Here is a 57,671-nt window from a genome sequence, read left to right on the forward strand (position 1 = left end):
CAAACGGTAGCACATGGCGAAAAGGCGATAGTGCCACCAGCCCCAACAAAAGCAGGCTACACATTTGAAGGCTGGTATACAGATGATGAGGGTACAAATCAATATGATTTTACCAACAATGTCATTACAGCAAATACGGCAATTTACGCGAAGTGGAAACCACTGAAGTATACAGTTAGTTTTGAAGTGAGTGGTGGAAGTGCAGTCCAAAGTCAAACCGTAGCACATGGTGAAAAAGCAACAGTGCCACCAGTACCAACAAAAGCAGGCTACACATTCGAAGGCTGGTATACAGATGATGAGGGTACGAATCAATATGATTTTACCATCAATGTCGTTACAGCGAATACGACACTTTATGCGAAGTGGAAACCAGTTACTTACACAGTGAATTTTGATGTAAATGGCGGAAGTCTAGTCCCAAATCAAACGGTAGCACATGGTGAAAAAGCAACAGTGCCACCAGTACCAGCAAAAGCAGGCTACACATTTGAAGGCTGGTATACAGATGATGAGGGTACAAATCAATATGATTTTACCAACAATGTCATTACAGCAAATACGGCAATTTACGCGAAGTGGGAACCAGTTGGTTACACAGTGAATTTTGAAGTAAATGGTGGAAGTGCAGTACCAAGTCAATCCGTAGCACATGGCAAAAAGGCAACTGTGCCAACAACACCAACAAAAGCAGGCTACACATTTGAAGGCTGGTATACAGATGATGAGGGTACAAATCAATATGATTTTACCGACAATGTCATTACAGCGAATACGACACTTTATGCGAAGTGGAAATCATCGAAGTATACAGTTAATTTTGAAGTGAATGGCGGAAGTCTCGTACCAAGTCAAACGGTAGCACATGGTGAAAAAGTAAGTAAACCAACGTCAGCTCCAACGAAAGCAGGCTACACATTTGAAGGTTGGTACACAAGCAGTACATTAGATAAACTATTTGACTTTAATAGTAGTTCTATAACTCGAAATGTTACTATTTATGCAAAGTGGGTTAGCATTGTATCACCACCTACTAGTAATGGTGGTAACGAAAGCTCTACTCCATCAACAAACACTGAACACATTGTTGTTGATGTCGACGGAGAAAATGGTGTGAATTTAACGAAAACCCCAATTATTCGTACGACGATGCCAGATGGAGTAATTAAAGATCATGTTTCGATGTCGGAGGATATCGCTAAGGAAACAATTGAAAAAGCAAAACAACTAGGTAATGATACTGCTCGTATTATTATTCCTGATGCAAACGATAAAGTTAGTGAAGTTGTCGTTGATATTCCTAAATCTTCATTAGCTCAAATTCATGCAGGAAAAATACAGTTAGAAATTGCTACTATGAATGCTATAATTTCTATTCCCAATGTATCTATGTGGAATTTTAGTAATGATTTATACTTCCGATTGGTTCCTATCAAGTCATTAGAACAGCAACATCAAGTGGAGGAAAGAATACTAAAAGAAGAATTAATTAAAGAAACATTACAAGGCGAAAAAGTAAATTTAATTGGTCGTCCAATGACTATTGAAACGAATATGCAGCATCGCCCAGTAACTTTAACATTGCCATTACCGAAAAATATAACGCAAGAACAACTCGATAATTTGGCTATTTTTATTGAGCATAGCGATGGTACAAAAGAGTTATTACGTGGGAAAGTTGTAGATTATCAAAAAGATATGCTAGGTTTGCAATTTGAGGTTACAAAATTCTCTACCTTCAGCATTCTCTATTTACCAGAGGATGAAAATGTAGAGGAACCAACAACTGACTATGTTACACATACACCTTATATCCAAGGCTATTCAGATGGTACATTCCGACCGAATGCATTTGTAACACGCGCACAGATGGCAAGTATGTTTGCACGCCAACAAACTGGTAATGCGATTCCAAAGTCTAATGCGACATTTACAGATACGGCTCAGCATGATGCAAAAGATGCAATCGAATTTGTGAAGGATGCTGGTTTATTTAACGGTGTTACTAAGACAAGCTTTAATCCGAACGGCTTCATTACACGTGCACAAATGGCAGCAGTTGCAGCTCGTTGGATAGAAAAGCATTGCGTTGACAATCCGAATGCAGATTTTTGTAAAACAACATCAGAAGGTAATACTTTCAAAGATGTTAGTAATAATCATTGGGCTGTTCAGGCGATTGCTACTGTCAATGCATTGGGCATTATGACAGGAACAACAGTAGACACATTTAATCCAGATGGTAATTTAACACGTGCGCAAGCAGTGAAGGTACTAAATCGCTTGTTTGAACGACAAGCGCCAACAGAGCATCAAAACCCAATATTTAAAGACGTCCTAAGTAACCATTGGGCATTTTATGAGATTCAAGAAGCTGCAGTAAAACATACGCATAATAAATAAAGAATTAGAATTAGAAGGCTAGATGAAAGAATTTTAGCCAATGAACATCCCGAATTATATTAAAACACTCTAATTTAGTGTTTTAATAAAGTTCGGGTTTTGTGTTTTATTGTTTAGTAAATTTCAACTATATAACAGAAAAAATAATTTATGTAATAGCCTATATTTTATCAAATAAAGGTTAAGAAAAATTAACTTTTGATATTGTGATATGTCGTAGTTAGGATTTTAGTACTGATATATAATGAGGGATGAGTTATAAGTCATTACATAATTTTTAAAAAGGAGGGGTCACTTTGTATCGAAAAAGAGAATGTCTTATGATAGCCATTTTACTAACTTTAATTTGTAGTTTTTGTGTTCAAGAAAAATCTGCCCATGCAGCTTCTGGTAATCATCCACCTGTTGTTGTAGCTTCTGAAATAATTCCAAAGCAATCAATGACACTTGGACAAGGAAAAATTGTTATTGATTTAAGTAAGTTATTTTATGATGCCGATAACGATCCGTTAATACTTAAAGCTGTTACTGAAACTGTAGGTATTGTAACAGCAAATTTAAATTCAAATTTATTAACGATTGAGGTACTTTCACCTGGGAAGACACGAATAAAGATTAGTGCTGATGATCGAAAGTTAGGGAGAGCGAGCAGTAGTTTTGAAGTAGAAGTCTTACCTAAGTTGAATAACATACCAATAGTTACTCAATTAATAAATAATCAAACTGGGCATGTTGGAGATGCGCCAATACTAGTTGATGCAAGTAATGTTTTTGCTGATGTAGATAATGATATTTTAACGTTGGAAGTTAGTTCTAGCGATGAATCTGTTGCCACAGCTCAATTAAATTCTGAAATGATCACTATCGTACCTGTAGGCATAGGTCAAAGTATCATTTCAGTAAATGCGGATGATGGTAATGGGGGTAGTGAAACTACAACATTTGCTGTTACCGTAACTAGTCTACCGAACCAACCTCCCGTGGTTGCGCAATCAATTAGTAATAAATCAGGAATAGTGAATGATGTCATTACTATAGACGGTAGTGGTATTTTTTCAGACGCAGACAATGACATTCTTACGATAAATGTTAATTCTAGTGATGAATCTATTGCTACAGCTCAAATTAATGGACAAACAATTACTGTTCTGCCGATAGCAGCAGGCGTAAGTACTATTACAGTCCATGCGGATGATGGAAAAGGTGGGCAAGTATCTACAAGTTTTATAGTTACTGTATCTAACCCAACGTTTAATCATGCCCCCATGGTTGCTAAAACAATTAGTAATCAAAGAGCAACAATAGGTGGGAAGCCTTGGGACATTATAGTAAGTGATGTGTTTACAGACGAAGATAACGATAGTTTAACGTTATCTGTAAGTTCTAGTAATAGCGGAGTAGCAACTGCTAGTCTGAATGGTTCCTCTCTTAAAATTACACAAAATGCATTGGGTACAAGCGTAATTACTATTTCAGCAGATGATGGAAAAGGTGGACTAGTATCAACAAGCTTTCTTTTCAGTGTAGAAGCCCCAGGACTTTTTATATCGGATTTTGTGCAAAATGGAGAATATAATGATGTGCTAGAAATATATAATGCAACAATGGTGCCTCTATCAAATTATAAAATAGAAATTCAGCAATATAATCTAATTTTAAAGCAACATAGTATCAAAACAATAAATATACCTTTAGTATATCCAAACACAAACTTTGTATTAATCCATACTTATTTTTATGATTTTTTTGATATTACTACTTCTCAATACTTCAATGATGATTTTATTTTTAGAGATGCCTCTAAAATAACAGTGTCAATGACATTAAAAGACAGTAATGGCATTGTAGTAGATACGGTTGGGGTTAGGGATTCAATTAACCAGATAGTAGAAAGTAGCGGTGGTTATATAAGAGATAAAAGGCTCCAATCTGGATCATCCAATTTTAACAAATCAGAATGGATAGTATTACCTAAAGACGATTATTCTACAATTGGTCACTATTAGAAAGAGAGGGCGATTTTTATTCAATATTCTAAAAGAAAAGTAATAAATTTATGTATGCTAACTATCTTAATAATGATTATGATGCCTGTGACTTTTGTATCTGCAAAAAGTGATTTTGATTCATTTAATACCGCAACTAATAAAGAAGAAATGAAATTAGCAATGACTACAGATTGGAGTGTAGTACATTACTCAGCTCAAGGAAATGAATTATTTCAAAATTTTAAAATAGTAGATCAAAATTATTTGGCAAATAAATTACTAATCGAGCGGCCACAGACAGGGTATACATCTACAAGTGCATTACGACAAGTATATTTAAATGCAGTCGAAAATCGATCCTATCTTATAAATGTTAACGATGCGACAGATGCACTTACGCTATGGACAATTTTTATTGATGATTATCATTTAAATTATAGTAACTTTAATCGCCTAACGATAGAAGAGCAGGATAAAGTCTGTCAGCAAGTGATTATGGCACGTCCTAGTCAAGGTTTTAATTCTATAGAAACTTTACAATCTGTGTTTGACAGTGAAGTTAATGGTATTTTTATTAACAAAGTACAACTTGATAAAGATGCTCTTACTATTCAATATGCTCAAGATGATACTTCAGAAAATGTAACGAAAAATCTTGTTCTACCTATTATTGGAGATAATGGTGCGTCAATCACTTGGTCATCTGACAAGCCAGAGGTTGTCAAAGGGAATGGCGAAGTTATACGCCCTTCGGCAGGCAAAGGAAATGAAAAGGTTACATTGACTGCTAAAATTTTCATCGGTGAATATGTGGAAACTAAAGTCTTCACTATTAATGTAAAAGCATTTTCACTGAGTCATAATGCTTTTTTAAAGGAGTTAACGATTTCATCGGGCAACTTCAATACAGCATTTGATAAGAACACATTGTCTTATACAGCCAAAGTTCCACATATAGTTGATAGTATAAATATTAAAGCTATTGCGGAAGACGATAAAGCAATTGTAACAATAAATAGTAAGGTAAGTACTGAAGCAATAAAGCTAGTAACAGGTATGAATACAATAAAGATTTTAGTGACTGCTGAAGATGGTAGCCCTAGGGAATATACAATTTTGGTTACTAGGGAAAATGCCCCTATTGATAGCGGGGATACAACTGTCTCTGAATCTACAGAAAGTTTTACTGTAAATATAGAGTCAAGTAGTGGAGAAGCTGTCTCTAAAACGACAATTAAACGTATAATTAGTAAAGATGGATCGATGAGAGATGAAGTGATTTTAACAGAAAAAAGTGCATTGGAAACTATTTCTAAGTTAAAAGAAGCAGGATCAGATCAAGCACGTATTGTTATTCCAGATTCACAGGATAAAGTAAAACAGGTCGATATCTCAATACCTAATAATATTGTTAGCCTGTTGAAAAACAATCAATTAAATCTAACTATCCAGGCTTATAATGTAAACATCGATGTGTCAAAAGATTCATTGGCAACATTTAATGATAATTTATATTTCCGCCTAATACCTTTAAATGAACAAAACGAGCAAATAAAAATCGAAGAGCGTGCAAAAAATGAATTGATTGATCAAGATATAACTGGTGGTTCAATTAGTAAGTTAATAGGGCGTCCAATGAAAATTGAGACCAATATGCAAAATCGCCCAGTAACATTAACCTTACCTTTGCCTAATGATTTATCCCAAGAACAGCTTCATAATCTAGCTATTTATATCGAGCATAGCGATGGTACAAAAGAGTTATTACGTGGGACAATTGTAGATTATCAAAAAGATAAGCTAGGCTTGCAATTTGAAGTGCAGAAATTCTCTACATTCTCCATGCTCTATTTGCCAAAGCAGGCTGACGATGTTAAACATACACCATATATTCAAGGCTATGCAGATGGGACATTCCGACCGAATGCATTTGTCACTCGCGCACAAATGGCAAGTATGTTTGCACGACAACTAACAGGCAATACGATTCCAAAGTCTACTGCGACATTTACAGATACGGCTCAGCATGATGCAAAAGATGCGATTGAATTTGTGAAGGAAACAGGTTTATTTAGAGGTGTTACGGAGATAAGCTTTAATCCGAACGGCTTCATTACACGTGCACAAATGGCAGTAGTAGCAGCTCGTTGGATAGAAAAGCAGTGTGCGGCCAATCCAAATGCAGCCAATTGTAAACCACTAACAGAGGACATCATTTTCAAAGATGTGCGTGATAGTCATTGGGCTAGAGAAGCGATTAATACCGTCAATGCATTAGACATTATGACTGGTGTAACAGCAGACACATTTAACCCTGAAGGCTATTTAACACGTGCGCAAGCAGTGAAGGTACTAAATCGCTTATTTGAGCGTCAAGTATCGACAGAAACGGATAGCCCCATATTTAATGATGTGCCAAGTAATCATTGGGCATTTTATGAAATTCAAGAAGCGGCGAAAAAATAAAACGTACTAGAACTAAAGAGAAAACGTGTTAGATTGATGGCCATCAATCTAACACGTTTTTATTGTGCGGTAGTTGTTCGCTACTGCGGATACTTTCCATAAGTTTAGTTGCAAATACATTGACTTATATTAGCAATTCTATAAGAGTCACTGCCTCTGCTACTCAAAGAGAAACAAATAGCCGGAACCTCTTACAGTTACGATTTTAGCTCGATGTCCAGAGATGGACTCCAGTTTTTTTCGCAAATTACTAATATGTACTTTTAAAGCCTGTGTTTGTCCAATACTATCTTCCGCCCAAATGAGCTTATACAGGTCAGAAGGATGGAAAATTTCGCCTGGACGCTGTGCTAAAAAGTACAGTATATGAAATTCCTTAGTGGATAAAATTAAAGCTACCCCATCGATGTAAACTTTTCCTGAGTGAACATGGAAGTGAATATTATCAATGATCTGAACATCCTCATTGCGTATATTTCCGTCTGTTAATTGAATATTTCCCTTCCGTTGTGAAATTCTTTCAATTGTTTTCATTAAGCGAGCTTTGTCGATAGGCTTTAAAATATAATCAATTGCTTGAACGGAAAAGGCATCAATTGCATAGTGCTCATAGGCAGTTACAAAAATAATATCCATTACATGTGTTAAATCTCCTAATTTACTAGCAACATCAATTCCATTCATCTCTGCCATCTCAATATCTAAAAAAAGAATGTCTGGCTTAAGTGTAGGGATGTTTGCTATAGCGTCTAGTGGATTTAGATATGTCCCGATAACATCAATTGCCCCATTATCCTTTAACATAGTCTCTAGTAAATTAATGGCTAAAATCTCATCGTCAACAATGATTGCTTTTAACATTTTTCCACCTCATTTTCATCCGAAAAAAGCGGGAATTTTAGTATGACAGTCGTTCCTTCACCAACAACACTCTCTATATGGAAAGTGGCTTTCTCGTATTTTTTTAAACGTTTAGTAATATTGCGAATTCCGACGCTTTGATGATCGGTTGGTTCTTCCGATAAAACCTTTTCTATTATTTCTTGTGACATTCCTATACCGTTGTCCTTAATTTTAATATCAATCATTTGTTGAACCTTTTTAATAGTCATGGTTACTTTGCCATTTACTCGCTTATTTTTTAAGCCATGAAACAGAGCATTTTCTACTAAAGGCTGAAGGAGCAGAGGGGGAATTAGTATAGTTAAAGGTTCCTCCATCTGAATTTCCCATTCAAGCTGATCTGGATATCTTGTTTGGTGAATATTGACATACGCTTGAATTAACATGAGCTCTTGTTCTAGAGGGATAAGGCTATTTGTATTCTCGAACGAGAAGCTGCTTCTTAAAAATGTAGCAAAATCTGTTATCATAATACGGGCTTTATCCAAGTCTATATAACTTAGCGATAAAATCGAGTTTAAAACATTGTATATAAAATGTGGTTTAATTTGTGCTTGTAAAAACGCAGTTTCCATTTTAATTGCAGTTTCAGCCGATTCCTTTAGTAAAATAAGATTTCGTACTCTTGTCTTCAATTCAGCAGTATCTAATGGTTTATGTAGAAAATCATTCGCCCCAGATTGGAATGCTGCTAGCATATCCTCAGGTCGCAACGCTGCTGTAAGCATTAAAATCGGTAACTCTGCAGAAGAATAGTTTTTCCTAATTTGTTGGCAAACCTCATATCCAGAAAGGTTAGGCATCATAATATCTAATATTAATAAGTCTATATCTGGATGCGCTTGTAATTGTTCAAATACTTGCCGACTATCATCAACAGCGATAATAGAGTAGTTCTCTTTTGCAAGAATATCAATTAGTACTTTAAGGTTAATATGATCATCATCAGCAATCAGTATTTTTTTACCCATTTTTCTTTCAGCAACGTATGGAAATGCTATAGGTAAATAATCTTTTGTTAATGTAATTTTATTTTGTTGCGTATCTTGTTGAACTTTTTTTATTGTTTGCACAGGCAGTTTGACTGAGAAAGTTGTGCCTTGATTGACAACGGAATGGACCGTAATTTCTCCACCGTGCAACTTCACAAGTTCCTTCGTCACATTTAGACCTAAGCCCGTACCTTTACTAGCGTCTTCTAATTGTCTGAATGGTTCAAATATCGACTCTATATGTTCAGGAGCAATGCCTCGACCAGTATCACTTACTTCAATAGTAAGGAATCCTTGCTCTTCGTAGCAGGAAATCTCCACTTTTCCGTGTCTAGTAAATTTAACAGCATTTTCTATTATGTTATAAAGAATTTGACGCAGTCGGTCCTCGTCGGCTACTATAATTTTCCCTCGTTCGATGTAATTGTAAATTTTTACATCCTTATTTTCGATGTACGACAATATTTCGACGATTACATGGGTCACAGAATAAAGATCAACATTTGTAAGACGAAGCTTTAGTTCGCCTTCTTTTAACTTTGAAAAATCCAATATGTCATTAACAAGATGTGATAACTTTTTTGTAATATTAAATATGAGTGATATTTTTTCTTTTTGTTCCATCGTTAATGTGGAACTTTCATTAGACTCTAACATGGAATGAGATATGGCAATCACACCGTGTAACGGAGTACGAAATTCATGAGAAGTTTTTGCGAGAAATTCATCTTTTAATTTATCTACTCGGATTAAAGCATTTGTTAACCTTCCTTTTTCCAAATAAGAATCTGTAAAACGATGTGAAATATAAAGAGAAAGCATCGTTAAACATATAAAAGGGAGCAGGGGAGGTAAAGAGTAAATTTCTAGATTAATATTAAGATTTAACGTTGCTACAACCATATAGATAAGAATAGCCATGGAACTAAGCCATAAATAAATAGCTCCTACTAATCGTTTAAAGATTGCAATCGTTTGAATATAAAGCAAATAAAAGATAATTATTAAAATATAAATAGAATGTGCAGTTTGTAAGTATGAGCTAATGGATATTGGGAGCATTACCGTAGCTAATAATAAAATACCAATGATACAAAGTGCTTTCACAAACTTTTTATGTGAAAATTGCTGTAGGGCATGGTTAAAATACAGCAGCATAAAGATACCTGAGCCGATACTTGAAATGATTTGGACTCTTATTAGGAATTCATAGCTGATAGGTAATAACAACATTAATATTTTTTCCCCATGAGATAAACTGTATAAACCAACCATGAAGCAAAACAATGAAAAATAGAGCTGCTCAATTTCGAGCTTGGCATATAGGTAAGAACCAGCAAAATAAATAAACATTGTAAAAAAAGCAGCAATGGTTATTAAATCGTAGAAAAGTGAACCTTCTCTTAATTTACCAATGCTCTCTTGATCCCCAATAAAAATGGACCCAATAATTCCCCCACCTGATGCATAATCAAAATTAGCTACATGTATGATGAGCTCAAGCTCATTTTTTTTAGGTGAGAAATAAGCAACATACGGCACATTTTGTTGAATATATGCCGAATCTTCAGCAGGTTCTCCACTTTGTCCGATTCGTTTTTCATTTATGTAAATGGCATTCGACATTCGGATATTACCTGTTTTGATGCCCAAAATAGTATCTGTATCATCAATTAATATTTTTAACCGATAGGTACCGCTACCAAGTGTAGAGAAATTTTGGTCGTTAAGCTTGTACTTAGACCATAGAGACGGGACATTTACTGAATAAGAATGATGCGCATTGAATTCAGAATAATTCAATAATTCGTTAGGTATAAAATCCCATTCGCCATCTAAGCTTACAGTATTTTTGTGCAAATCATATTGTCTAAGATCTATAACGCCTGCAACAGCTTTAGGAGCATTTTGGTTTTCATTATTGTGTAAACGGGATGTCAACCCAATTAACACGATACTAATAATGACCATAAAAATAAGTAATAGCTTTTTCATTCCCATTTTGATCTCTCATTCCTAAAATTTAAGGTATTAATATTAACATTTCTTGTTTGTACATAAGTGTGAAATTATACCTATATTATATCATGTGAAAGTTAACTAAGAATAGATGGAATATACATGATTTCCTATAAAAGATAGGTAGGGATTGTTGGATTTTGTGCATTTTATGTAATTAAAGCGCATCTACTTACAATCGCTCTGTTTTTTGCTTATAATAGAAGGGTAAGAAATTTTTCTGAAAAAGTAGCCACAAAGTGAGCGATTGCGATTGAAAAAATTATTATACGTAGTATTTTTTCTTGTTTTTATAGTCATTTTTTTGTACGTAAACAATCACTGGCTGGTTGTAAGTAAGCATGTATATGAATCTGAAAAAGTACCCGTCAGCTTTGATGGACTACGCATAGTACAAATTTCAGATTTACATGATGCACTCTTTGGTAATAACCAACAAAAACTCATTGCAAAGGTTAAGGCAACAAACCCAGATTATATATTTATTACAGGCGATGTTATTGATAGCAATCGTTTTAATTTGGAGCAGAGCTTACAGGCAGTGAGAGGTTTAGTCGAATTAGCGGATGTATATTATGTACTTGGGAACCATGAAGTTGCAACGAATAAGGTTAGTGAAATTTATGAGGCGCTGTCATCGTTAGGTGTACATGTGATGGCCAATGAATCGACCGTATTAGAGCGCAACGGGGAGCGCTTGGCGATTGTTGGTATTGAAGATCCGTTAATGGGTAGATCAACTGAAGAAATGCTGGACATAGCGACAGCTTATATTCCAGAAGACATGCTAAAGCTGTTGCTGGCACATCGACCAGAGGTGTTTAGTACGTATGTAAATCAAGAAATAGATTTAGTATTCTCGGGTCATGCACATGGTGGACAGGTTCGGATTCCTGGTATAGGAGGACTTGTTGCACCAGGACAGGGAATGTTTCCTAAATTCACGGCTGGTGTTTATGAGGAAGGCAAGACCAAAATGATAGTTAGTCGGGGGTTAGGAAATAGTAGCGTACCTTTCCGAATTTTTAACCGACCAGAAATTATTATTATGGATTTAAAGAGAATAAACACTGGGTCTTAGTTGCCCAGTGCTTAGAGACGTTGACAAAAGGCAACAAGAAGTTCACTCTTGATGCCTTTTGTCATTTTTTTATGCTTTGGTGGATGGTCATTATGTGGAATTTTTCTGTAAGCATGTCCAGTTGAATTGGAGCGGAGTGCCGTTGCCCGAAGGCAGGTGTCCGAAGGCAGGTGCCAGGCACGCAAACAATTTACCCTGCATCTCATGAATTTTAAGACTATCCTAGGAAAAAAACCACAAAGATTCCTGCGTCTTACGCCGTGCCCACGGCAAGCATAGTGCCAGGCACGCAAACAATTTACTTTAGTTGATTGAAGCTGGAAACATTCGCCTGCAGCGGAAATCAACTAAAGTTGTTTAGGCAGTGCTTTCTATTTGTTTCCGTTCCATACGCTTTACAAGATGAATACTGATTTCGTATAAAATAATCATCGGTACTAATACGAGTAGCTGACTAATAAAATCAGGTGGGGTAATGACCGCTGAGCCAACCCCCATTGCGATATAGGACCAGCCGCGTATTTTTTTCATGGATTCCGCAGTTAGCACACCAATTGACGATAAAAAGAGTGCAACGATGGGCAACTCAAATAATAATCCAAGTGGCACTGTTGTCATAATTAGAAAATGCATATATTCACTGGCAGATACCATGACATCGAAATTTGCCGCGCCTAAACTTACTAAAAATGAATAGCTAAGTGGATTCACAACAAAATAACCGAATGCTACACCTAATAAAAAGAGTAAAAACATAACTGGTGCGTAGAGCCCGAGAAAGCGGCTTTCCTCTTCCTTTAGGCCAGGTTTTACAAAGCTCCAAAGAAAGTGGACGAGAAAAGGCATAGATAGACCAAATGCCAAAGTAGTGGAAATGGTCATATAAAATTTCACAACCTCTAATGGTCCTAAAATAATGAGTGAATGCCCACGGGTTACATATGGAAACCAAATATTAATGGTAGAAAAGGCGACGATAAAAAATAAAATAAAGACGGCAAGCCCTTTAATAATTTGTTTTCGCAGTTCTGCAATATGCTCGAATATGGAATCTAAAGGGAGAATCGGTTTATCCTCGACAATTGCCTGTTCAATGTTGTTATGAGTAATTTCAACAGGAGCCTCCTGCAACGACGGAGGCTCCTCTAGTTTTTTATCAAGTGGACTTAAATAATTTTTTTCTTCATAAGGATCCATAGGAAACCTCCTACGAAACATCAGATTTTTTTTCTATTTTTTTCGCAGGCTCTTCGTCATCATCCATTAGACCTTTTGTTGACTTTTTGAACTCTGCGAACGTTTTACCAACGGCACCACCGATTTCTGGTAATTTTTTTGGGCCAAAAACGATTAGTACAATAACCAAAATAATAATTAACCCAGGAACGCCAATTGCTCCAAGTCCGCCCATCGCAACTTCCTCCTATAAATATAAATTTTTTGGTGTATTAATAATGACAAAACTTACACTAATGAACCACCAGATTTGCTATATTTCACAATACCTTCTGCACAGCGATATGCTAATGCACCAAGTGTACCTGTTGGATTATAGCCACTATTGTGAGCAAAGCTACCAGAACTTAAAGCGAATAGATTTTCTACATCCCAATGTTGTAGATAATTGTTTACAACGCCCTTGTCAGGTGTTGTGCTCATCACTGTTCCGCCAGTATTATGTGTCGTTTGATAAGGTACAATGTTGTAATCTGTAATTTCCGCATTTGGTACAATAGTTTTTGCGCCCATTTCTTTCATAATGTCAGCAGCACGAGCAGAAATGTATTTATGAAGTGCTCGATCCTGATCAGTGAAGTTGTAGGTTAATTGTAAAAGCGGTAAACCGTACGCATCTTTGTAATTCGAATCAAGTGACAGGAAATTTTCTTTATGTGGCATTGAGGCACCTTGAGCACCAATACCGAACGAACGAGTATAGTAATGAATAGACTGTTTTTTAAATTCCGGTCCCCATGTAGGCGTATCCGGAGGTGTTGGATTCGATCCAATAGGGCGTGCACCTGTTTGAGTAAGTGCGATATTACCACCATGGATAAAATCTAACTCACTATGGTCAAAGTTATCCCCGTTGAAATCATCAATACTCATACCGAGAGAACCTGCACCCATAAATGTGTTGTATTGCTCATCAAAGAAACCAGTTGCTCCAGGTAAAATTTGATAGCAATAATTTCGACCTAACGTTCCCTTGCCTGTTGTTGGATCATACAGTTGACCTATGTTAGAAACCATTAGTAGTTTGGCATTGTTAAAGACATAGCTTGTTAATACGACAATATTCGCAGGTTGGATATATTCCTCTCCAGATATCGTGTCGATATATCTTACGCCAGTTGCTTTGTTGCCTTGTTTTAAAATTTCCACAACGTTTGAGTTGTAACGTAAATCAAAATTCCCAGTTTTTAAAGCAGTAGGCACTACAGTAACTTCCGCTGAAGATTTTGCCCCATATTCACAACCGAAACGCTCACAGAAGCCACAATATTGACAAGCATTAATTGTTTCACCGTCAGGATTTTTATAGACTTCTGATAAGTTAGCAGAAGGGACCATATAAGGTGATAATTTTAGATTTTTGGTTGCTTTCTCAAATTGTTGTAGCATAGGTGTCATTTTCATTGGAGGTGTCGGATAAGCACTAGATCGTTTCCCTGCAAATGGATTTTTATCATCGCCTGAAATACCAGTGGTTTTTTCAAATTTATCAAAGTAAGGCTCTAATTGATCGTAATTTAATGCCCAATCCTGTATTAAATAATCTGGACCTAATTTGTTAGCACCATAACGTTCGTCTGTCATCGTTTTAATTTGAAAATCATACGGTAAAAATCGGAAAGTCATACCGTTCCAGTGCGTACCAGATCCACCAAGCCCCTCACCTAATAAAAAGGACCCAAGTTGACGCATAGGTAAAGCCTGCATCTTACGATTATTACGGAAAGAAACTGTTTCCTTTGACAGATTTTGCATTAAATCATAGCGAATTGCATAGCGATATTCGTCATGAATATTTAAAAAATCCTCAGTGCCTCGTTTTTGTCCGCGTTCTAAACCAACTACTTTTAATCCAGCTTTTGAGCATTCAGCAGCGACAATGCCACCTGTCCACCCAACGCCTACTGTTACAACGTCTACACTTGGTAATGTAGTTACCATTTATAAAACCCCCCTCAAATTAGTGATTGCCCAATTGATTTGGTTCAATTTTTTGGAACTTAGCATCTTCAATCATTGTGATATACGCCATCTGATGGCCAGGGAAGCCTTTCATACGCCAGCCTTCCATATTGCGGTTTCCGCCATATAAAGGATCTGAATATGCCCCCTCTAACGTAGCTGCACGTAAAAGAGTGAAGAAAAATGCGGACGTTACACCATTCATTTGGATTTCACCCTTTTGAAAGGCTGTTAATATTTCATCCATTTGCTTGCCCTCTATTTCGTTAAAGCTTTTTTTGAAGCGACTTTGAGCTTCTGTCTCCATTTTTTCAACGCCTTGTTTGAAAATTTCTGCACGAGTTAGGCGACTTTGATAACCTTGTGTTGGGGCACCTTCCCCAAAAGGACCATGCATATATTCCTTAGAGTTACTACCATATTGTCCAGCTAACTGATGATCAATAAAATAAGGAACATCTAAATCAATCGCACCTGGGCCTAAATCATCTTTAGGAAAAATACGCTCAGTGGCATTTGATAAAATTTTAAAATCTCGGTCGTTCATGAAGAACATTTTAGCTTTAGGTGCGGCAGCTTCATTTGTAGTTCCATTACCATGCTCTAATGTAGAAGTACCTTTACCGTTCATGTTATAGCCAACAAGACCACCTATTAATCCACCACCGACTAATGTACCAGCTGCAATACCTGTTGTTTTTAAAAAATCACGACGTGAGACATTATTATCTGTACTCATAAAAATCCTCCCCTCCAAGAAGTAAATAGATTGTGTTCTATCTTTTATAATCAGCAAAAAAACCAGATTATAATCAATTTGCCATGGAAAAAGTTTTAATTTCATCCACTTAAATAAACTAGTTAATAACAATTTAGAGAGGGAGTGGATAAAATGTATTAGACTATAAGCACTATGCTTATAATGAAAAATACAATTTTAAACAATTTTTATTGTTAATGGAAAAGTTTTGTTGACTTCTAGTTTTCGTGACCTTACTCTGAAGGAGAAGGGCAAAAAATTACAAAATTTTAAACAAAAATTTGGAGAAATGAGCAAAGCAAATATGTGGATTAAAGGTATTGGTGGTAAATTAGTTGTAGCTATTATCGCTTTAGTATTTGTGACATGTGGTACGCTCGGGTTTTCTACGTGGTGGAATAGTACAAAAGCAGTTGAGGAACAGGTCCAAGAGAATTTAATATCGAGGGCAGAAGATGTATCGAAATACATAGAAGAACACTTCCAACTTGCACTAGTAGAGGTGGAGGCTATTGCGGAGCAAGCAGCTATCCGTAATATGAACTTTGAGGAGCAAAAGACATATTTAACGAAACGTATTGATGATAGTAAAAATTATTTAGGCTTTGGTATTATTACGTCGGATGGAATAGCTCATTATTTAGATAATACGACAGCTGATTTAGGTGACCGTGCATACGTAAAAGAAGGCTTTACAGGCAAGACAGTCATGTCGGAAATCACGATTAGTCGTGTAACGAATGAGCCAGTTATTTTAATCGTTGCACCTATTGATACAATGACAGGTGAAAAAGCATTGCTATTAGCACGAATAGACGGTTATTACTTATCTAACATTGTTGAGGACATTAAAGTTGGAAAAAATGGTTATGCCTTAATGTTAGATGCGACAGGAACTATTATCGGGCATAAAAATCACGCCCTTGTAAAAGAGCAGGTCAATGAAATTTCCGCTGCTGAAAAATCTGGTGAAATATCAGGTGAATCATTAGCAGCACAAGAAATGATTAGTAATTCAAATGGATATTTTGCCTTTGATACAAAGGATCATGGCATGAATTTAATGGGGTATCATACGTTGGATAATGGTTGGAAGATGGGGGTAGTCGCATTAGAAGATGAAATGCTGTCAGGGCTTTCACAATTAAAGACAAACTTCATTATTATGACTATTATCGTTTCCATATTGGGCTTGTTGATTTCGTTTGCGATTTCGCGATCTGTCAGTAGACCACTGCGTCATGTGCTTCGTATTAGTGAAGGATTATCAGATGGAGATTTTACACAAGAAATTCCTGATAAATATTTGAAGCGTATTGATGAAATGGGGACTATGGCACGTGCATTAGATAGAATGGCAGATAATATGCGAGGTATGATATCACAGGTTAGTAAGGAAGCAACAGAGGTAAATGAGGCATCTTGTGCATTAATGGGGGATGTACATGCTGTGACGAAGCATTCTGAGCAAATTGCAGGTGCAATAGGTGAGGTAGAACGTGGAGCACAAAGTCAAACGGCAATGGCTGAAGAAGGTGCATCAGCTATGGAGCAAATGGCCTTAGGAATTCAAAATATGGCAGAGGTTGCTTCGACGATTGCATCTAATACTGATTTTATTTCCGAGAAAATAAGTGAAAGTAATGGAGCGGTAAAACAATCTATTAATCGTATGGATGAAATACAGCGAGGAACAGCAGTAGAGCTCGACATTATCCGTAAATTGGAACAGGAATCGAAAGAAATAGAACTAATTTCAAAAATGATTACTGATATTTCCGATCAAACAAACTTACTAGCCCTTAATGCTTCAATTGAAGCTGCACGTGCAGGGGATGCAGGAAAAGGCTTTGCAGTAGTAGCAGAGGAAGTAAGAAAACTTTCGGAGCAAACAGCGGGTTCTGCTGCGCAAATAAATGTATTAATTGATCGAGTACAAGCATACACATTAGAGGTTGTGAAAGCTGCAGAGAGTGGCGAAGTAAATGTAGCACGAGGATTAGATGCTATTGAGGCAGTAGGAGAACGTTTTGAAGAAATCGTACATGCTGTTGGTGAAATAGCAGGTCAAATTGAGGAAATGAATGCTTCAGCAGAGCAAATGTCTGCTAATACGGAAGAGGTTTCAGCTTCAATGGAAGAAATGGCGGCAACAGCACATGCTGCCAGTGACTATGTATCTGAAGTGAAAACCGCAACATCCGAGCAGATGAACACTGTTGAGACTATGAACGAACAAACGATTAAAATGTCTGAAATGGCGAATCGCTTACAAGGAGCAATTCAACAATTTAAATTATAAAATGAGCGCAAAGAGGCTAGTGCAAAAGAGAAAAAGTGTTAGATTGATGGCAATCAATCTAACACTTTTTTCTATGCCATTGTCGTCTAAGACGGAGGCTATTTACTACTCAACGGCACGTTTTATGCTTTTTTAAAAGTGGTTTTAAATTGTTGGAAGCGTTCAGAATTGTTTGAGTGACTGGCACTAATTCAACGCTTCTTGCATAGCAGTGAGCAGTTGCTCACGGGCGATGATTCGCTCGCCGCCGCCTTGTACCATTTGATCACTGCCGCCACCTTTACCATTAATAAGTGGTAAAACTTTCGCGGCAAGCTCTTTCATACTTGTTTGTACATGGGCGCCACGCGTCGCCACAAATTGTAGCTTGTCTTCATTTTCTGAAACGAGTAATGCGATAGCATCGGAACGTTCAGCCACGATAAAACGAGCCAATTTTTGAAGTTCTTGTATCGAACGATTATTAAATGCAGCGGTAATTATATTGTTATCACTAGAAGCCAAGGCATCTGCTTCAAAGGTAAGCAATTCCTCTTTTGCTGCTACGAGTGCCTTTTCCGTCGCTTTTTGTGTTGCTAGTAGCTTTGCAAGTGCTGTAGCTGCTTCGACTTCAGGTACACTTAATTGTTTTGCAACATCAGCAAGTACAATTTTTCTCATAGCTAGCTCTGCTAAAACGCGTTGACCACATACAAACGACACACGTACATTGCCCTTCATTTTTTCAGTGCCTAAAATTTTAATAGCGCTAACTTGTCCTGTTGATGTTGGGTGAGTACCCCCACAGCCATTGTAGTCAAAGTCAGGAATAATGACTAACCGAATATCACCTGTCACTGCTACCTCTTTACGTAGATTGTAATTACTAAGTTCTTGCTCTGTAATCCATTTTGTCTCAATTGGACGGTTTTCTAAAATAATGTCATTAGCTCGAGCCTCAGCTGCCGCGAGCTGCTCTTTTGATAGGTTGTCGACAGCAATATCAATCGTCACTTGCTCACTACCGAGGTGAAAGCTTACTGTTTGTGCATCAAAAAGTTCGACAAAAGCGGCGGTTAAAATGTGCTGTCCTGCGTGCTGTTGCATATGGTCGAATCTGCGTTGCCAGTTCAATGTACCATGCACTTCACCAGATAAAGTGGAGGCATCGCCCTCTATATAATGACGGATTTCGTCATTGATTTTTTCAACATCGATTACGTTCGTGTTGTTTAACGTTCCCGTATCATACGGCTGACCGCCACCTGTTGGATAAAAGGCTGTGTTAGAAAGCACAACGTACTGGCGTCCATCATCCTCTATGCCAGTTCGTACAACTGTTGCAGTAAATTCCCGTTGCATAGCATCTTGATAATATAGTAGCTCTTTCATTAAAAAGCCCCCTTTATGTCATTTGATTTGAATTGCAGTACGAAAAGATTTACTTTATTGTGGCATAATTGCTTGTAGGTGTATACAGGTTTTCTAGTTGACCCATGCTGAAATTGATTTATTATAGAAAAGAATAGGTAAAGATAAAGGAGCTAGTATAAATGGATATTACACAATTTTCGGTGGAAGAAATTTTAGATCCGACGAATATTATTGAAGGTAAGCGCTATGAGTTTATTTTAGATGTAGATATTGATGAAGAGGATGAGCTGTACCATGAAGCGGGTATTGAAATCCGTGTTTTAATTGGCGAAAAAGAAGGGGCACCATTTATTTTAAATTACTTCATTATGGAAAAGGCAAAGGGAGAGTATTTAGACTTTGCGCTTGAAGATGATGAGTTAGAAGAGATTTTAACGTTCTGCAAAGAAGAAATAGCAAAAGCATAAGTACTTAAACAGGTAAAGGAAAACGATTGTTTTTCTTTACCTGTTTTTTGTAGAAAAGAAAAATACGTTCAAAGGGTGAGTCGTTCCCATACCGCTTATTACCTTTTAAAAAAAGGTAGTACTGGAAACGTGCATTTGTAATTAGCTTTTTGATAACATTAAATTATTGAAAAGTTGCAAAGTAAGTGGTGTATATCGTTTGATTTCAGTACGTCCATCTCCATCTCAAAAGTAGGGAAGCGTTATGACGATTTTTTCACCTATGGGGGAACGATTTGCTATGTCTGTGGTGGGAAATGTCATCTACATAGTTACGATACTGAAATTAAGTGGTAATGAGAAAAGGGGGCTTGTAGGATGAAATTCGTAATTATTGGGGGAGATGCGGCAGGAATGTCTGCCGCTATGGAGATTTATCGAAATGTACCAGGGGCGGAAATTACCTCTTTAGAGCGAGGTTTTATCTATTCATATGGACAATGTGGTTTACCTTATGTAGTAGATGGGCGGATTTCATCATCAAAGCGTCTTATTGCAAGAGATGTGGAAACATTCCGAGATAAATATGGTATTGATGCGCGAGTGGGGCATGAGGTCAAGCAGATCGATGTGGAGAACAAGGTAGTTAAAGGTACACAATTTTCAGGTGAGCCATTTGAGATTGCATACGATAAGCTTCTTATCGCAACAGGAGCTGATCCAATCATCCCTGTACAAAAGGGTGCTGACTTAGCAGGTATTCATAAAGTTAAAACAATCCCTGAATTAGAGGATTTACTTGCAGATTTAACGCCAGATATTGAGCATGTGACCATTCTTGGTGGGGGCTATATTGGCCTTGAAATGGCGGAAACAATTCGGGCATGTAATAAGAACGTGCGACTTATTCAGCGAGGCAATCAGGTCGCTAATATTTTAGATGAAGAGCTAGCAAAGCATGTCCATGAAGAGGCAAAAAAGCAAGGTATTGAGCTACTATTAAATACAACAGCCGAAGCGTTTGAGGGCACATCACGTGTGGAAAAAATCATAACAGATAAAGGCGCGTTAGCTACTGATTTAATTATTGTCGCTTCGGGTATTAAACCAAATACACAATTTTTAGAGGGGACAAATATTAGTCTAGCTAAAAATGGCGCAATCATCGTTAATCGTCATTTGGAGACGTCAGTTGAAGATGTATATGCGGCTGGGGATTGTGCAACTCATTTTCATATCGTTAAAGAACGTTTAGATTATGTACCACTAGGAACGACGGCAAATAAGCAAGGGCGCTTAGCTGGGCTTAATATGTCTGGCAAATTTGCACCGTTTCGTGGTATTGTCGGCACCTCTATACTGAAATTTTTCGATCTAACAATTGCGACGACAGGTATTAATGAACGTACGGCAAAGGACCTTGGATTTGAGTATGAGGCATATAAAATCTCTGCACGGCATATTGCAGGATATTACCCAGGAGCTCAACGGATGTTTATTAAAATTGTTGTGCGGAAGAGAGATCAGCAACTTTTAGGTGCACAAATTGTTGGACCTGCTGGTGTTGATAAACGCATCGATGTCTTTGCTACAGCTCTATTCAATAAAATGACATTACCTGATTTACTCGATTTAGATTTAGCCTATGCGCCTCCTTTTAATGGCGTTTGGGATCCGTTACAGCAAGCGGCAAGAGTAAATGCACGTATATAAAATAATGGTAAATAGGAGGAATAAAAGATGAATATTTATGATATTGATGTAGCTTTAGAAGATGGGACAGAGTATAGCTTAGAGAAGTATAAGGGCAAGGCAATGTTAATCGTCAATACCGCAACAAAATGTGGATTTACACCACAATTTGAGGAATTAGAAGAGCTTTATAAGAAATATCATGATGATGGATTAGTTGTGCTTGGCTTCCCTTCAAATCAGTTTAAGCAGGAGGTTGACTCTGCGGAAGAGGCTGCCTCACAATGTCGTTTAACATACGGTGTAACGTTCCCGATGCATGAAATGGTGAAAGTGAATGGCAAGGAGGCACATCCTGTCTTTAACTATTTAACAACGCATTCTAAAGGCTTCCTTGGTAGTAATGTGAAATGGAATTTTACAAAGTTTTTAGTAGATCGCAATGGGGAAATTATTAAACGCTATGGCTCTGCTGATAAGCCAAGTAGTATGGAAGAGGATATTAAAAACGTACTAGCATAGAGAACGGATGGGGAAATATAATAGATGACTACTGTCTTCGTTGATTTCTGCTACGGGCGGGCGCTTTCCGAGGGCACACCGTAAGCCGCAACCGTCGCGTCGTCTGTCGCGCCTTACGTTTTGTACTGTTCCCGCAGGAGTCGCCCGCACTCCAATCGACGAGAATTAAATTTATTGTAAATTGTTTGAGTGCCTGACACTCGTTTTTTATCTTATGTCTAGTTTGAAGCATGCACATGATGTGCATGCTTTTTTTGATTTAAGGTTGTTGTAAGCTTGCGACAATTTTGCTGTAAGTTTAGGGCCGTATACTGGAAACAGAAAGAGGTGAGCGTATATGACGCCATTATTAAAAGTACAAAATGTAGGAAAAACATACGGCAAAGGCGCGAATACATTTACAGCGCTTGAAAATATAACATTTGAAGTAGGACAAGGAGAGTTTGTCGGTGTGATGGGGCCTTCTGGTGCAGGGAAATCGACGCTCTTAAATGTATTAGCCACAATTGATACGCCAACAACTGGCGATATTGTAATCGGAAATACAAATTTAGCACATATGAAAGATACACAGTTAGCAGATTTTCGTCGTGATAACTTAGGCTTTATCTTCCAAGATTATAATTTACTCGATTCCTTAACAGTTCGTGAAAATATTGTACTACCACTTGCCATTGCAAAGGTGCCACAGAAGGAGATTGCTGTAAGAGTAGAGCGTATCGCACAGTTGTTTGGCATTAGTGAGCTACTAGATAAATATCCTTATCAAATTTCTGGGGGTCAAAAGCAAAGAACAGCATCATCACGTGCATTAGTAACTTCGCCTAAGCTAATTTTTGCCGATGAGCCAACAGGCGCACTCGATTCAAAATCAGCAACGGATTTATTAGAAAGTTTAAGTGATTTGAATCAAACCCATGCAGCTACAATCATGATGGTTACGCATGATGCTTTTGCAGCAAGCTTCTGCCAGCGTATTCTCTTTATTCAAGACGGCAAGCTTTCCAAGGAAATTCATCGTGGTCTACAGACGAGAAAGCAGTTTTTCCAGGAAATATTACAGGTGCTTGCAAGCGTCGGAGGTGGAGTAAATGACGTTATTTAGTTTGGCGCGTAAAAATATTCAGCGCAATTTCTTGAATTATTTTTTATATATTGCCTCAATGGTATTTAGCATCGTAATTTACTTTACATTTGTAACGTTAAAATACAGTGACGATCTTGCAGGCTCAACGAGTATGTCACAGCAAATTAAAGGATTAATGAGTGCATCGTCAATTGTGCTATTATTTTTCATTGTCATATTTATCGCATATTCTAATTCATTTTTTATGAAGAAGCGAAAAAAAGAAGTGGCACTTTATTCACTACTAGGTGTCCGTAAACAAAAAATTGGCCTAATGCTCTTTTTTGAGAATTTAGTTATTGGGCTCGTATCATTGGTTTTAGGTATCATCATAGGCTTTTTTATGTCAAAGGTGTTATTAACAATTTTAGTGCGACTGATGGGCTATCAGGTCGTAGCTAATTTAACATTTACTCCTGAAGCTGTGCTACAGACAGCGGGAATCTTTGCAGTACTATTCTTATTTACTTCTTTACAGGGCTACCGTGTTATTTATCAATTTAAACTAATTGATTTGTTCCACGCAGAGAAGCAGGGTGAAAAAATTCCACGTGCATCATTTTTAGCCGCAATTATGGGGACAGTACTTATTGCATTTGGCTATTATACGGCCTCATCTGATATTTTCACTAGTCCTATTTGGAAGTTGTTCACAATCCTCGGTACACCCCTTTTAGTAATCGGTGTAACAATTGTGGGGACATATCTACTATTCCATAGTGTGAGCGTTTTCGTACTGACGGCTTTGAAAAAGGCAACATCTTGGTCTTGGAGAGGCTTGAATTTAATCGGTGTTTCACAACTACTATATCGAATACGAGCAAATGCTAAATCATTATCCATCATCGCGATTTTAAGCGCAACGACGATTACTGCTGGTGGTGGCGTATTTGGGATGTACTACAATACCGAAGAAAGCGTACGTCAAATGCTACCAAACACATTTATGTGGAAAGGTGACGCTGTTGAATTTGACCAACAAAACGTGATATACAATGAAACAATTCATGCCAAAAATTTACGTGTCGATAATGAATTTGCATTTTTTGAATATACATTATTGAAGGAATCTGATTACAATCGTCTAGCGACATTACAAGGAAAAAATCGTGAGCTGCATGTTGCAAACGGTTCAGCTGTACTACTAGACGTTAGCTATGATGAACGTTTTTCACATGACTATACAGGCGAAAACTTTAAATTGCTAAGCGGGGAATCCTTCCATATCGACAAAATGTATACAGACAGTGTGCTAAACTTTATTCCAGCGGGGACGGTGCTTGTCGTAAACGATCTTGCATTTGATGCAACAAATGCAGAAGGTGTTACAATGCAGGCTGTCAGCATGGACAATGACTTAAAGCAACAAAGTATTTCTAAACAAATTTATAAGCAGCTATCTACTGAGCAGCAAGAATGGTTTTCAAGTGTGCCTCAAAGTTACGAGGATAGTCTAGGTACTGTCGGTTCATTACTATTTGTAGGAAGCTTTTTAGGGTTAGTATTTTTAGCAGCTACAGGAAGTATTATTTACTTTAAAGTGTTAACAGAAGCAGAAGAAGATCAGGCGAAGTATGCAGTATTAAATAAAATTGGTGTGAATAGTAAGCAAATATTGAAGACAGTTGCAGGGCAGGTTGCCGTTATATTTAGCGCACCGCTTATTGTTGGCATCGTGCACAGTGCTTTTGCGCTTTTAGCTTTTTCACAATTATTTAATATGGATATAACGAAGCCTGTACTATTATGGATGGTTGCATATTCAGTTATTTACGGCTTGTATTATCTCTTTACTGTACGGTCGTTTTATAAAATTGTGAGACAGGGGAATTAATATGAAAAAGACGTTTATAAGTATTGGGGCACTGTTTATCTTGTTTGTGGCAGGTCTTTGCGTACTCATGACAGTAGATTTTAATCGCTTAAATAAAGACACTTACTATGTGCATATAACTGCCGATGGGGAAGTTGAAGAATTTAAGGCAAGTGATGGGCAAATTATCCAAACGTATTGGTATGAGCTACCAGCCTTTAAAGAAAACGGAGAAGAAATGATGTTGAAATTTTCTGCTCAAAAAAATTTGCGACTAGATGCATATTTAAAGCTTTATGTGAAAAAAGAAAATGAAGTGACGTCTTATGATGAAATTCAATATGATGACATGCCTGCAAAGGTACAAGCGCAAATGAAATAAAATATAAGAGAAGAGCAGTCCATAATAATTGGACCGCTCTTCTTTATTTTTCGTTCACTTTATGCAATTGAATTGTGACAGTTGTCCCTTTTTGTTCCTCAGATGTAATGGACACCGTACCACCGTGTGCTTCAATAATATCTCGTGCAATAGCAGTGCCAAGTCCAGTCCCTTGTTTTTGCTCAGTATTTGTTCCACGGTAGTAACGCTCAAATATATGTGTAAGGTCTTCAGCACTAATGCCATGACCATTATCAGTAATTGTGATGGTGTTAGCATCTACTAACACGTGAACACATACATCTGGAGGATTATGCAGTATTGCATTATATAAAAAATTTATAACAGCACGCCGCATAAAATGCTCGTCAATCGAATGGACAATGACCTCTGCCGTTGCATCAAATTCGATATTTGCTTGTTCATAGGGTGGCGTATTTAGTGTGTCGATGACAATTTCCCGCATAAACTGAACGATATTGACGTCTGTTAAGGCTAGTGGGAGCTGCTGATGTCTTAGCCGCATTGTTAAATTTAAATCATCGAGTAAATCTTGCATATGCAATGACTGCTTTTCAATAATTTGTGCATATTCGGTTTGCTCATTTGGTAATAAGCCCCGATCATTTAGTAACTCTGCATAACCACGTATGGAAGCTAGTGGCGTCTTCATATCGTGAGAGACGTTGCTAATCCACTCCTCACGCATCAACTCTAGTCGTTTGCGTTCTTGCTCATGTGCTGCTAGCTCGCTCGATACTTCACTTAAATTTTCAAATACAGGTCGATAAAGACCCTTTGGCACTTTGATTGGCATATGTTTGTGATTTTTTAAATGCTGAATGCGTTCTATCATTGCGTAAAGAGGCTTCGTTAATGTACGACCAAATAACCAGCCGACAAGTGTTGCGACTAATAAATCGGCAATAACTATAAGCAATCCAAACTTTCCGATAAGTTGTAGTATAGAGGCACCTGATAGATGAACAACTAACCTTGATACGCCACTACCTTTAATGCCAATTAAATAGCTAATATTATCTTTACTGCCTACATAAACCGTCGTATCAACATCGAATTCCTTATATTTGTAAACTTGAATTAAATCGACGGGAGCATAATGGGAAAGTGCTTTTTCAGGTGCGAAATAAGCATCGATAACCTGTCCATTTGCATCAAGCAATTGAATCCAAGCATTTCTTTGATGTAACTGTTGCAACCCTTCTTCACTTACGGAAGGCTGACCATTATTTATATCAATATACTGTTGAAATCCACGCACAAAGATTTCCTCTGTGTCTGCAGTAGCATCATTAAATTTATTGTATTGCTGACATATCATTAACCCTATAAAAATGGCGGTATTGACGAAAATAACGATAATTACAATAGACAATATAGATAGTAAAAAACGAGCAGTTAATCGCCATCTCATGTTTGTGGCTCTTTTGGCACGACTAATTTATAGCCAAGCCCTTTGACCGTTGTTATATAAACAGGTTTTGAAGGATCGTGTTCAATTTTTTCACGAAGACGACGAATGTGCACCATAACCGTATTGTCTGAGCCGAAAAAATCCTCACTCCAGACACGTTCGAATAATGTTTCCTTACTTAAAATGCGGTTTGGATTATGCATAAAGCAAGCCATTAAGCCGACTTCCTTAGCTGTTAATTCTAATAATGTCCCATCTTTGTGTACTTCTGTTTCATCGCTATTAAGCACAAATGGTCCAACCTGTATCGTCGTTATTTGTGTAGTAGTTGTTATTTCCTGTATTTGATAGCCTGCTCGGCGCAAATGTGCCTTTACTCGATAGGCAACTTCTTTAGGACTAAAAGGCTTAGTAATATAGTCGTCACCGCCAATGGCGAGCCCTAAAATTTTATCAATCTCTTCATTTTTCGCAGACAAGAAAAGAACTGGAATATGTGAAACTTCACGAATACGTCGGCATAAATCATAGCCTTCACCGTCTGGAAGCATAACGTCAAGTAGCACGATATCGGGTTTCACCTGTTGAAAGCTCGACCACGCTTTGTCGATGGAGTTTGCTGTATGGATAAGCTTATAGCCCTCTTTTTGAAGACTCACCTTTAGCAGATTAGCTAAATCTGCTTCATCCTCTACAATTAAAATAGTTGGTTCTTGCAAAGTTCATACGCCCTTTCCTTTAAGGTTGGCATTCATTTCTTATTTATCAGCCTTATTATAAATGAAAGTACTGAAAAAGACGAAGCATGATGAAGGGAAAACGGCAGATTTAGTCTGTGAAAATAGGCTGTCAAGATTTACTGGAATCATACTGCTAATCATTGTGTAAAATTGGAAAGGTTTTATCGAAATAGCAGGAACTATTGACCTCTATGTCGAATTTAATTTTTATAAGCGGTAAAGTGTAGCTATTTATCGACATCAGCGACAGAGCTGTTAGTAATTGCAAAGAAAATGCACTAAAGAGAAGGCTTCTTCAAGATGATAAAATTTGCACATATTTTTGATTTGTACTTGAATAAATTATGAATACTAGCTCTCTGCTCATATGTGGAGAGCTCTCTTATACCTTTGAGTAAATTACATAAAATATTTTTTGGATTGGGAGAGTGGATAAACATGATTACAGAATTACAGATGCATGAAAAAGCTAAACAACCAGAAAATGACGAAAGTGTACAGCAGGTCGAAGCAGTGGAAACGCTGTTCGTAAATGAGTTCATAGACGGCATTTTGGATCCACAGCAACAAATGCTCGGCCCTGTTAAAAATGGAGGCACGATTATTGCCAATACAACGCCTGGATGTTGGGGTCCTATGCTAACGCCAACAATCCGTGGTGGACACGAAGTAACGAAGCCCGTTTTTGTTGAAGGCGCTGAAGTAGGCGATGCAATTGTTATTGCTATTAAATCCATACAAGTGACATCTCTTGCGACGGCATCTGGACATGATGAGGCAATACCCGATCGTTTTATCGGAGATCCGTTTGTATCAGTAAAATGTCCAGGCTGTGGCAAACTTCATCCAAGTACCGTAGTGACTGGGGTAGGTCCGCAAGCAATACGCTGTTCAACATGCGATACAGAAACGGCACCTTTCAAAATGACGAATGGGTATACGATGGCACTAGATCAAAAAGGTTTTATTGGTTTAACAGTTGGACGCGAAGGGGCACGTCGTATTGCGTTAGAAGCAAAAAATTATATGCGCACACCTGAAAATTCAGTGCAAAACCCAGTAGTAGCTTTGGCACCGAGCGATTTGATTGGTGTAATGGCAAGAATGCGTCCATTTTTAGGTCAGCTAGGAACGACGCCTTCGAAGGCAATGCCAGATTCACATAATGCAGGTGATTTTGGTTCGTTTTTAATCGGAGCGCCGCATGAATATGCATTTACCGAAGCGGAACTAGATACACATCGTACTGACGGTCATATGGATATTAGCCGTGTTCGCGAAGGGGCTACAATTATTTGTCCAGTCAAAGTACCTGGCGGTGGTGTGTACATTGGCGATATGCATGCGATGCAGGGAGACGGAGAAATTGCTGGGCATACGACAGATGTTGCGGGAATTGTGCAGCTGCAGGTAAGTGTATTGAAAAAAGTAGCACTTGAAGGTCCTATTTTATTACCGAATGAAGAGGATCTCCCATACACAGCGAAACCTTTTTCGAAGGAAGAAAAACGCCGAGCTCGCGAACTAGCAGAAGAATTTGGCGTGAAGCAAGTAGAAGAAGCGTTCCCAGTATCCATAGTAGGGACAGGTACAACATTAAATAATGCGACAGATAATGCTATTAGTCGTGCAGCCAAACTATTTGAGATGAGTGAGCCAGAAGTGATGAATCGCGCAACAATTACAGGATCCATTGAAATCGGCCGCCATCCTGGTGTTGTAACTGCCACTTTCCAAGTTCCGAAGTCGGTGCTAAAAAAAGCACGAATTTATAAACCTATTAAAAAGCAGTACGATTAAAATTAAGCGCTGCTGAAATTTAACAACAAACTTTAAATAAGGGAAAAAATAAGGCACGAGCCAGTGTAATGTAACAATACATTGGCTCGTGCTTTGCTATGAGGAACGTGGAAGCATAATCGCAAACAAAAAATCAAAATTGAATTCTCGTATTAAGCTGATATAATAATAAAAGCTTCTAAATCTATATATTTAATTGCGTTTAATATAATTTCAACTTTTGATTTCAAGGATGGTGACTATGGCAGATTTCGTACGCTTGCAAGAAAAAGAAGTGAAAAATCATCGACTCAAAGCATATATAGCTAAGATGAGTGGAGGAGGACATGCCCCCTCAAGAACGAATTTAGCCGATGCAATAACAGGTGCAGTAGGTGGCTTACTTTGTATCTTTGTATTGATTTGTTTAACAAACTATACAGGAGCACCATGGTTAATGGCATCCCTTGGGGGGAGCTGTGTACTCGTATTTGTCGTATGGAATGCGCCATTGTCGCAACCTCGTAATATTATTGGAGGGCATTTAATTTCAGCCTTTATCGGATTGACGATGTATTCTTTATTAGGATCAAGTGTCTATTCAATTAGTCTTGCTGTTGGATTAACGATCTTTTTTATGGCACTTTTGGGCGTTATCCATCCACCAGCGGGAGCTAACCCTATTATTATTATTTTAGGAGGCTATAGCTGGAGCTATTTAATAATGCCAGTATTAATAGGTGCAGTGATTATTGTCATCTTTGGTTTAATAATAAATAACTTACGACAGACGAGAAAATACCCACAATTTTGGTGAGCAAAAAAAAAATTTTGAGTTACACTAATTTCGTGTAACTATTTTATTTATTGCCCGTCTACTGCATTGGTAGTGTTAGCTGCTCTTGGGAGCAGTGAATACTTAGAGAGATAAATAGTAGGACGCCAACATTGTTGAGCGTCGGGCAAAGAGCCATCTGAGACAATGCACTGGGCTACCAACTTAAGGGCAAATATCAGATGTGCTCTTGCCTTAGTAAAAAATTTAATGAGCCGTGAATCGTTCAATGTTGCTCTAAGTAGAGCTAAAGTGTTTGTATAGTCGAACACTTTAGCTCTTTTATTTGTGCATATTTGTAACTTATTAGCATATGTTGGATAGGATTTGTTATATTGAAGAAAGAAGAGTGTTGAAAAAGTTGAGAAATATATTTTTGCATGTTAGGGGAAGATCTTTGTTGCGTGAAATTGATAGGGGGCTCTGGTTGTATGCTGCTGGACTGTGATGAGCAATTATTCATAACATATAGACAAAGTGGTGAAAATGGCGCTGAAAAGTTACTTTCAAAATGGGCGGAGGCCGAGGTCACTCCACAAGAAGATCCCAAAATATTGGGTACTGCATTATCACCTCAATTATTTTTAGTAAATAAAGAAGCGGCGATGAACATTGCCTTTTCGACAGCTCGAAAATATTGGGGACGTGTATCACCAGAGTTGCAGCTATTTTTCAACGAGCATGGCTTGGATGCAAAATATGTGAATGACCGACTTAATGCCTTTTTCTATACCCAAAAAGGGAAGCAAGCTTTTTTTGAGCAACTTTTTGCCCAGCATACAATGGACTTAGAGCGATTAGTCTGGCTTGTGTTCGGAAAGAGATGGCAGGTCAAGCTACCTGTAAATGACCTACAAACTATATTTTTATATAAATTTGAAGATGATTATTTTGTGCATATGATTTATAAAGAAGAGGCTCTGTTTTGGCACTGGCTTTTTATGAAAAAAGTTTATTCACTGCTTATCCACAAACCTCTGGAACAATTCACATTTATTCATGAAATAATGAGTCATTTTGAACAATCATCAACAATTACTTATGCACATGTGGATAACTTTGTGTATAATTACAGAAAAACTCTGGATAAGTGTATAACTCATGTGGATAAATGTAATTTGTCCTGTTTAGCGAAAAAACAGCTTCGTCTATATCAAATTGTCACACATTACCGTCTATCAGAGGGGAATTATCAATGCATTAAAGAATTGATTACTTCCTTTGAGGCGGATTGGCGTTATTCTATGTATGCCTTAACAGAAAAAGAAAAGGTTTTGATTGCCTATATTTTATGGCAGATTGCTCATCAAGAACGGGATTATGGAAAGGTCCTTCATTATGGTGAATATTTATTAGAAGATGAACGACTTAATAATTATGCCATTGAGATTTTGCTAGAGTACAAGGACTTACTCCCAAATCGCAAACCAACGCCACCTGCAATAATAAAAAATTATAATTTGAATTACTTAGAAAATCTTTATGCAGTATTACTAGATACTTATGTCAGATTGGAACGTTACCAAGAGGGGTTAGTGCTCTTAAAGGAACATGGCCTTGCATCCAATAAAAAAATAAATGCAGCATTGGTACAGCAAAACTACAGTAATGAGCAATTAATTGCTATTGAGGCATCGATGCAGCAAGATATAGCGCTTCAAGTAAACAATTCGTTACAGCATATTGGTCTATCAGTGGAAGAATGGCGCCAACATTATCGCCAGCCTGATGCCCCTTATTTTTTAGTCGCACAGAGCGCTTCCATGCATATGATTAATATTTTAAAAATCCTGTTTGTCACTGAGCAGTATGAGTTATTTGAGAAATTAATCGAGGTTTATAAAAAATATTTACTCGTCGAGGAGCATTTCAACCAATTGCGAGAATTTATTAGTGCGTATGTATAACGGAAAAAAGAGTGTGCTATGAAGGCAAATATTGATTTGAATGGACACTCCAGACTATAGACAAACTCGAACAGATTCGGGTTTTTCTATAGTCTTTTTTTATATCGATAATTTCTGTCGCCGTTGATTTCCGTTGCGGGCGGACGCTTTCCGCGGGCACACAGTAAGCCGCAACCCTCGCTACGCGCGGTTTGTTGCGTCTTACACTGCGTGCGTTCCCGCAGGAGTCGCCGCCCTCCACTCCAATCAACTAGTATCGATTATCTTCAAGAACGGGGTTAATTTATGCACAATTATCTCTCTTTACGATAGTCGTCTTCTTTAACCAAAATTTATAAATGTGGAGGACTCCTGCCGCCGTTGATTTCCGTTGCGGGCGGACGCTTTCCGCTCAGCACAGTAAGCCGCAACCCTCGCTAACGCGCGGTTTGTTGCGTCTTACACTGCGTGCGTTCCCGCAGGAGTCGCCGCCCTCCACTCCAATCAACTAGTATAAATTGTTTGAGTGCCTGACACTATGATCTAACAAAATAACAAAAGGCAGCAAGAATGAACTTCTTGCTACCTTTAGCCATACGCTTTATTATTCTAAAACCCCTTTTTCTTGAAGTGCCATGATTTGTTCCGAACTATAGCCAAGTGCTGATAGTACTTCTTCGTTATGCTCGCCTAGCTTTGCGCCAACATGCTTGTACGTTGGATTGGCCCCATCAAATTTAAAGGCAGAGGCAATTTGTTTTTGCGTTGTACCATCATTTTTCGGAATTTCCACAATCATGCCACGAGCTTGTAATTGTGGATGCTCGCATGCCTCTGGAAAAGTTAACACTGGTTCAACACAACCTTCGAAATTTTCATTAAAGACTTCGAGCCATTCGTTGTAGGTTTTCGACAAAAAGGCATCATGCACTGCCTCTTTAAATCGAATCTGTGTATAGTAAGAATCATTAAATGTATTATCAATAAGTTCTGGAATATCAAGTGCCTCACATAGTAGCCTACGAAACTGTGGCTCTAGACTGCCCACTGAGAAAAATCGCCCATCCTTTGTTTTGTAAAAATCATAGTAGCTACCACCGTTTAAAATTTCTTGTTCAGGCTGAGGTACACGGCCACCGCCAATATAAGCAGAGCCGTACATGGCATTAAGTGAGAAAACGGCATCTGTCATGCTAATATCGACATACTGACCTTCACCTGTTTTTTCTCGGTGAAGAGCGGCCGCAAGCACACCTATAGCAGCGTGCATTGTACCCCCAGCAATATCTGCAAGCTGAACCCCCATGGAGACAGGTTTTTTATCTTTATGGCGAGAATAGTCGAGCACGCCAGCTAATGCCAAATAATTATTATCATGTCCAGGTCGGTTGCTATAAGGACCTGTTTGGCCATAGCCTGTAATAGCACAATAGATTAGTTTTGGATTTACTTCTTTTAACGCTTCGTAGCCAATACCGAGTCGTTGCATAACCCCTGGCCGAAAACCTTCAATGATTACGTCATACTCCTGTATAAGTGACTTTACAATTTCTACAGCCTCTGGCGATTTCAAATTTAATGTAAGTGACTTTTTGGAACGATTCAAGTGCTGATGAATATATGCCTCATGATTTTCATCATAGGGAGGCATAATGCGCGTTAAATCAACGCGTTTGGAGGATTCCACATGGATGACCTCCGCACCTAGGTCGGCAAAAATCATCGTTGCCATAGGCCCTGGTAGTAATGCAGAAAAATCGAGAATTTTTAACCCCTTTAAAATACCCAAATCTTCCAACCCCTTTTTGTGTAGGCTACAATGCAGTCATGAAAGAAGCATTAGTAGCGCTTTTCTCATTATCCCCATAGTGCGAAAAGCGTGTTTTATAAAATTCTGTATTAATACAGTTTGTGTTTATTTTATTCAGTATTATAACAGAAGATACATTAGATTGCCTATGTTAATTTTTATTATAAATTAATTTATCAGAAAATTATATGTCGCAATAACAATAAAAGTAAAAATATTTAGAATATAGATGGATATTAATGGTGGTTATTAGCAATAGAAGTGAGTGTATCGCCGATAACCTCAAGGAAATCGCCGATATAATTACGTAATCGTCTGCAAGAGCCCATAAATCGCCAATAGAACTTTCGTAAATTAAAAAATCTAATTGTAAATATGTTTACCTTTTAAGATTATGGGTATTTGAATAATAGAACGATAATTTGGGCAAGCTATTGTTGTAAATGATACGTAAACTCGGGACACATCTCTCGATCAACTTGGCAAGACTTAAGGTTATCCCCCTTTCCCTTATGACAGAACAAGTATGATATGATGTATGCCTATATTTTGGGAAAGCCAAGAGAGCACCGATGCTTCTTGGCTTTTTTATTTTGTCTATGACTTTCTTCCATAATTTTAGAAATACTATGAAGGTTCCCTATCTACCTGTCGATATAAAGGGTATGATGATTTTACGTACTAATTATATGTGAAAGGAAGAGTGAGATGGATAAAACAAAAATCCAAAAAGTGAACAAAGCACTTATTGCAACTGTTTTTGCTACTAGCGGGATTGCTGTTGTTGTACCACCACCACAAAAAGTAGCAGCAGCTACATCACCATTTGTAGATATTAACCAATATTCAAGTCACTACGACAATATTTTGAAATTATACTCTCAAGGTGCAATTAGTGGGTTTGCAGATAAAACATTTCGACCAAATCAAAATGTAACGCGTGGTCAAGCAGCAAAAATGCTGGCAACGGTTTTAAAGCTAGATTTAAAAAATGTACAAGATCCATATTTTAAAGATGTTCCAAAGAGCAATGAATATTATAAATATGTAGCAGCATTACAAAATGCGGGGATTATGTCTGGCTATGCAAGTGGTTCATTTATGCCGAATGAAGTTATTACACGAGGACAATTAGCCAAAATTTTAGTGCTTGGCTTTAAATTCGAAGTAGCGTCGAATTTTAACCATAGTTTCAAAGATGTAAATAGCCAAACGAGTAATGCCTACTATATTCAAACATTAGTAGATTTACAAATTACAGAAGGAACAACACCTGTCACATTTTCTCCATTCAATGCAGTAACGCGAGGACAAATTGCTTCCTTTATTGTTCGTTCACAAGAGAAAAAAAGCAATGCATCAACTTATAAGATTACTGGTGTTGAAGATGATATTGTTTACATAAATGCTGAACCGTATACAGTACCAGAAAGCCTTTCACATATTTTCAATGAATATAATGCAGATGTCCTAAAGGGGGCATTTATTGAGGGAGACCTCTCAGGCAAAACACTTTATTCTGTCGCTAAGTTAACGTTGAATGCAAGTGGTACGAGTTCACGATTTTTACATTTTGATGGAGACTATAAATCCTTTGGTGGCACAATCGTTGTAAATGGGAATTATATTGAATTTTCGAATGTAACATTAACGGGCACAATGTTAATCAACGAAACGGTACGCCCACCGTTACATTTAGATGTTTCTTACTATAAGCCATTAGCAATCGGCCGTGTAGCAAGCAATAATTTTTCATTTATTAATTGGTCTAATCCTGATAAGCAAGAAGGAGAAAGCTCATCGAATAGCAACTCGTCGAGCGATTTGCAAAACTGGACGGATTCAAATCAAAATCCAGATAAAAACAAGCCTTTTGAAAACTGGTCAAAAGATCAAGTAACGATGAAAAATGTTGAAAAGCATATTGAATTTTACAATAGTACGGTATCACGACTAGTTGTGTCTCAAAGTGGTACAAAAATTGAAACAAATAAAAAGCTACCTCGTGTTGATATTATTGGAAATGTACGTGAATTCGAGATTCAAGGCAATATCGGTACGCTAAATTTGGATACCGAAACGAAGCTAACGATATATGGAACGGGCAATATCGACTGGATTAATTACAATAGCTATACCGATTTAGAGCTTTATATAGATGGTCGTGTAGGTACGCTTTATGTAGATAATGCATATGGTTGGATTGATATTGGTGACTACACGTATATTGACAAAGTAATTCTTCCAAAAGACGAAGGGCCAAATAATATTTTTGATGATTTTCTAGATGATAAAGATAACATAGGCAATATTACAGACCCAGATGGTAAACCAATTGATAAAGATGATATAGACAATTCGAAGCCAGCAGATAAAACAAAACCATTAATCGATATTACCAATGTAAGCGTATTGAATGGCAGCGATGTGCAAGTGGACTTTACTTCAGATAAAGTCGGAACATACTACTATATTGTTCGTGAAAAGGGCGCTGAAGTCCCAACAAAACGCGAGATGGTCAATCGTATATCTACTGATAATGTAGCAAGTGGAACGGCTGCAGCTGTCAATGGTAAAAATACGTTTAAAGTGACTAACTTAGGCGAGAAAAAAGAATATGTTGTTTATGTAATGGTAGTAGATGGAGCGAAAAATACGTCGGATATTAAATCGCAGTCATTCCAAATGAAAGACTCTTCACCACCAGTTGTCAAATCGTTAGCGGTAAACCCTCTACATGGTGGGACACGTGCAGAATTTACATTTAATGCGAGTGAACCAGGAGAGTACTACTACTATGTACGTAAAAAAACGACTGCTGCAGATCCAACAACAGCTGATATTGTTGCTAAACCAACAGGTAAGGGGAAAGTAGAAGCTGGGAAATTGAAAGTTGACGGATTACTAACAGGTTTAGACCCTGAAGAATCCTATCAACTTTATGTAGTCATGAAAGATGAGTCGGGCAATTATTCCGTAGACCCAATTCCAAAAGAAGCGATCAAAGAGTTTAAAACAGGAGCTTTAGATAATATTCCTCCATACATTGTTGGCGGAGAGCTCGTGTTACAAGATGAAATTAAAAATGAATTTTATGTAACGGTAAGTGAAGAGTTAGATATAACTTCTGCTGAAAAAGTAGAAAACTATGAACTGACAGGGACAGGTATAGTTAACCAAGGATTACAAAAACCAATCCGTCCAGAAAAAGTTGTCTATAATAAGGCTCAAAAAAGATTAACTTTCACAATTCCTTCTTTAACAGGTTTCGTTAATGGAGATAACTTGGTCGTAACGATTTCTCCAAATGTAAAAGATTTAGCTGATAATGAATTTGAAAATATAAATAATACACCAGTGAATAGTGTTCCGCGTAATACGGCCGAATATATTCATAGAGATGGTGAGTGGCCATATTTAACGATTATCGGTGAGCCTGCTATTAATGCTGCTAAAGATCAGACACTTGTTGAATTCAATGCAACAAAAGCAGGGACATATCATTATTTAATTATGGAATCGGATCTAAATTTAACACGAGATGACCGACTACGATTAATCGAAGCTGTGCAATTAAATTCAAAGGAATTTAATGTAGGAGGCAAAGATATACCGATTATCGGAAGTGGCGGTAATAAGCCAGCACAGTTAGGAAAGCAAAAGGTGACAGTTCCACTACCGAATACAATTCCACCTTTAGATCCATTTAAGAGCTATTCGATTTATATGGTATTACGAGACCGTTCAGGGAATGTCTCAGATATTCAAACAAAACATGTAATTGATGACCGAACTGCACCAGTTATCGATAATACGTCAATTACAGTGGCAGAAGGAGACAGAAAAGCAACCTTCAGATTTATGTCAGACGAGGACGGTTCTTATTACTATGTTCTTCGCAATGTAGGCGACTCCACACCTGCACCTACAACTCCAGAAGAGGTAATGGCTAAAGGAATTACGAGTAGCATGCGTAAAGATACAAATGAGATTTCTTTAACACTTGCGCCACATCAACAGTACGAGTTATATGTTGCTGTAAAGGATCGCTATAATAACGTAACAATGCTACAAAAAGGCACAGAATCAAAAGTTTATACATTTGATGAGAAGCAAAATAAAACAATAACCTTGACGCCTGGTGGGGGTGGCAATGGTGTGATGAAATATACATTCTTCTCGGATGGAACACCACCAAAAGTTCAAGATCCTATCTTTAAACGACTTGATGGTAAAACATTTGAAGTGACATTTTCAGAGGCAATCGATACTGGATTTGATTTTAAATTAGTTCAACCAGGTACAACGACTGCTATTACACCATCTTACACACAAAGTTGGCTTGATATTACAGGTACAAGGGATTGGGAGCCTCGTAAGCTTATTATCACGTTCAATAGTGAAGTAAAACAAAGCTTTGACATTAGCGTTAATGCTACTGCGAAAGATAAAGGCGGCTGGACATTTAGTAAAGATAGAGCAGAGTACAAATATCCAACAAAAGAGAATACAATTACTACTGCTACATTATTACCAGATACGCAATTCCCAAGTAATTTAAATATTTCTAAGAAGCTTGAAGTCGTTGCGAATCTAAATGCCGATATTACATGGGATCAGCATTATTACTACGCAGTACTGAACAAAGGATATGATTTATCACCTGAAAATGTTCAAGATGTTATTGCTAATGCAGATAGTAATAACTTTACGTATATACCTGGAGGAGCAATTGTTTCCTACGGTAAAGGGAAAATTACAGCACCTGCGGATGCAAGTTCTGCGAAGACCTTTACAGCAATCCAAACAGGTAGTGATCCAAATTCAACGAATGTATTCCAAAAAGATCAACGAATTTATCTGTTCACGAAAGATAAGTATGGAAATATTGTGTATGCTAAAGCATCTTCAGATCCAGGAGCTTTAGATTACGTATTAATTCAGCCTAGAACACAATAAATCAATAAAAAGACACTAGCTATTATAAAGATAGCTAGTGTTTTTTTGTTGAAGAAAAGAAAATCCCACATCTCTTTGAAGTGACTCGAAAGAGGTGTGGGATGCATTTTATTTAATTTCTAATAATTTGGAACGTACCGGAAGTTTGCGTTTCAATGATGTATTGATTGCCATTGACCGTATAGGACACAGGCTCATGGTCACCAAATTCATTGATTCGAACGATGGAAGCATTTTCTGGTATATTTTCTAAAATGATTTCAATATTTGCCTCGAATTTAACGGGCATTTTGTTTAATACTGCTTGGAACGTAATACGATTTAAATTTCTTGTAAGCTGAACATCCATTACGCCAAAATCCTCATTAACAAGCGTATTCAATGGTGGGATGATGACCGCCATATTCGCTTTCGTTGTTAATACAAAACGTTCATTGTCATTTTCAGAATCAGCGACATTGATTTTTGCTTTATATGTGTTTCGACTTTTCGACATTAGCGTATTTTTACCTGGTACTGCGGCAGAGTCTGATAATTCGGGTGTTTTGATTGTGTTGCCGCCTTTAGCTGGTAGCTTATACTTTCCTTTTACATAGTCTACTAATATCCACACATTTGGCACTAGCTGTTGTTGTACAGGTGTCAATGCTTCGAAGGCTGTTTTTACTGCTTGTACATCGTGCGTCGTAGATGTTTTTGGTGATAAAGCTGCAATGGCATTTTCGACTTCTTTGGCAGCGGATTTATCCATCGTAACGACGTGTTCAGCATCTAGTAAAAGCTGTTCAATACCTGTAGGCAAAGAAACGTTTGAGAATTTTCTTAATGCAGTATACTCTGCTCGAGCTTCAGCTACATCTTTATGGAAGCTAAGACGAGAGGAATTTAATAGTTGAATTTTATTTACAACTTTATCAATTGAAGTATTTGGTGTAATCGATGACGTCAATATTCTTTGTGTTTCAGCGCTGACAAAAGTTTTTTGGGCAGCATTTAACGTGTTGTACCAATCTCTCGTTTCAATAACGTTTTGATAATAGTTAACAGAAGTAGAGTCGACAGATGCCAATTTTTCTTCGATTTGTGCGGCTAGTCTCCGATAATTTACTCTTGTTTGTTGGTGATTTGATAAGGTCGCATAATTTGTTACATATTGTTTTTCGGTTTCTGTTAAAGCGTTGTAGGCTTTAATTGCCGCCTCTAAGTAAGCCTGAAACGCAAAGGATGTATCATTAATGTTCGAAATAAGCTGTATAACATTCTGCACATTGGAATTATAGTAATAATTATTATTGTATATGTATGCCGTCTTTGCATGTGTCGAAGTATCGGCAGCCGATGCAGACGTTATAGGTGTAGTATAAATAAGGGATGGAACGGCTACTAGAGCAAGCAAGGCTAGGCTTTTTTTATGTTTCATACGGGCAAACCTCCTATTTTAATAATATTAATTTTATCATAGCTTAAGGATTTTTTATGCATATTTTAGGTTAATAGGTAAAAAGGTTGTTCGTTTTTTATAACGTACTATATCTTAAATACTAAAGAGAGAGTTGCCAAAACTGTTGGAGTTATAAAGAGAGCAGGTATTTTCTTAGATATATAAGCTTTTAACTATAGGCATTTGGAATGTAGTTATTCCAAATGCCTATAGATGTTTAATGAATAGAATAATAACAAAATTTAGTATAAATGGGTGTATGTATCAATTTATTGTCTAAAAATCATGAATTTTATTAGAAAATTTTAATTGTCTTGGTAAAATAAGATTGTTTTTTGTTGTGAAACGTAGGTCCATACATTATTATTGTTTAATGAAAATGGAGGTGTTGGCATGAAAAAATCCAAAAGTATAGCTTTAAAACTCTCATCTTTAATAATAGGGTTATTTATCGTGTTATTTATTGCTTATACATTGGTAACAAGTATGATTCTTTATAATCAGAGTATACATGATTCAGAAGACGCAACGCTGCAAAATGCAGAACTATCAGCAGCAAATATGAGCGAACGGTTTAAGAAAGTAAATGATACATTACAAACGACAAAACGAATTGTTCAAACAATGCAAGGCAAGGGTGAACTATCGACAGAGGATGTAATGGATATACTACAAAATAACCTAGACGACAATAAGGATTTACTAGGTGTAGGGGCTATTTTAGAAAATAACACAGTGAAAATTGCGCCAACTGTAGACACTGCTTTAGTTGACCAACAAAATCGCTTTATACCTTATTTAACAAGAGGGAAAGACCAAACTATTATTAATCCTGTAGTTGGGCTTGATGAAAAGAATGGTGCTGAATGGTATCGAATTCCAAAAGAAGAAGGTCGTGCGATTTTAACGGAGCCGTATGAATTTAATGTAAATGGTAATACCATTTCAATGACGACTATTGCAGTACCACTAGTTAATAGCAAAGGTACATATTTCGGTGTTTTATCGGCCACTTTATCTATCGATTTTTTAAAGGAATTAGCCAATTCTATTGAGCCTGAAGGTGGTTACGCAGGCATAATTACAGATCAAGGTATGTTAACAGTTAATAGTATTAACGAAAAGTTAGATGGGACGAATATGCAAGACGCAATTGATTGGAAAACTGTTAAACAGTCCATGGACAATGGTGTAGCAGATAGTCTTTATGTAGATTCCAAGCAACTTGGCGAAAAATCATATAACGCCTTTGCTCCAATGAAGTTAGAAAATATCGATGAAGTATGGACCGTACAATTAGTTTTACCTAAAACGAAAATATTAGAAACGTATAATAAAGTTCTCATCGTTACGATTGTAGCTGCAATAATTATGGTTGTTTTAATGGCTGCTGCCAGTGCGATGTTTATCTTTAAACAGTTAAAGCCTTTGAAAGTTTTACGGGCATCCATTGAAACGGCTGCAGAAGGCGATTTAACGAAAAAAATAGACGAAAAATATATTCAATCAGATGAAATTGGTGCTGTTGCATTAGCCTATAATATTATGCTGGACAAAACGAATGATGCTATACATACAGTGCTAAATTCTTCTACAATACTTAATCAATCATCACATAATGTGAATGAAGCATTTAATGAAATTGTCGCCTCTAATCAGGAAGTATCTGTAGCTATCAATGAAATTGCGCAAGGTGCTTCGAAACAATCAGAGGATACGGAAGAAACCAATTATCGAATGATTGATTTATCTGAGCAAATTGACGCAATAACAACGCTTTCCAAGCAAATGGATGCGCTGTCGATAAAAACAAAAGCTTCTACAGAGCAGGGCATGAAAGAAGTTGAAAGTTTACGTGACCGAAATGCTGAAACGAACGAAATGAATGTCCGCATTCAAGGTCAGATGGAATCCTTATCTAGTAACATCAGAAATATCAACCAAATTATTGTCTCTATTCAAGGAATAACAGAGCAAACTAACTTATTAGCATTAAATGCAAGTATTGAGGCTGCTCGTGCAGGAGAGCATGGAAAAGGCTTTGCAGTTGTAGCAGAAGAAGTTCGTAAACTAGCGGAACAGTCTAAAAACGAAACAGAGGTTATTAAGAAAACTGTAACTAGCATTCTAGAAGACGCAAATCAAACGGTGTCTGTTATCGCTTCAAATGCTGACTTAATGCAAGCTCAAAATGAATCAGTGCAAAATACAGAGCTAGCTTTTAAAGATAATAATGAGCTTTCTCACTCTATTGCAACGTCAATTAATGAGCTATTATCAAACCTTTCACAAATGCTAGAGCAAAAAGATCAGGCAATTACAGCGATTCAAAGTATTTCTGCCGTTTCAGAGGAAACTGCGGCTTCTGCAGAGCAAGTAAGTGCATCTGCTGTGGATCAACAGGCAGAAATGCAAAAGGTTGCAGAATCTATTAATAATATGAACCAAATCTCTAAAGAACTACAAGAAGTCGTGAACCGATTTAAACTTGCTTAATGATTTTTAAATTGTAGTAGGTAGTAGGAATCGCCGATAAAATCATGGAAATCGCCGATAGACGTGAAGGAATCGCCGATAACCCAGTGGAAATCGCCGATTACCTGTGCAGAATCGCCGATAAAACTTCTTTATATCCTTTGTAGATAAGTTAAGATAGAGGCTGTCCTTTTCTAAGGGCAGCCTCTTTTTATGGCAACAGCTTGAGCCGAGAGTGGCATTGACCTAGTTTGTGAACAGTTTTACTATAGAAAGATGAAAGGGGGGCGCCTCCATGATGTATCTCGGTATGATTTTCTTTAAAATTGTTGCACCTATTTTGGTGTTGCTTGTACTTGGTGCGTTTTTACAAAAGAAATTTCAATTTAACTTAAAAGCACTATCTCAGCTTATTACATATTGTTTTATGCCAGCAGCTGTCTTTGTAAATTTATATGAAACAAGTGTGGAACTATCGGTGCTAGGTGAAGTGGCGCTATTTATTGTGCTTTTTATTGGGAGTCAGATGGTGCTTGGTCATTTTATAGCGAAGGGGTTAGGCTTAAAGAAAACCGAGGCAGCTGTATTTAAAAATAGTGTTGTCCTCATTAACTCTGGCAACTATGGTATCCCGGTGGCACAAATGATTTTTGTGGCACAACCAATTGGGGTGGCAATTCAAGTTATTCTCGTTATTTTTCAAAATGTAACGACCTATACATATGGTTTATATAATTTAATTTCTTCAACAAAGTCAGGCATGGCCATAGTGAAGGACTTTCTAAAAATGCCGATTATTCATGCGCTCATTATAGGTGTAGCAATGAATTTCTTTAATATTGGCATTCCCCAATTTATTCGTATTCCAATTGACCACGTTGCTGATGGATTTATCGCTGTTGCTCTTATTACGCTCGGTGCACAGCTATCTCAGCTTGAAATTAAATCAATGTTCAATAAAACTGTGTTTGTCAGCTGTTTTACACGTTTAGTAGTAGGACCTGCCGTTGCATTACTTATCATTTTTGTTCTCGGCCTAGAGGGTGTTGTGGCCCAATCGCTCTTTATTGCAAGTGCATTCCCAACGTCGCGTAATAGCTCGAGTTTAGCACTTGAATATGATTTAGGGTCAGAAACCGCTGCACAAACAGTGCTTTTTTCGACGATTGTTAGCTGTATTACAGTAACAATTGTAATTTATATGGCAGAAATACTATTTACTTAATGACTTCCATCTATTAGGAATATCTGTTACACTAGCATCAAACTGAATAGCTTAACTAGGGGAGTCCGATGAGTCGGGCTGAGAGGGAAACGCATTGAGGTTTCTTGACCCTTTGGACCTGATCTGGCTCATACCAGCGTGGGAAAGTTAATGAACTTCGCACTCCTTATACTTTGCGATAAATGTAACCTTACATGTACAGCCGGATCCAATATTTTTTGGATTCGGCTTTTTGTTTGTAATGCTACTTGTTGGGGTGGGCTAGATTCGGTCCTTTTCATAATTTGCGAAAAAGGGAGCGGAATAGTAAATGACAACAGTTAGCGAAAAAAACATGAACATTATGACAAGCTTTGACGGGAGTAAAAAAGTTTATGTAGAAGGAACACGACCAGATATTTTAGTGCCGATGCGTGAAATTAAGCTAAGCCCCACAACAGGGAGTTTTGGTGAAGAGGAGAATGCACCTGTAAGGGTATATGATACGAGTGGCCCTTATACAGATCCAACCTACAAAGTGGATATAACAAAAGGTTTACCAGCTTTGCGTAGTGGGTGGATTAAAGAACGGGGCGATGTAGAGGAATACGAGGGACGTACCATTAAGCCCGAGGATAATGGCTTCCGCAATGCGGATGACCCGCGCATAAAGGAAAATGTTTTTCCGAACCTTTCTCGCAAACCTTTACGTGCGAAAAAAGGCCGCAATGTGACTCAACTGCATTATGCAAGACAAGGAATTGTTACTCCAGAAATGGAATTTGTGGCGATTCGTGAAAATTCAAAACCTGAATTTGTTCGTGCAGAAATTGCTGCGGGCCGTGCTATCATGCCATCTAATATTAATCATCCAGAGGCAGAACCGATGATTATCGGTCGTAACTTCCATGTAAAAATTAACGCTAATATTGGGAATTCAGCAGTAACCTCATCCATTGCTGAGGAAGTTGAAAAAATGACATGGGCAACACGATGGGGTGCTGATAATATTATGGATTTATCTACTGGTAAGCACATTCATACAACTCGGGAATGGATTATTCGGAATGCCGCTGTGCCTGTTGGAACAGTACCCATTTATCAGGCGCTTGAAAAGGTAAATGGCGTTGCCGAGGATTTAACGTGGGAGGTGTATCGGGACACGCTAATCGAGCAGGCTGAACAAGGGGTTGATTACTTCACGATTCACGCAGGTGTGTTGCTGCGATATGTACCGCTTACAGCTAATCGTGTAACGGGCATTGTATCGCGGGGAGGCTCAATTATGGCACAGTGGTGTCTATTCCATCATCAAGAAAACTTCTTATATACTCATTTTGAAGAAATTTGTGAAATTATGAAAACGTATGATGTAGCCTTTTCATTAGGGGACGGTTTACGACCAGGCTCAATTGCAGATGCCAATGACGAGGCGCAGTTCGCAGAGCTTGAAACGCTAGGGGAGTTAACGCAAATTGCGTGGAAGCACGATGTACAAGTGATGGTAGAGGGGCCTGGGCATGTGCCAATGCATCTCATTAAGGAAAATATGGACAAGCAATTGGAAGTTTGTAAAGAAGCACCGTTTTATACATTGGGTCCTCTCACAACAGATATTGCGCCTGGCTATGATCACATTACGTCAGCAATTGGTGCTGCAATGATTGGCTGGTTTGGAACAGCCATGCTGTGCTATGTAACACCGAAGGAACATTTAGGGTTACCAAATCGAGAAGATGTCCGTGTAGGTGTAATCACATATAAAATTGCCGCACATGCAGCGGACTTGGCTAAAGGTCATCCTGGTGCCCAGCAGAGAGATGACGCTCTTTCGAAGGCACGATTTGAGTTTCGTTGGCGCGATCAGTTTAATTTATCATTAGATCCAGAGCGAGCTGTAGAATATCATGATGAAACATTACCAGCAGAAGGAGCGAAAACGGCACATTTTTGCTCAATGTGTGGTCCTAAGTTTTGCAGTATGAGAATTTCTCAAGATATTCGTAACTATGCGAAAGAAAAAGATTTAAATACGACAGAAGCTATTCATCAAGGGATGCGGGAAAAGGCAAAAGAATTTCAAGACGCTGGGAGCAAACAATATCAGTGATATAGAACTAGAAACTAGAGCACGGTAGTCGAAGCGAAAAGTATTCGTCGGAGCGGATAACCATGTTTACAGCAAAAAAAGTGTTAGATTGATTGCAATCAATCTAACACTTTTTCTTTTTTGCCTGCTCTTAGACTTTAAATTTATTGATCTCTTCTTGAAGGGTTATTGCCTCATCACTTAATGATTTCGCAACATCGTTAACCTCTTGAATGATTGCTGACTGCTCTTGAATGGCAGCTGCTATTAATTCAGATTGCTGGGCCGCATTTTTTGCCACGGATGACATTTCGTTAACTGATGCAGCAACCTCCTCTGTAGCTGCAGAAATTTGCTGTGTGGAAGCGGAAACGTCTTCGATTTCATATGCCATATGTTCAATGGCGTCCATTATTTTATTAAAAGCCGTTTGGGCATCATGAATGTAAGTAACGCCTTCATCAACTTTTTGCACTGTTACGCCCACTGCCTTCTCTACTTCTCTTGTGTTTTGCTGAATATTTGTAGTTAAATTGATAATTTGGTTAGCGGATATTTTGGACTCTTCAGCAAGCTTACGTACTTCATCAGCAACGACTGCAAAGCCTTGCCCATGTTCGCCTGCTCGTGCAGCTTCGATGGCTGCATTAAGGGCGAGTAGGTTGGTTTGATCGGTAATATCAGTAATAACTTTCGTAATATTTTCAATTTCAGCTGATTGTGTACTTAACTGTTTAATAAGTTCATTCGTCTTATCTGAGGATTGCTGAATGACCATCATTTGACTTTCCGTTGTTTGTAACATTTTCTCACCGTTATTTGCAACACTTTGTGTATCGACAGCCTTCGAATGGAGCATTTGCGTTGCTTCAGCGATGCGTTGAACACCGCGAGCAGTTTCGTCCATGGCACTAGAGGTTTCCTGACCTGTAATGACAGCTTGGTTACCGTCCTTTGCCATCAATTTTATACGCTTTGCAATGTCGTTCGAAGCTAGAGAAACTTCATCTGTACTTGCCGATAATTCTGCTGAGCTAGAAGTAGTGTACTCAACATTTTTTGCAACATTATTAATAAGTGAGCGTAAATTAGATTTCATAACATTAAATGAGTTCGCTAAATTTCGAATTTCATCTTTTGTTTTTACTTCTACATTTTTTTGACGTAAATCGCCAGTAGCGATTACATTTGCCGCTGTGGCTAGTTTATTAACTGGAATTGTAATAGCTCGTGTCATAAAGAATACAACGATGAAGGAGAAAATAATCGAAATGACGGAGATGCTTAGAACGATAACAGAGCTGACGTTCTCCGCATTGGACGACTCAGCACGGGCTATTTGTATTTGTTGTTCTTCGTAAAGGGCAATATCATGGATTGCCTGTTGTATTGCTTCTCTTGCAGGATGTGCTCTTGTCCTAAGAATGTCGATAGCAGATTGTAAATCATCTGGGTTATATGTATTAATAATCTCTAATGCTGCTTTTTCAAAAATGACTTGGTTCGATTTAATAATTTCCATTTGCTCTTGTGTCGTTTCACTAGTAAATATTTTATCAAGCTCTGTTATTTTAGCTTGGATTAGTTGTTCTTGTTCCTGAAGCTTTTGTATTGTTACGTCATCTGGTTCGAGCATATATGAACGAATATAGTTTCCTTGCAAAGCAGCGGCGGTAAGGATTTTATCGATTTGAATCAGTTTATAAACGCGGTTCTCAAATAACTCTTTATTTAAATTATTAATGTGATTCAGTTGGTAGTAAGAGATTGAGGAGATAGTTAGTAATAAGAGAATAATTGTACCAAATCCAATATATAGTTTCTTTCGAATCGACATGGAAATGTTCCTCCATTTCAATTTGTTGTAGTTGTCAAATATCAATATGGTTATTTAGAAATATGAGTAATACATATTTGTGGAATTTATCGATAAAGTTGATAAAAACACCTATATGACAATGGGGGATTTACAATTTAAAAGGGACAATAATTATAGGTGAATTAAAACGATGAATGCCACTATGTTACTTTGTCAGTGAATGGGGGAGATACCTTCCAGTACGATTTGTAGTAATTGGCTCCAATCAACTGAATAGTAACGGAATAATACTGCAAAGATTATTGAAAATCTTAAAGGGACTAGCATAAAAAAGAAGTAAAAATGACAAAAGGCATCGAGATCTTGTTTCTCGGTACCTTTTGTCTACTTGCCGACGACGACAAGCAATATTGGATATCAATAAAGTGGAATATTAAATGTTTGCTACTTGTTTTACTTCTGGTTTTACTTCTTGTTTTACATATGGGTTTGTAAGATTCATTCCGTCTAATGAAAGACCCATCGCTTTCGCTACACCTTCTCCGTAAGCTGGATCAGCTAGGTAGCAGTGTAGGATGTGACGACGTTTAATGAATTCTTCAACAGTTGCCATATCGTTTGCAGTATTTTCAAATAAGCGTTGTTGCTCTTCTGCAGATAAAAGACGGAACAATTTACCTGGTTGCTCGAAGTAGTTATTGTCATCTTCACGGAAGTCGTGGATATCAGCATGACCATCAATGCGTAATGGTGGCTCTTTATAGTCTAAATTGTGCTCCCATTCACCATAGCTGTTTGGTTCATAACTTAAAGTAGAACCTAGGTTGCCATCAAAACGCATAGCACCATCGCGATGGAATGAACGGAATGGGCATTTTGGTGCGTTTACAGGTAGCATATGGTGGTTAACGCCTAAGCGATAGCGAGCTGCATCTGCGTAAGCAAAAATACGTGCTTGTAACATTTTGTCTGGAGAGTAGCTAATACCAGGCACAATGTTAGATGGAGCAAATGATGATTGCTCTACTTCTGCAAAGTAGTTATCAGGGTTTTTATTTAACTCGAATTCGCCAACTGGAATGAGTGGGAAATCTTTTTTATACCAAACTTTTGTTAAATCGAATGGGTTATAAGGTAATTCACGAGCTTGTTGTTCTGTCATAACTTGAATGTACATTTTCCATTTAGGGAAATCGCCTCTTTCGATTGCTTCGTACAAGTCACGTTGTGATGATTCACGGTCTTTACCAATAATTTCAGCTGCTTCAGCACCTGTTAAGTTTTTAATGCCTTGTTCTGTGCGGAAGTGGAATTTTACCCATACACGCTCGTTTTGAGCATTAATAAAGCTATATGTGTGTGAACCGAAACCATGCATATTACGGTAACCAGTAGGAATACCACGGTCAGACATAACAATTGTGATTTGATGTAAAGCTTCAGGTAATAAAGTCCAGAAATCCCAGTTAGAATTTGCATTTTTCATATTTGTACGTGGGTCACGCTTAACGACATGGTTTAAATCTGTGAAGTGTAACGGATCACGGAAGAAAAACACAGGTGTGTTGTTACCAACTAAGTCCCAGTTACCTTCTTCAGTATAAAATTTAAGTGCAAAACCACGAATATCGCGCTCTGCATCTGCAGCACCGCGCTCTCCCGCTACCGTTGAGAAACGAGCGAACATTGGTGTTTGCTTCCCAATCTCAGAGAAGATTTTTGCTTTCGTATATTGAGAAATATCATGTGTTACTGTAAATGTGCCAAATGCTCCAGAACCCTTTGCGTGCATACGACGTTCAGGTATAACTTCACGGTTGAAGTTTGCTAATTTTTCAACTAACCATACATCTTGAAGTAAAAGAGGACCACGAGGACCTGCTGACATAGAGTCGTGGTTGCTTACTACTGGAGCACCACCTGCTGTTGTAAAACGACGGCTACGATCATTTGCGTTTGTCATATTAGTTTACCTCCTGAAAAATATTGTGAGTCAAACTCCTCGTATATAACTATAACAAATATAAAATAGAATTTCTAGTACATTATAATAATTATCGTTAAAGAATTTATCTTGTAAGATACAAAGTATAAATATATGCGGGATTATCAAAGAATATACATAGTTTTTTAAAATATTTTCACTGTTTCTATAGTGTTTTTAGCCGTTTTGCAGAAAATAACGTTTGACTATTATATAAGTAAAAACCTGTGTGGAGTATAATAATTTTATTGATTTTTCTATTTACAATGAAAATAGTGTCAGCTAATTGAAAATGGCGATAATGTGTCTTCTCATTAGATTTTCCAACCTTTACGATAGCGATTAGGTGTAGTTCCGATTAGTTGTTTAAATAATTTACTAAAATAATTTGGATCATCAAAGCCGTTTAAAAGTGCAATTTCACTAATAGCAAAATCTGTTTCCATAAGCATTTTAGTCGAATTTTGTATACGAACCTGTTGTAAATAGCGTTTAAATGGTTGGCCTTGCTTCTTTGCAAATATAGTACTTAAATAATTTGGGCTAATACCTAACTTTTGGGCGATAAAAGGTAAGGATAATTCGCTGTTAGGATATTGATGGTCGATTATATCTAAAGCTAACTCTACATAGTCTGCTTTTTTCTCCATTCGAGCTTCTCGTGCCAAGTCAATAAGTCTTTGTGTGAATAAAATTATGCCATTGAGAATTGTATAGAATATCGGATGTTCAATAATTAAATGAAAAAGCTGACGATAGTTTTGTTCGATAGCAGCTTTCTCATGAAGTTTATATTTCAACATAAAGCGGCGAATTTGTGCTAATACACTTGTTAGGTGAATGCGCAAATCATCTTGCTCGTAGTAGATGCTTCCGTTTGATAATCGATATAAAAATGCTTTTACTGCCTCGATATTTCCTTCCTCTAAACTTTTAATAAGTAGCTGCTGTTCCTCTGGTGTGAGTAACGGATCTAAGGGCTGTGTTTGATATTGTTTCGTTGCATAAAAAATATGTCCAAAGCCTTCGTAAAAGCTTTGAAGAAGGGCGCGTTTTGTTAAGGCATACATTTCTTTTAGAGATGTTGGCGTACCATCATAAATCCCTATATTCAAAGATCCGTTATTAGTCATTTGCCATTCTTTTAATAATGTTCGAATATCCTTTTCAATAATTTTTAAATCGCTTGTTTGAAACAAGCAGATAATTGAATCTGATAATGGATAAATGCTCATTTGATAATAAATAGGTGTTTGTTGGAGCCATATGTACAAATTATTTAACGTTTCTAAATGCTCAGGTTCAATCATCGTAAACTGAACATTTGTTGATAAAGTGCTTGGTGTGCTTTCTAAAAATAATTGATAGTAAAAAGATTCGTCTTTAGCATCAAGACTAGCCTTTTGAATGTGAGGTGTATGAAGAGAAATAGCAGTGAGCTTTTGCTTCAACACTTCTAAATCAATGGGTTTTACAAAGAGGTGTGCCACCTGTAAATCTATTGCTTTTAACGCGTTTTTAAATAATGGTTCTGTCGTTATCGCAAGTATTTTGCCAGGATGCTTTTGTAAAAGTCCATAAAGTGCTGTTAAACGATTATTAGGAAGCAAATCAATATTTAATAAGATGACCTCTGGTGCAAATTGTTGAATGCTTTGAGTGGCCTCAGAAATAGTACTGCACATCTCAATTGATAAATCTCCAGGTAAGTATGTATGTAAAAACCATCGTATACCTGACAGTTCAGTTAGATCTCGATCAATTAATAACAGTCGCATGGAATCAGCCTTTCTTAAAATATTCTAGTTTCGTAATTTATTACGATTATATTAATAAAAATAACATAAAAATCTGAAATAATTCCTGTTTTCTCTTTTAAAATTCTATATTTTCTGAAAAAAGTAGTTTGTACAATGGATATAGAGAATTTCAATTTTTTTCACACTTTAATTTACATATGCTGTTAAGAATAGGGGGATATCGTATGCAAAAAATCATCGAACTTGATGGCAATACGTTAACAAGGCAACAAGTTGAGGAAATCGTGAGAGGTCAGGCAATGGTTGCGTTATGTGCTGAAAGTACGAAACGTGTTCAATTAAGCAGGGAACGGATTGAAAAGCGTTTAGCTGAAGGGCAAGTAATCTATGGCGTCAATACGGGGTTTGGCAAACTAAGTAATATACAAATTGAAGAATCAGATATTGAGTTATTACAGTTGAATTTATTGCGCTCAGATGCAACGGGTGTTGGAGAGCCACTTCCGACTGAGGTTGTGCGTGCCATGATGGTTTTACGTGCAAATGCATTAGCGCGTGGCTTTTCAGGTATTCGCCAAGAAACGTTGCAGCTATTATTAGACTGCATCAATAAAGGCGTACATCCTATCGTGCCGTCACAAGGCTCAGTTGGAGCAAGTGGAGATTTAGCGCCGCTATCACATTTAGCACTAGTGCTTGTAGGTGAAGGAAAAGCCGAGTTCAACGGGGAGCTGATGGCGGGTGGTGTCGCGTTACAAAATGCTGGTTTAACAGCTGTAAGGCTACAAGCGAAGGAAGGTTTAGCACTTGTAAACGGTACGCAAGCAATGACAGGAATTGGTGCTTTGACATTGAATGAAGCAGAGCGTATTGGGCTTGCGGCAGATATGGCAGCGAGTCTGTCGTTAGAGGCATTAAAAGGTATTACGAATGCATTTGATCCTGCACTTTTAGCTGTAAGACCACACCCAGAATTAGAGCTTGTAGGTGGGCGTATCCGGAAATGGCTTGATGGTAGTAAACGAGTGACGAAGCAGGGAGAAGTTCGGATGCAGGATGCGTATTCACTTCGATGTATTCCTCAAGTACATGGTGCTTCTTGGCAATCGTTTTTCTATGCCGAGCAGCGCGTACAAACAGAAATGAATGCTACAACAGACAATCCTATCGTTTTAGAAAATGGAGAAGTTGTATCGGGAGGTCATTTCCATGGTCAGCCAATAGCGTTAGCGATGGACTTTTTAAAAGTTGGGGTTAGTGAATGGGCTAATATTTCAGAACGACGCACAGAGCGTATGGTTAATCCGCAACTTAATGATGGTTTACCACCGTTTTTAGCAACGAATCCTGGTATTGAATGTGGACTTATGATTGCGCAATATACAGCGGCCTCTATTGTATCTGAAAATAAGGTGCTAGCTCATCCTTCAAGCGTGGATTCTATTCCAACTTCGGGGAATCAGGAAGATCATGTCAGCATGGGAACGACATCCGCTCGACAAGTGCGGCAAATTGTTCACAATGCTGCACGGGTGATTGCAATAGAAATGATTTGTGCTTCACAAGCTATTCATTTAGACAAGGCAGAAGAGCAATTATCACCAACAACAAGAGCGTATTTAGAAAAAGTGCGTCAATTCTGTCCGCCTTTATTAGCAGATCAACCTATCGGCGATGAGATTGAAGCGTTAGCGAAGTACTTATTGGCAAGTGATGATTTAGTTGTGTTAGCAAAATAAAAGCAAAGGGGATGGCAGTATGAAAACACCAACAACGATTCGTGCACCGAGAGGAACAACGCTCTCTTGTAAGGGCTGGACACAAGAGGCGGCAATGCGCATGCTGATGAATAATCTGGATCCTGAAGTTGCAGAAAATCCTGATGAGCTCATCGTATATGGAGGCATAGGTAAAGCAGCACGGAACTGGCAAAGCTACGAACAAATTATCGCCTCTTTAAAAGAATTAGAGAATGATGAAACACTGCTTATTCAATCAGGAAAGCCAGTAGCTGTCTTCCGTACACATGAACATGCACCACGTGTCTTAATAGCCAACTCTAACTTAGTGCCAGCATGGTCGAATTGGGAACATTTCTACGAGCTAGAGGACCGCGATTTAATGATGTATGGTCAGATGACGGCTGGTAGCTGGATTTATATTGGTGCTCAAGGGATTTTACAAGGAACATATTTATCTTTTGTGGAGGCTGGGAAGAAAGTGTTTGGTACCGCAGATTTACGCGGTAAATTCATTCTAACTGGCGGTATGGGTGGCATGAGTGGTGCACAGCCTTTAGCTGGAAAAATGGCTGGTGCAGTCATTTTAGTAGTAGAGGTGGAGCGTGCACGTATTGAACGCAAAATGAAAGAGGGTTACTGCGATTATCTTGTTGAGACAGTAGATGAGGCAATTGCATTAGTCAATAAATTGCGCAGTCAACAAGAGCCAGCGTCTATTGGTCTTGTCGGCAATTGTGCGGATATTAATCGAGAGCTACTAAATCGAGGGATAATTCCAGACTTTGTAACAGACCAAACATCTGCACATGATCCGATTAATGGTTATGTACCGAATGGGATGACTTTTGAAGAAGCGCTGGAATTACGTAAAAATGATGTGAAAACATATGAGCAAAAGGCGAAGGAAACGATGGCAGAGCATGTTCGTACAATGCTTGAATTTCAACAGGCGGGTGCGGAAGTATTTGATTATGGTAATAACATTCGAGCTTATGCGAAGGAGATGGGTGTCACGAATGCCTTTGACTTCCCAGGCTTTGTGCCAGCATATATTCGTCCTTTGTTCTGTGAGGGTAAAGGGCCATTCCGTTGGGCAGCCCTTTCTGGAAATCCAGAAGATATTTATAAAACAGATGCTTTAGCAAAAGAAATGTTTGCGGAAGATGAAGGGCTTGTCAATTGGATTGATATGGCGCAAAAAATGGTGAAATGGCAAGGGCTTCCTGCGCGTATTTGCTGGTTAGGCTATGGGGATCGTCATCGCTTTGCGTTGAAGGTTAATGAAATGGTAGCAAATGGTGAGTTGTCTGCTCCAATTGTTTTTGGTCGAGACCATTTAGATTCTGGCTCTGTGGCATCGCCAAATCGTGAAACAGAAGGAATGCTTGATGGCTCAGATGCTGTATCCGATTGGCCGATATTAAACGCACTTGTCAATACGGCGAGTGGGGCGAGCTGGGTAAGTGTCCATCATGGCGGAGGTGTAGGAATGGGGTATTCTCAGCACGCAGGTCAAGTACTTGTGGCGGATGGCTCCGCACTAGCAGCTGAGAAAATTGCACGCGTGTTAATTTCCGACCCAGGAATGGGGATTGTGCGTCATGCTGATGCAGGCTATAAAATTGCTATTGATACGGCAAAGAACAAAGGTGTCCGTATGCCAATGTTAAAGGATGATGTAAAATGACCATTTTGATTAAAAATGCGAATGAAGTCATTACGTTAAAAAGTGAGGTCCAAGGTCCTCGAATAAAAGAACAAATGAGAGCAATCGCTGTAATAGAGAATGGTAGTGTATTGTTACAAGAAAATCGTATAGTCGCTGTTGGTTCATATGAGCAGTTAGCAATCGATTTCCCACATTTAGTGGAGGAAGCTGATGTTATTGATGCCACTGGAAAGATTGTGATGCCTGGTTTAGTGGATTGTCATACACATTTAGTACATGGTGGTACACGTGAGCAGGAATTTAATATGCGACTTAACGGTTCCACATATATGGAGATTATGAATGCTGGAGGTGGCATTCATGCTACGACAAAGCGCACGCGAGAAACCAGTTTTGAAGCTTTATATGAAAAGACGATGCAGCATTTAGATGTATTTTTAAAGCATGGAGTGACAACTGTTGAGGCAAAATCGGGCTACGGTCTGGATTGGGAAACAGAAAAGAAGCAATTGGAGGTAGCGAAAAAGCTACAAGACACACATGCTGTAGACGTAATCAGTACCTTTATGGGTGCGCATGCGGTGCCACGCGATTTTAAAGGTCGTGAAGATGAATTTGTCGATGTTGTTATTCATGATATGTTGCCAAAAGTAGCACAACTAAAGCTCGCGGAATTTAACGATGTATTTTGTGAAAAAGGCGTATTTACTCCCGCACAATCCCGACGTATTTTAGAGGCTGGCAAAGCGCTTGGACTGACACCGAAAATTCATGCGGATGAAATAGAGCCTTATAATGGAGCGGAACTAGCTGCAGAAGTGGGAGCTATCTCGGCGGAGCATTTACTAGTAGCCTCTGATGAAGGAATACAAAGTATGGCTAAAGCTGGTACGATTGCGGTGTTGCTACCTGGAACAGCCTTTTTCTTACGTGCGCCATTTGCGAGAGGGCGTCTAATGATTGATGAAGGTGTACCTGTAGCAATATCAACAGACTTTAATCCAGGCTCATCACCGACCATGAGTTTGCCGTTTATTATGAATTTAGCTTGTATGCATATGGGTTTGACACTAGAGGAAGTGTTAACTGCTACGACAATTAATGCTGCGTATGCACTTAATAGAGGGCATGAAATTGGTTCACTTGAAGCGGGGAAACAAGGTGACGTTATTATATTAGATGTTGCTAATTATAAGCAATTACAATATTTTTATGGCATGAATCATACACATACCGTTATTAAAAAAGGGCAAGTCGTTGTACGTGATGGCATTTTATTATAAAAGTTAGAAGAATTAGATGCTTAATTAGCGTTAATTTGTATACATTTGAAAATTAAATATTACAGAAAAAGCATAAATAGGGAGAAATCCGTTATTTATGCTTTTTTTCGTATAGAATATAGTTGTTACTATAGATAGAAGGGAATGTTTAACGTGCAGCTTACATTAACATTTCTTATTTTAGGAATGACGATTTTTGCATTTATGACGAATCGAGTGCGTGCAGATTTTGTTGCTATCGTGTCACTCCTCGCATTTGTTATCGCTGATATTTTAACACCTGCAGAAGCTTTAGCGGGTTTTTCGAATTCAGTTGTTCTTATGATTGCGGGGCTTTTTGTTGTTGGCGCGGGTATATTGCGTACAGGTCTTGCAGCAATGGCTGGACAATTATTAATGAAATGGTCGGGGAATAGTGAGTTAAAGTTATTTGTATTGTTACTCATTATTGTTGGTTCTGTAGGTGCCTTTATGAGCAATACAGGGACAGTTGCATTGATGATGCCTATAGTTGTTAGTATTGCAATTAGTATGAAAGAAAGTCCGTCGAAGTTTTTACTTCCTCTTTCGTATGTAGCTAGTCTCTCAGGATTGATGACGTTAATTGCATCACCGCCAAATTTAATTGTCAGTCAACTCTTGGTTGATCGAGGCTATCAGAAGCTAGGTTTTTTTGAGGTGACACCTATTGGCATCGTTGGGATGATAGCGGGTATTATTTATTTAGTGCTCGTGCGCAATATATTGTTGCCGCATGACAAAAATAAAACACAAACTTCTACAGGCTATAAGCTTTCGCCTAAGAAAATTGTTAAACAATATGATTTAAACAATCGACTGTTTAAAATGTTTGTGCCTGAAGATTCTCCTATTATTGGCATATCATTAGCAGAGTTAAAGCTACCTGCAAAATACGCGCTCTGTATGATGAAAATTCATCGTAAATCACAGGACGGTATTAATTTACTCCCTATGACTTATCAGGAAATGGCGGGGCCAACAAGTGTTATCCATGCCCTAGATGAACTTTATGTACAAGGTGAGGAAGATGACATTGCTAGCTTGGCGGCAGATTATGGCTTAGTGATGCAGGAATTGACAGAGAATGAGGCGGATGAATTAGTAACGAAGCATTTAGGTATTGCGGAGGTACTTTTAACACCCAATTCTAGTTTTATTAACGAAACAGTCAGTTCACTTGGATTTCGCGAAAAGTACAATCTCAATATTATTGGTATTAACCATAGAGGTGGCTATAAGCTACAAGATATGGTTACGCATAAGTTGAAATTCGGAGACGCCATTTTAGTACAAG

General features: G+C 37.9%; 36 protein-coding genes and 1 riboswitch (1 of these 37 cut by a window edge). Of the genes, 22 read left to right on the top strand and 14 right to left on the bottom strand.

Annotation, left to right across the window (positions count from 1 at the left end):
• From ACIQ1H_RS21635 to ACIQ1H_RS21645, 3 genes are all read left to right on the top strand, one after another.
• Nucleotides 1-2,403, top strand: a 2,403-nt coding sequence (locus ACIQ1H_RS21635) for an InlB B-repeat-containing protein (RefSeq protein ID WP_402891900.1), incomplete at its 5' end; no start/stop codon positions are given.
• 296 nt (nucleotides 2,404-2,699) lie between these two features.
• Entirely contained in the window at nucleotides 2,700-4,409 is a 1,710-nt protein-coding gene (locus ACIQ1H_RS21640; protein WP_402891903.1) for an RTX toxin, read from the top strand.
• Between the two features lie 54 nt (nucleotides 4,410-4,463).
• Nucleotides 4,464-6,857, top strand: a complete 2,394-nt coding sequence (locus tag ACIQ1H_RS21645) for an S-layer homology domain-containing protein (protein WP_402891906.1) — start codon at nucleotides 4,464-4,466, stop codon at nucleotides 6,855-6,857.
• A 159-nt stretch (nucleotides 6,858-7,016) separates the two neighbouring features.
• Here the strand turns inward: ACIQ1H_RS21645 and ACIQ1H_RS21650 are convergent, their stop codons facing one another.
• Both ACIQ1H_RS21650 and ACIQ1H_RS21655 read right to left on the bottom strand, forming a co-directional pair.
• Nucleotides 7,017-7,718: a response regulator gene (locus ACIQ1H_RS21650; RefSeq protein ID WP_402891908.1), complete on the bottom strand. Its 702-nt coding sequence runs from the start codon at nucleotides 7,716-7,718 to the stop codon at nucleotides 7,017-7,019.
• Nucleotides 7,712-10,753: a hybrid sensor histidine kinase/response regulator gene (locus tag ACIQ1H_RS21655; RefSeq protein WP_402891911.1), complete on the bottom strand. Its 3,042-nt coding sequence runs from the start codon at nucleotides 10,751-10,753 to the stop codon at nucleotides 7,712-7,714. The genes ACIQ1H_RS21650 and ACIQ1H_RS21655 overlap by 7 nt, the downstream gene beginning before the upstream one ends.
• A 271-nt stretch (nucleotides 10,754-11,024) precedes the next feature.
• On the opposite strand from ACIQ1H_RS21655, the gene ACIQ1H_RS21660 reads away from it, so the two are divergent.
• Nucleotides 11,025-11,852 (top strand): metallophosphoesterase, encoded by an 828-nt coding sequence (locus ACIQ1H_RS21660; RefSeq protein ID WP_402891913.1) that lies wholly within the window; start codon nucleotides 11,025-11,027, stop codon nucleotides 11,850-11,852.
• Between the two features lie 357 nt (nucleotides 11,853-12,209).
• Here the strand turns inward: ACIQ1H_RS21660 and tatC are convergent, their stop codons facing one another.
• The 4 genes from tatC to ACIQ1H_RS21680 are packed head-to-tail and all read right to left on the bottom strand — an operon-like array spanning nucleotide 12,210 to nucleotide 15,789.
• Nucleotides 12,210-13,049 (bottom strand): twin-arginine translocase subunit TatC, encoded by an 840-nt coding sequence (gene tatC / locus ACIQ1H_RS21665; RefSeq protein WP_402891916.1) that lies wholly within the window; start codon nucleotides 13,047-13,049, stop codon nucleotides 12,210-12,212.
• A 10-nt stretch (nucleotides 13,050-13,059) separates the two neighbouring features.
• Nucleotides 13,060-13,263: a twin-arginine translocase TatA/TatE family subunit gene (tatA, locus tag ACIQ1H_RS21670; protein ID WP_139860418.1), complete on the bottom strand. Its 204-nt coding sequence runs from the start codon at nucleotides 13,261-13,263 to the stop codon at nucleotides 13,060-13,062.
• Nucleotides 13,264-13,316: 53 nt separating this feature from the next.
• Nucleotides 13,317-15,029 (bottom strand): GMC family oxidoreductase, encoded by a 1,713-nt coding sequence (locus ACIQ1H_RS21675; RefSeq protein WP_402891918.1) that lies wholly within the window; start codon nucleotides 15,027-15,029, stop codon nucleotides 13,317-13,319.
• Between the two features lie 19 nt (nucleotides 15,030-15,048).
• The gene (locus ACIQ1H_RS21680) at nucleotides 15,049-15,789 is read right to left on the bottom strand and encodes a gluconate 2-dehydrogenase subunit 3 family protein (RefSeq protein ID WP_228134323.1); all 741 of its coding nucleotides are present in this window, start codon (nucleotides 15,787-15,789) and stop codon (nucleotides 15,049-15,051) included.
• Nucleotides 15,790-16,099: 310 nt separating this feature from the next.
• Between ACIQ1H_RS21680 and ACIQ1H_RS21685 the strand changes: the two genes are divergently transcribed.
• A complete protein-coding gene (locus ACIQ1H_RS21685) occupies nucleotides 16,100-18,112 on the top strand; it encodes a methyl-accepting chemotaxis protein (protein ID WP_402891920.1) in 2,013 nt (670 codons plus the stop codon).
• Nucleotides 18,113-18,298: 186 nt separating this feature from the next.
• Here ACIQ1H_RS21685 and ACIQ1H_RS21690 read toward each other — a convergent pair whose 3' ends face one another.
• Nucleotides 18,299-19,483, bottom strand: coding sequence for an alanyl-tRNA editing protein (locus ACIQ1H_RS21690; protein WP_402891923.1), 1,185 nt, complete (start codon nucleotides 19,481-19,483; stop codon nucleotides 18,299-18,301).
• 161 nt (nucleotides 19,484-19,644) lie between these two features.
• Here ACIQ1H_RS21690 and ACIQ1H_RS21695 point away from each other — a divergent pair, with 161 nt between their 5' ends.
• The 6 genes from ACIQ1H_RS21695 to ACIQ1H_RS21720 all read left to right on the top strand — a co-directional run bounded on the left by ACIQ1H_RS21695 (nucleotide 19,645) and on the right by ACIQ1H_RS21720 (nucleotide 25,446).
• On the top strand, nucleotides 19,645-19,932 hold the full coding sequence (locus ACIQ1H_RS21695; protein ID WP_228134326.1) for a DUF6509 family protein: 288 nt from the start codon (nucleotides 19,645-19,647) through the stop codon (nucleotides 19,930-19,932).
• Nucleotides 19,933-20,289: 357 nt separating this feature from the next.
• Complete coding sequence (locus tag ACIQ1H_RS21700) at nucleotides 20,290-21,624, top strand: FAD-dependent oxidoreductase (RefSeq protein ID WP_402891926.1); 1,335 nt, start codon at nucleotides 20,290-20,292, stop codon at nucleotides 21,622-21,624.
• A 27-nt stretch (nucleotides 21,625-21,651) separates the two neighbouring features.
• On the top strand, nucleotides 21,652-22,125 hold the full coding sequence (locus ACIQ1H_RS21705) for a glutathione peroxidase (protein ID WP_228134328.1): 474 nt from the start codon (nucleotides 21,652-21,654) through the stop codon (nucleotides 22,123-22,125).
• 337 nt (nucleotides 22,126-22,462) lie between these two features.
• Nucleotides 22,463-23,230 carry an ABC transporter ATP-binding protein gene (locus ACIQ1H_RS21710; RefSeq protein WP_402891929.1) on the top strand — a complete coding sequence of 256 codons (768 nt, stop codon included), beginning with the start codon at nucleotides 22,463-22,465 and terminating at the stop codon, nucleotides 23,228-23,230.
• Entirely contained in the window at nucleotides 23,217-25,085 is a 1,869-nt protein-coding gene (locus ACIQ1H_RS21715; RefSeq protein WP_402891932.1) for an FtsX-like permease family protein, read from the top strand. Before ACIQ1H_RS21710 ends, ACIQ1H_RS21715 begins: the two co-directional genes overlap by 14 nt.
• Before the next feature lies 1 nt (nucleotide 25,086).
• Nucleotides 25,087-25,446, top strand: coding sequence for a YxeA family protein (locus ACIQ1H_RS21720; protein WP_402891935.1), 360 nt, complete (start codon nucleotides 25,087-25,089; stop codon nucleotides 25,444-25,446).
• Between the two features lie 43 nt (nucleotides 25,447-25,489).
• On the opposite strand, the gene ACIQ1H_RS21725 is transcribed toward ACIQ1H_RS21720, so the two are convergent.
• Nucleotides 25,490-26,881, bottom strand: coding sequence for a sensor histidine kinase (locus ACIQ1H_RS21725; protein ID WP_402891937.1), 1,392 nt, complete (start codon nucleotides 26,879-26,881; stop codon nucleotides 25,490-25,492).
• Nucleotides 26,878-27,600: a response regulator transcription factor gene (locus ACIQ1H_RS21730; protein ID WP_402891939.1), complete on the bottom strand. Its 723-nt coding sequence runs from the start codon at nucleotides 27,598-27,600 to the stop codon at nucleotides 26,878-26,880. Before ACIQ1H_RS21730 ends, ACIQ1H_RS21725 begins: the two co-directional genes overlap by 4 nt.
• A gap of 459 nt (nucleotides 27,601-28,059) precedes the next feature.
• Between ACIQ1H_RS21730 and ACIQ1H_RS21735 the strand changes: the two genes are divergently transcribed.
• From ACIQ1H_RS21735 to ACIQ1H_RS21745, 3 genes are all read left to right on the top strand, one after another.
• Entirely contained in the window at nucleotides 28,060-29,421 is a 1,362-nt protein-coding gene (locus tag ACIQ1H_RS21735; RefSeq protein WP_402891942.1) for an acetamidase/formamidase family protein, read from the top strand.
• A gap of 241 nt (nucleotides 29,422-29,662) precedes the next feature.
• A complete protein-coding gene (locus ACIQ1H_RS21740; protein ID WP_402891943.1) occupies nucleotides 29,663-30,217 on the top strand; it encodes an HPP family protein in 555 nt (184 codons plus the stop codon).
• A gap of 449 nt (nucleotides 30,218-30,666) precedes the next feature.
• Nucleotides 30,667-32,142 carry a hypothetical protein gene (locus ACIQ1H_RS21745; RefSeq protein WP_402891945.1) on the top strand — a complete coding sequence of 492 codons (1,476 nt, stop codon included), beginning with the start codon at nucleotides 30,667-30,669 and terminating at the stop codon, nucleotides 32,140-32,142.
• 583 nt (nucleotides 32,143-32,725) lie between these two features.
• Here the strand turns inward: ACIQ1H_RS21745 and ACIQ1H_RS21750 are convergent.
• Nucleotides 32,726-33,910 (bottom strand): CaiB/BaiF CoA transferase family protein, encoded by a 1,185-nt coding sequence (locus tag ACIQ1H_RS21750; protein WP_337980089.1) that lies wholly within the window; start codon nucleotides 33,908-33,910, stop codon nucleotides 32,726-32,728.
• A gap of 729 nt (nucleotides 33,911-34,639) precedes the next feature.
• Between ACIQ1H_RS21750 and ACIQ1H_RS21755 the strand changes: the two genes are divergently transcribed.
• Complete coding sequence (locus ACIQ1H_RS21755) at nucleotides 34,640-38,890, top strand: S-layer homology domain-containing protein (protein ID WP_402891946.1); 4,251 nt, start codon at nucleotides 34,640-34,642, stop codon at nucleotides 38,888-38,890.
• Nucleotides 38,891-39,002: 112 nt separating this feature from the next.
• Here the strand turns inward: ACIQ1H_RS21755 and ACIQ1H_RS21760 are convergent, their stop codons facing one another.
• On the bottom strand, nucleotides 39,003-40,310 hold the full coding sequence (locus ACIQ1H_RS21760; RefSeq protein ID WP_402891949.1) for a hypothetical protein: 1,308 nt from the start codon (nucleotides 40,308-40,310) through the stop codon (nucleotides 39,003-39,005).
• Nucleotides 40,311-40,724: 414 nt separating this feature from the next.
• Here ACIQ1H_RS21760 and ACIQ1H_RS21765 point away from each other — a divergent pair, with 414 nt between their 5' ends.
• The 3 genes from ACIQ1H_RS21765 to thiC all read left to right on the top strand — a co-directional run bounded on the left by ACIQ1H_RS21765 (nucleotide 40,725) and on the right by thiC (nucleotide 46,120).
• A complete protein-coding gene (locus ACIQ1H_RS21765) occupies nucleotides 40,725-42,827 on the top strand; it encodes a methyl-accepting chemotaxis protein (RefSeq protein WP_402891952.1) in 2,103 nt (700 codons plus the stop codon).
• Between the two features lie 274 nt (nucleotides 42,828-43,101).
• The gene (locus ACIQ1H_RS21770) at nucleotides 43,102-44,031 is read left to right on the top strand and encodes an AEC family transporter (protein WP_402891954.1); all 930 of its coding nucleotides are present in this window, start codon (nucleotides 43,102-43,104) and stop codon (nucleotides 44,029-44,031) included.
• A gap of 47 nt (nucleotides 44,032-44,078) precedes the next feature.
• Nucleotides 44,079-44,193: riboswitch (TPP riboswitch) on the top strand.
• Between the two features lie 148 nt (nucleotides 44,194-44,341).
• Entirely contained in the window at nucleotides 44,342-46,120 is a 1,779-nt protein-coding gene (gene thiC / locus ACIQ1H_RS21775) for a phosphomethylpyrimidine synthase ThiC (RefSeq protein WP_402891956.1), read from the top strand.
• Between the two features lie 130 nt (nucleotides 46,121-46,250).
• Here thiC and ACIQ1H_RS21780 read toward each other — a convergent pair whose 3' ends face one another.
• From ACIQ1H_RS21780 to ACIQ1H_RS21790, 3 genes are all read right to left on the bottom strand, one after another.
• Nucleotides 46,251-47,936, bottom strand: a complete 1,686-nt coding sequence (locus tag ACIQ1H_RS21780) for a methyl-accepting chemotaxis protein (RefSeq protein WP_402891958.1) — start codon at nucleotides 47,934-47,936, stop codon at nucleotides 46,251-46,253.
• A 415-nt stretch (nucleotides 47,937-48,351) separates the two neighbouring features.
• Entirely contained in the window at nucleotides 48,352-49,881 is a 1,530-nt protein-coding gene (locus tag ACIQ1H_RS21785; RefSeq protein WP_402891961.1) for a catalase, read from the bottom strand.
• Between the two features lie 335 nt (nucleotides 49,882-50,216).
• Complete coding sequence (locus tag ACIQ1H_RS21790) at nucleotides 50,217-51,680, bottom strand: helix-turn-helix domain-containing protein (RefSeq protein WP_402891964.1); 1,464 nt, start codon at nucleotides 51,678-51,680, stop codon at nucleotides 50,217-50,219.
• 206 nt (nucleotides 51,681-51,886) lie between these two features.
• Here ACIQ1H_RS21790 and hutH point away from each other — a divergent pair, with 206 nt between their 5' ends.
• From hutH to ACIQ1H_RS21810, 4 genes are all read left to right on the top strand, one after another.
• Nucleotides 51,887-53,401 (top strand): histidine ammonia-lyase, encoded by a 1,515-nt coding sequence (gene hutH / locus ACIQ1H_RS21795; protein ID WP_228134342.1) that lies wholly within the window; start codon nucleotides 51,887-51,889, stop codon nucleotides 53,399-53,401.
• A gap of 19 nt (nucleotides 53,402-53,420) precedes the next feature.
• Nucleotides 53,421-55,091 (top strand): urocanate hydratase, encoded by a 1,671-nt coding sequence (gene hutU / locus ACIQ1H_RS21800; RefSeq protein WP_402891967.1) that lies wholly within the window; start codon nucleotides 53,421-53,423, stop codon nucleotides 55,089-55,091.
• Nucleotides 55,088-56,356 (top strand): imidazolonepropionase, encoded by a 1,269-nt coding sequence (gene hutI / locus ACIQ1H_RS21805; RefSeq protein WP_402891969.1) that lies wholly within the window; start codon nucleotides 55,088-55,090, stop codon nucleotides 56,354-56,356. The genes hutU and hutI overlap by 4 nt, the downstream gene beginning before the upstream one ends.
• Nucleotides 56,357-56,500: 144 nt before the next feature.
• Nucleotides 56,501-57,671: the 5' portion of an SLC13 family permease gene (locus ACIQ1H_RS21810; RefSeq protein WP_402891971.1), read on the top strand. Its footprint extends 686 nt past the window's final position; the window shows 1,171 of its 1,857 coding nt (coding positions 1-1,171); the start codon lies at nucleotides 56,501-56,503; its stop codon lies beyond the right edge, outside the window.

Source organism: Lysinibacillus sp. NPDC097279, from assembly GCF_044761745.1.
GTDB lineage: Bacteria > Bacillota > Bacilli > Bacillales_A > Planococcaceae > Lysinibacillus.

What these genes read in the sequence shown, in the direction of transcription:
- ACIQ1H_RS21710 (WP_402891929.1), top strand. Translation starts at nt 22,463, where the DNA reads ATGACGCCATTATTAAAAGTACAAAATGTAGGAAAAACATACGGCAAA.
- hutH (WP_228134342.1), top strand. Translation starts at nt 51,887, where the DNA reads ATGCAAAAAATCATCGAACTTGATGGCAATACGTTAACAAGGCAACAA.
- ACIQ1H_RS21715 (WP_402891932.1), top strand. Translation starts at nt 23,217, where the DNA reads ATGACGTTATTTAGTTTGGCGCGTAAAAATATTCAGCGCAATTTCTTG.
- ACIQ1H_RS21720 (WP_402891935.1), top strand. Translation starts at nt 25,087, where the DNA reads ATGAAAAAGACGTTTATAAGTATTGGGGCACTGTTTATCTTGTTTGTG.
- ACIQ1H_RS21755 (WP_402891946.1), top strand. Translation starts at nt 34,640, where the DNA reads ATGGATAAAACAAAAATCCAAAAAGTGAACAAAGCACTTATTGCAACT.
- ACIQ1H_RS21740 (WP_402891943.1), top strand. Translation starts at nt 29,663, where the DNA reads ATGGCAGATTTCGTACGCTTGCAAGAAAAAGAAGTGAAAAATCATCGA.
- ACIQ1H_RS21745 (WP_402891945.1), top strand. Translation starts at nt 30,667, where the DNA reads ATGCTGCTGGACTGTGATGAGCAATTATTCATAACATATAGACAAAGT.
- tatA (WP_139860418.1), bottom strand. Translation starts at nt 13,263, where the DNA reads ATGGGCGGACTTGGAGCAATTGGCGTTCCTGGGTTAATTATTATTTTG.
- ACIQ1H_RS21695 (WP_228134326.1), top strand. Translation starts at nt 19,645, where the DNA reads ATGGATATTACACAATTTTCGGTGGAAGAAATTTTAGATCCGACGAAT.
- ACIQ1H_RS21735 (WP_402891942.1), top strand. Translation starts at nt 28,060, where the DNA reads ATGATTACAGAATTACAGATGCATGAAAAAGCTAAACAACCAGAAAAT.
- ACIQ1H_RS21650 (WP_402891908.1), bottom strand. Translation starts at nt 7,718, where the DNA reads ATGTTAAAAGCAATCATTGTTGACGATGAGATTTTAGCCATTAATTTA.
- ACIQ1H_RS21685 (WP_402891920.1), top strand. Translation starts at nt 16,100, where the DNA reads ATGAGCAAAGCAAATATGTGGATTAAAGGTATTGGTGGTAAATTAGTT.
- hutU (WP_402891967.1), top strand. Translation starts at nt 53,421, where the DNA reads ATGAAAACACCAACAACGATTCGTGCACCGAGAGGAACAACGCTCTCT.
- ACIQ1H_RS21690 (WP_402891923.1), bottom strand. Translation starts at nt 19,483, where the DNA reads ATGAAAGAGCTACTATATTATCAAGATGCTATGCAACGGGAATTTACT.
- ACIQ1H_RS21760 (WP_402891949.1), bottom strand. Translation starts at nt 40,310, where the DNA reads ATGAAACATAAAAAAAGCCTAGCCTTGCTTGCTCTAGTAGCCGTTCCA.
- ACIQ1H_RS21680 (WP_228134323.1), bottom strand. Translation starts at nt 15,789, where the DNA reads ATGAGTACAGATAATAATGTCTCACGTCGTGATTTTTTAAAAACAACA.
- ACIQ1H_RS21790 (WP_402891964.1), bottom strand. Translation starts at nt 51,680, where the DNA reads ATGCGACTGTTATTAATTGATCGAGATCTAACTGAACTGTCAGGTATA.
- ACIQ1H_RS21725 (WP_402891937.1), bottom strand. Translation starts at nt 26,881, where the DNA reads ATGAGATGGCGATTAACTGCTCGTTTTTTACTATCTATATTGTCTATT.
- ACIQ1H_RS21705 (WP_228134328.1), top strand. Translation starts at nt 21,652, where the DNA reads ATGAATATTTATGATATTGATGTAGCTTTAGAAGATGGGACAGAGTAT.
- hutI (WP_402891969.1), top strand. Translation starts at nt 55,088, where the DNA reads ATGACCATTTTGATTAAAAATGCGAATGAAGTCATTACGTTAAAAAGT.
- ACIQ1H_RS21700 (WP_402891926.1), top strand. Translation starts at nt 20,290, where the DNA reads ATGAAATTCGTAATTATTGGGGGAGATGCGGCAGGAATGTCTGCCGCT.
- ACIQ1H_RS21770 (WP_402891954.1), top strand. Translation starts at nt 43,102, where the DNA reads ATGATGTATCTCGGTATGATTTTCTTTAAAATTGTTGCACCTATTTTG.
- ACIQ1H_RS21675 (WP_402891918.1), bottom strand. Translation starts at nt 15,029, where the DNA reads ATGGTAACTACATTACCAAGTGTAGACGTTGTAACAGTAGGCGTTGGG.
- thiC (WP_402891956.1), top strand. Translation starts at nt 44,342, where the DNA reads ATGACAACAGTTAGCGAAAAAAACATGAACATTATGACAAGCTTTGAC.
- tatC (WP_402891916.1), bottom strand. Translation starts at nt 13,049, where the DNA reads ATGGATCCTTATGAAGAAAAAAATTATTTAAGTCCACTTGATAAAAAA.
- ACIQ1H_RS21655 (WP_402891911.1), bottom strand. Translation starts at nt 10,753, where the DNA reads ATGGGAATGAAAAAGCTATTACTTATTTTTATGGTCATTATTAGTATC.
- ACIQ1H_RS21765 (WP_402891952.1), top strand. Translation starts at nt 40,725, where the DNA reads ATGAAAAAATCCAAAAGTATAGCTTTAAAACTCTCATCTTTAATAATA.
- ACIQ1H_RS21785 (WP_402891961.1), bottom strand. Translation starts at nt 49,881, where the DNA reads ATGACAAACGCAAATGATCGTAGCCGTCGTTTTACAACAGCAGGTGGT.
- ACIQ1H_RS21645 (WP_402891906.1), top strand. Translation starts at nt 4,464, where the DNA reads ATGCTAACTATCTTAATAATGATTATGATGCCTGTGACTTTTGTATCT.
- ACIQ1H_RS21780 (WP_402891958.1), bottom strand. Translation starts at nt 47,936, where the DNA reads ATGTCGATTCGAAAGAAACTATATATTGGATTTGGTACAATTATTCTC.